Annotated in this window: 54 protein-coding genes (2 of these 54 cut by a window edge); 29 read left to right on the top strand and 25 right to left on the bottom strand. The window is 61.1% G+C overall.

What is annotated here, in order from left to right; translation table 11 throughout:
* The 5 genes from ACO06J_RS18690 to ACO06J_RS18670 all read right to left on the bottom strand — a co-directional run.
* A protein-coding gene (locus ACO06J_RS18690) for a methyl-accepting chemotaxis protein (protein ID WP_421762222.1) crosses the window boundary here: on the bottom strand, positions 1-1,330 show its 5' portion. Its footprint begins 575 nt before the window's first position; 1,330 of the gene's 1,905 nt are visible here — the first part of the coding sequence; its start codon is at positions 1,328-1,330; its stop codon lies off the left edge, out of view.
* 144 nt (positions 1,331-1,474) lie between these two features.
* Positions 1,475-2,860 carry a dihydropyrimidinase gene (gene hydA / locus ACO06J_RS18685; RefSeq protein ID WP_421762221.1) on the bottom strand — a complete coding sequence of 462 codons (1,386 nt, stop codon included), beginning with the start codon at positions 2,858-2,860 and terminating at the stop codon, positions 1,475-1,477.
* 124 nt (positions 2,861-2,984) lie between these two features.
* Positions 2,985-3,974, bottom strand: a complete 990-nt coding sequence (locus tag ACO06J_RS18680; protein ID WP_421762220.1) for a TerC family protein — start codon at positions 3,972-3,974, stop codon at positions 2,985-2,987.
* 43 nt (positions 3,975-4,017) lie between these two features.
* Positions 4,018-4,503 (bottom strand): TerB family tellurite resistance protein, encoded by a 486-nt coding sequence (locus ACO06J_RS18675; protein WP_421762219.1) that lies wholly within the window; start codon positions 4,501-4,503, stop codon positions 4,018-4,020.
* Between the two features lie 251 nt (positions 4,504-4,754).
* Positions 4,755-5,441: an RraA family protein gene (locus tag ACO06J_RS18670; protein WP_421762218.1), complete on the bottom strand. Its 687-nt coding sequence runs from the start codon at positions 5,439-5,441 to the stop codon at positions 4,755-4,757.
* A gap of 206 nt (positions 5,442-5,647) precedes the next feature.
* Here ACO06J_RS18670 and ACO06J_RS18665 point away from each other — a divergent pair, with 206 nt between their 5' ends.
* Positions 5,648-6,670, top strand: a complete 1,023-nt coding sequence (locus ACO06J_RS18665) for an LLM class flavin-dependent oxidoreductase (protein WP_421762217.1) — start codon at positions 5,648-5,650, stop codon at positions 6,668-6,670.
* A 52-nt stretch (positions 6,671-6,722) separates the two neighbouring features.
* On the opposite strand, the gene ACO06J_RS18660 is transcribed toward ACO06J_RS18665, so the two are convergent.
* The gene (locus tag ACO06J_RS18660; protein WP_421762216.1) at positions 6,723-7,445 is read right to left on the bottom strand and encodes an SDR family oxidoreductase; all 723 of its coding nucleotides are present in this window, start codon (positions 7,443-7,445) and stop codon (positions 6,723-6,725) included.
* A gap of 98 nt (positions 7,446-7,543) precedes the next feature.
* On the opposite strand from ACO06J_RS18660, the gene ACO06J_RS18655 reads away from it, so the two are divergent.
* Positions 7,544-8,437 (top strand): LysR substrate-binding domain-containing protein, encoded by an 894-nt coding sequence (locus tag ACO06J_RS18655; RefSeq protein ID WP_421762215.1) that lies wholly within the window; start codon positions 7,544-7,546, stop codon positions 8,435-8,437.
* Here ACO06J_RS18655 and ACO06J_RS18650 read toward each other — a convergent pair.
* Positions 8,434-9,279 (bottom strand): SDR family NAD(P)-dependent oxidoreductase, encoded by an 846-nt coding sequence (locus ACO06J_RS18650; RefSeq protein ID WP_421762214.1) that lies wholly within the window; start codon positions 9,277-9,279, stop codon positions 8,434-8,436. The genes ACO06J_RS18655 and ACO06J_RS18650 overlap by 4 nt on opposite strands.
* 313 nt (positions 9,280-9,592) lie before the next feature.
* Between ACO06J_RS18650 and ACO06J_RS18645 the strand changes: the two genes are divergently transcribed.
* Positions 9,593-11,056: an L-fucose/L-arabinose isomerase family protein gene (locus ACO06J_RS18645; protein WP_421762213.1), complete on the top strand. Its 1,464-nt coding sequence runs from the start codon at positions 9,593-9,595 to the stop codon at positions 11,054-11,056.
* A gap of 21 nt (positions 11,057-11,077) precedes the next feature.
* Here the strand turns inward: ACO06J_RS18645 and ACO06J_RS18640 are convergent, their stop codons facing one another.
* A complete protein-coding gene (locus ACO06J_RS18640; protein WP_421762212.1) occupies positions 11,078-11,434 on the bottom strand; it encodes a hypothetical protein in 357 nt (118 codons plus the stop codon).
* A gap of 407 nt (positions 11,435-11,841) precedes the next feature.
* The gene (locus ACO06J_RS18635) at positions 11,842-12,438 is read right to left on the bottom strand and encodes a general stress protein (protein ID WP_421762211.1); all 597 of its coding nucleotides are present in this window, start codon (positions 12,436-12,438) and stop codon (positions 11,842-11,844) included.
* 244 nt (positions 12,439-12,682) lie between these two features.
* Between ACO06J_RS18635 and ACO06J_RS18630 the strand changes: the two genes are divergently transcribed.
* Positions 12,683-13,651: a sensor domain-containing diguanylate cyclase gene (locus ACO06J_RS18630; RefSeq protein WP_421762210.1), complete on the top strand. Its 969-nt coding sequence runs from the start codon at positions 12,683-12,685 to the stop codon at positions 13,649-13,651.
* A 34-nt stretch (positions 13,652-13,685) separates the two neighbouring features.
* Here the strand turns inward: ACO06J_RS18630 and ACO06J_RS18625 are convergent, their stop codons facing one another.
* Positions 13,686-14,525 carry a metallophosphoesterase family protein gene (locus ACO06J_RS18625; RefSeq protein ID WP_421762209.1) on the bottom strand — a complete coding sequence of 280 codons (840 nt, stop codon included), beginning with the start codon at positions 14,523-14,525 and terminating at the stop codon, positions 13,686-13,688.
* Between the two features lies 1 nt (position 14,526).
* Positions 14,527-15,477, bottom strand: a complete 951-nt coding sequence (locus ACO06J_RS18620) for a diacylglycerol/lipid kinase family protein (RefSeq protein ID WP_421762208.1) — start codon at positions 15,475-15,477, stop codon at positions 14,527-14,529.
* Positions 15,478-15,620: 143 nt separating this feature from the next.
* Between ACO06J_RS18620 and ACO06J_RS18615 the strand changes: the two genes are divergently transcribed.
* On the top strand, positions 15,621-16,310 hold the full coding sequence (locus ACO06J_RS18615; protein WP_421762207.1) for a phosphatase PAP2 family protein: 690 nt from the start codon (positions 15,621-15,623) through the stop codon (positions 16,308-16,310).
* Between the two features lie 93 nt (positions 16,311-16,403).
* A complete protein-coding gene (locus ACO06J_RS18610) occupies positions 16,404-16,658 on the top strand; it encodes a DUF6894 family protein (protein WP_421762206.1) in 255 nt (84 codons plus the stop codon).
* A gap of 22 nt (positions 16,659-16,680) precedes the next feature.
* On the opposite strand, the gene ACO06J_RS18605 is transcribed toward ACO06J_RS18610, so the two are convergent.
* Entirely contained in the window at positions 16,681-17,712 is a 1,032-nt protein-coding gene (locus tag ACO06J_RS18605; protein ID WP_421762205.1) for a substrate-binding domain-containing protein, read from the bottom strand.
* 123 nt (positions 17,713-17,835) lie between these two features.
* Here ACO06J_RS18605 and ACO06J_RS18600 point away from each other — a divergent pair, with 123 nt between their 5' ends.
* The 6 genes from ACO06J_RS18600 to ACO06J_RS18575 all read left to right on the top strand — a co-directional run bounded on the left by ACO06J_RS18600 (position 17,836) and on the right by ACO06J_RS18575 (position 24,625).
* Entirely contained in the window at positions 17,836-18,870 is a 1,035-nt protein-coding gene (locus ACO06J_RS18600; RefSeq protein WP_421762204.1) for a Gfo/Idh/MocA family protein, read from the top strand.
* A gap of 2 nt (positions 18,871-18,872) precedes the next feature.
* Complete coding sequence (locus tag ACO06J_RS18595) at positions 18,873-19,778, top strand: sugar phosphate isomerase/epimerase family protein (RefSeq protein ID WP_421762203.1); 906 nt, start codon at positions 18,873-18,875, stop codon at positions 19,776-19,778.
* A gap of 91 nt (positions 19,779-19,869) precedes the next feature.
* Complete coding sequence (locus tag ACO06J_RS18590) at positions 19,870-21,168, top strand: ABC transporter substrate-binding protein (protein ID WP_421762202.1); 1,299 nt, start codon at positions 19,870-19,872, stop codon at positions 21,166-21,168.
* Between the two features lie 83 nt (positions 21,169-21,251).
* Positions 21,252-22,127, top strand: a complete 876-nt coding sequence (locus tag ACO06J_RS18585; RefSeq protein ID WP_421762201.1) for a carbohydrate ABC transporter permease — start codon at positions 21,252-21,254, stop codon at positions 22,125-22,127.
* Positions 22,128-22,132: 5 nt separating this feature from the next.
* Entirely contained in the window at positions 22,133-22,954 is an 822-nt protein-coding gene (locus ACO06J_RS18580) for a carbohydrate ABC transporter permease (protein WP_421762200.1), read from the top strand.
* 54 nt (positions 22,955-23,008) lie between these two features.
* Complete coding sequence (locus ACO06J_RS18575; RefSeq protein WP_421762199.1) at positions 23,009-24,625, top strand: alpha-L-fucosidase; 1,617 nt, start codon at positions 23,009-23,011, stop codon at positions 24,623-24,625.
* 84 nt (positions 24,626-24,709) lie between these two features.
* Here the strand turns inward: ACO06J_RS18575 and ACO06J_RS18570 are convergent, their stop codons facing one another.
* From ACO06J_RS18570 to ACO06J_RS18555, 4 genes are all read right to left on the bottom strand, one after another.
* Positions 24,710-25,342, bottom strand: a complete 633-nt coding sequence (locus ACO06J_RS18570) for a dihydrofolate reductase family protein (RefSeq protein ID WP_421762198.1) — start codon at positions 25,340-25,342, stop codon at positions 24,710-24,712.
* Between the two features lie 214 nt (positions 25,343-25,556).
* On the bottom strand, positions 25,557-25,733 hold the full coding sequence (locus ACO06J_RS18565) for a substrate-binding domain-containing protein (RefSeq protein ID WP_421762545.1): 177 nt from the start codon (positions 25,731-25,733) through the stop codon (positions 25,557-25,559).
* A gap of 571 nt (positions 25,734-26,304) precedes the next feature.
* Positions 26,305-26,901, bottom strand: a complete 597-nt coding sequence (locus ACO06J_RS18560; protein ID WP_421762197.1) for a cupin domain-containing protein — start codon at positions 26,899-26,901, stop codon at positions 26,305-26,307.
* 6 nt (positions 26,902-26,907) lie between these two features.
* A complete protein-coding gene (locus ACO06J_RS18555; RefSeq protein WP_421762196.1) occupies positions 26,908-28,356 on the bottom strand; it encodes an amidase in 1,449 nt (482 codons plus the stop codon).
* A gap of 316 nt (positions 28,357-28,672) precedes the next feature.
* Here ACO06J_RS18555 and ACO06J_RS18550 point away from each other — a divergent pair, with 316 nt between their 5' ends.
* From ACO06J_RS18550 to terL, 8 genes are all read left to right on the top strand, one after another.
* Entirely contained in the window at positions 28,673-30,262 is a 1,590-nt protein-coding gene (locus tag ACO06J_RS18550; RefSeq protein WP_421762195.1) for an ABC transporter substrate-binding protein, read from the top strand.
* Between the two features lie 21 nt (positions 30,263-30,283).
* The gene (locus ACO06J_RS18545; protein WP_421762194.1) at positions 30,284-31,201 is read left to right on the top strand and encodes an ABC transporter permease; all 918 of its coding nucleotides are present in this window, start codon (positions 30,284-30,286) and stop codon (positions 31,199-31,201) included.
* Positions 31,198-32,007, top strand: a complete 810-nt coding sequence (locus ACO06J_RS18540) for an ABC transporter permease (RefSeq protein ID WP_421762193.1) — start codon at positions 31,198-31,200, stop codon at positions 32,005-32,007. The genes ACO06J_RS18545 and ACO06J_RS18540 overlap by 4 nt, the downstream gene beginning before the upstream one ends.
* On the top strand, positions 32,004-32,954 hold the full coding sequence (locus tag ACO06J_RS18535) for an ABC transporter ATP-binding protein (RefSeq protein ID WP_421762192.1): 951 nt from the start codon (positions 32,004-32,006) through the stop codon (positions 32,952-32,954). The genes ACO06J_RS18540 and ACO06J_RS18535 overlap by 4 nt, the downstream gene beginning before the upstream one ends.
* A complete protein-coding gene (locus tag ACO06J_RS18530) occupies positions 32,951-33,718 on the top strand; it encodes an ABC transporter ATP-binding protein (protein WP_421762191.1) in 768 nt (255 codons plus the stop codon). Before ACO06J_RS18535 ends, ACO06J_RS18530 begins: the two co-directional genes overlap by 4 nt.
* Positions 33,719-34,527: 809 nt before the next feature.
* Positions 34,528-35,946, top strand: coding sequence for a site-specific DNA-methyltransferase (locus ACO06J_RS18525; RefSeq protein WP_421762190.1), 1,419 nt, complete (start codon positions 34,528-34,530; stop codon positions 35,944-35,946).
* Between the two features lies 1 nt (position 35,947).
* Positions 35,948-36,418 (top strand): DUF5681 domain-containing protein, encoded by a 471-nt coding sequence (locus tag ACO06J_RS18520; RefSeq protein WP_421762189.1) that lies wholly within the window; start codon positions 35,948-35,950, stop codon positions 36,416-36,418.
* Positions 36,411-37,898, top strand: coding sequence for a phage terminase large subunit (gene terL, locus ACO06J_RS18515; RefSeq protein ID WP_421762188.1), 1,488 nt, complete (start codon positions 36,411-36,413; stop codon positions 37,896-37,898). Before ACO06J_RS18520 ends, terL begins: the two co-directional genes overlap by 8 nt.
* A gap of 128 nt (positions 37,899-38,026) precedes the next feature.
* Here terL and ACO06J_RS18510 read toward each other — a convergent pair whose 3' ends face one another.
* Complete coding sequence (locus tag ACO06J_RS18510; RefSeq protein ID WP_421762187.1) at positions 38,027-38,872, bottom strand: hypothetical protein; 846 nt, start codon at positions 38,870-38,872, stop codon at positions 38,027-38,029.
* An 86-nt stretch (positions 38,873-38,958) separates the two neighbouring features.
* Between ACO06J_RS18510 and ACO06J_RS18505 the strand changes: the two genes are divergently transcribed.
* Positions 38,959-39,165, top strand: a complete 207-nt coding sequence (locus tag ACO06J_RS18505) for a helix-turn-helix domain-containing protein (protein WP_421762186.1) — start codon at positions 38,959-38,961, stop codon at positions 39,163-39,165.
* 241 nt (positions 39,166-39,406) lie between these two features.
* Here the strand turns inward: ACO06J_RS18505 and ACO06J_RS18500 are convergent, their stop codons facing one another.
* Genes ACO06J_RS18500 through ACO06J_RS18485 form a run of 4 tightly spaced genes read right to left on the bottom strand, consistent with a single transcriptional unit; the run spans position 39,407 to position 45,230 of the window.
* Positions 39,407-40,276, bottom strand: coding sequence for a DUF6671 family protein (locus tag ACO06J_RS18500; protein WP_421762185.1), 870 nt, complete (start codon positions 40,274-40,276; stop codon positions 39,407-39,409).
* Positions 40,276-41,181, bottom strand: coding sequence for a sulfate adenylyltransferase subunit CysD (gene cysD, locus ACO06J_RS18495; protein ID WP_421762184.1), 906 nt, complete (start codon positions 41,179-41,181; stop codon positions 40,276-40,278). Before cysD ends, ACO06J_RS18500 begins: the two co-directional genes overlap by 1 nt.
* 42 nt (positions 41,182-41,223) lie before the next feature.
* A complete protein-coding gene (locus ACO06J_RS18490; protein ID WP_421762183.1) occupies positions 41,224-43,641 on the bottom strand; it encodes a YbcC family protein in 2,418 nt (805 codons plus the stop codon).
* A 2-nt stretch (positions 43,642-43,643) separates the two neighbouring features.
* Positions 43,644-45,230, bottom strand: coding sequence for a proton-conducting transporter membrane subunit (locus ACO06J_RS18485; RefSeq protein WP_421762182.1), 1,587 nt, complete (start codon positions 45,228-45,230; stop codon positions 43,644-43,646).
* 106 nt (positions 45,231-45,336) lie between these two features.
* Between ACO06J_RS18485 and ACO06J_RS18480 the strand changes: the two genes are divergently transcribed.
* Positions 45,337-46,245, top strand: coding sequence for a LysR family transcriptional regulator (locus ACO06J_RS18480; RefSeq protein ID WP_421762181.1), 909 nt, complete (start codon positions 45,337-45,339; stop codon positions 46,243-46,245).
* A gap of 279 nt (positions 46,246-46,524) precedes the next feature.
* The gene (locus tag ACO06J_RS18475; protein ID WP_421762180.1) at positions 46,525-47,157 is read left to right on the top strand and encodes a methyltransferase family protein; all 633 of its coding nucleotides are present in this window, start codon (positions 46,525-46,527) and stop codon (positions 47,155-47,157) included.
* Between the two features lie 208 nt (positions 47,158-47,365).
* On the opposite strand, the gene ACO06J_RS18470 is transcribed toward ACO06J_RS18475, so the two are convergent.
* Positions 47,366-48,112, bottom strand: a complete 747-nt coding sequence (locus ACO06J_RS18470; RefSeq protein ID WP_421762179.1) for an EAL domain-containing protein — start codon at positions 48,110-48,112, stop codon at positions 47,366-47,368.
* Between the two features lie 622 nt (positions 48,113-48,734).
* Here ACO06J_RS18470 and ACO06J_RS18465 point away from each other — a divergent pair.
* The 6 genes from ACO06J_RS18465 (at position 48,735) to ACO06J_RS18440 (ending at position 53,755) form a co-directional block, all read left to right on the top strand.
* Positions 48,735-49,562, top strand: coding sequence for an ABC transporter ATP-binding protein (locus tag ACO06J_RS18465; RefSeq protein WP_421762178.1), 828 nt, complete (start codon positions 48,735-48,737; stop codon positions 49,560-49,562).
* Complete coding sequence (locus tag ACO06J_RS18460; protein ID WP_421762177.1) at positions 49,559-50,431, top strand: ABC transporter permease; 873 nt, start codon at positions 49,559-49,561, stop codon at positions 50,429-50,431. The genes ACO06J_RS18465 and ACO06J_RS18460 overlap by 4 nt, the downstream gene beginning before the upstream one ends.
* A gap of 45 nt (positions 50,432-50,476) precedes the next feature.
* Positions 50,477-51,481, top strand: a complete 1,005-nt coding sequence (locus ACO06J_RS18455; protein WP_421762176.1) for an ABC transporter substrate-binding protein — start codon at positions 50,477-50,479, stop codon at positions 51,479-51,481.
* Positions 51,482-51,549: 68 nt separating this feature from the next.
* Complete coding sequence (locus ACO06J_RS18450; RefSeq protein ID WP_421762175.1) at positions 51,550-51,987, top strand: GlcG/HbpS family heme-binding protein; 438 nt, start codon at positions 51,550-51,552, stop codon at positions 51,985-51,987.
* Positions 51,988-52,025: 38 nt separating this feature from the next.
* On the top strand, positions 52,026-52,988 hold the full coding sequence (locus ACO06J_RS18445) for a nucleoside hydrolase (protein ID WP_421762174.1): 963 nt from the start codon (positions 52,026-52,028) through the stop codon (positions 52,986-52,988).
* A complete protein-coding gene (locus ACO06J_RS18440; RefSeq protein ID WP_421762173.1) occupies positions 52,985-53,755 on the top strand; it encodes an N-acyl homoserine lactonase family protein in 771 nt (256 codons plus the stop codon). Before ACO06J_RS18445 ends, ACO06J_RS18440 begins: the two co-directional genes overlap by 4 nt.
* A 96-nt stretch (positions 53,756-53,851) precedes the next feature.
* Here ACO06J_RS18440 and ACO06J_RS18435 read toward each other — a convergent pair whose 3' ends face one another.
* The 3 genes from ACO06J_RS18435 to ACO06J_RS18425 all read right to left on the bottom strand — a co-directional run.
* Positions 53,852-54,778, bottom strand: a complete 927-nt coding sequence (locus ACO06J_RS18435; RefSeq protein WP_421762172.1) for an NmrA family NAD(P)-binding protein — start codon at positions 54,776-54,778, stop codon at positions 53,852-53,854.
* Positions 54,779-54,915: 137 nt separating this feature from the next.
* Positions 54,916-55,602, bottom strand: a complete 687-nt coding sequence (locus ACO06J_RS18430) for a LytS/YhcK type 5TM receptor domain-containing protein (RefSeq protein ID WP_421762171.1) — start codon at positions 55,600-55,602, stop codon at positions 54,916-54,918.
* A 548-nt stretch (positions 55,603-56,150) separates the two neighbouring features.
* Positions 56,151-56,890, bottom strand: partial view of a COG4280 domain-containing protein gene (locus ACO06J_RS18425; RefSeq protein ID WP_421762170.1) — the 3' portion only. It continues 7 nt past the right edge of the window; only the last 740 of its 747 coding nucleotides appear in the window; its start codon lies off the right edge, out of view — the gene reads right to left on this strand; it ends in the stop codon at positions 56,151-56,153.

The raw sequence follows: 56,890 nt of genomic DNA, 5'->3' as shown, positions 1-56,890 counted from the left end.
GTTCTGCCATCACCCGCACCGCATCAGCCTTGTTGACCGCCGTCTCGGCCTTGGCGGCACTTTGCATGACGGTGCTGGAGAGTTGCTCCACTGCCGCCGACGTCTGCTCAATCGTGGCTGCCTGCCGCGTCGTGCGATCCGACAGGTCATTGGCGCCCGAGAGGATTTCGCCCGTTGCCATGCGCAGCGCCCCAGAAGTTTCCTGCAAGGTCCCGACGATATGGGTCAGCCGTTCGGCCACCGCGTTGGTGTCGTCCTTGAGCTGCTTGAACGCCCCAAAGAACTCTCCCTCGACGCGCAAGCGCAGATCAAACGACGCGAGCGCATTGAGGACAGCGCCGGCACTGGAGACACCCCGATCAACAGTCGATACGAGATTGTTGACGCCGGCAGCGAGACTGTTGAGTGCTTCGTCAGCAAAACTAGCGGTAACGCGTTTGCTGAAATCACCGAGGATGGCCGCATCGACAACCCCGCCAAAATCCGTGCGGAGCTGAGCCATCATTGCGGACCGTTCGGCATTTCCCCGCGCTGTCGCAAGCAATTCGGCATCCGTGAGCGACTTCACCTGGCGGCCAGCATCGCGGAAGACCTGCACCGCATCGGCCATCTTGCCGATCTCGTCTTTGCGCCCGATGGAGGGAATGGCAACGTCACCACCGGCTGCGATGCTGCGCATTGCGGTTTCCATCCGCTGCAGGGGACCGACCACGCCACCGAGCAGTACAAATCCCACGTAGCCGAGGATCATCGCACTGGCTGCTGCAATTGCGATCAACGCCCAGTTTGCGAGACTGGCAAAAGATTGCGCTTCCACGTTGTCAGCATCGGCGACGCCGATCTGGATTTCTGCCAGTTGGTCAAACTGCGAGGCAATCGACTCCATGACTTCACCGAGTTCGGTCTTGGTAAATTCCGCAAGACCAGGCAAATCCCCCGCGTCGAGAAGCGCTTGCAGCTTGTCGACTGCCGGCTGCGCGGCGACCATGCGTTCATTGGCCGTCGATACCAGCTTGGCCGCCTCGGGGCCAAAGTTGGAAGCCTGATAGGAGGCCCAGTCAGCGGCGATCTGCGCAAGCGACTCGACCGCCGAGGCCTTGCCATCGGCAAAACTGAGTTCACCCAGAACCACGCCCTGGGTATCCCGCACAATGTTGGAATACATGTCGTTGATACGGGTCAGGTCACCAAGCCCGGCGACACCGTCCGCAACGATCACCGAGGTTCGCTGGCTGGTAAGATTAAGCGCGAAAAGCCCGCTGGCGGCGAGCGCCGACAAGGCGAGCACGAGCACCCCCAAGCAGAGGGTGAGTTTAACTTTGATTGACATGATGAGGCCAAGCCCTGATTACATTCCCGCCCGGACGGTAGTCATGTAATCGTTATCATGGCGTGTACGTAATTCTACACAAGGGCCGATATTTCGGCCTCGGACATCCTGAGGGTAGACTTATTCTATTTGAGTTGGCGGCACTTAGCGCGCCCTGAGCATTTCGCGTCCGCCCTTGACCGGCGCGATCTGCCCATCGGTCATCACCGTCTCGCCCCGCAGCATGGTGCGCACCGGCCAGCCGGTGACGGCCAGCCCTTCGTAAGGCGTGTAGTCGCAGCCATCCTGCAGCAGGGAATGGGTGATCGTCACCTCGCGGCCCGCATCCCACAGCACCAGATCGGCGTCGCTGCCGACGGCGATCGTGCCTTTTTGCGGATAGAGCCCGTAGCGCTTGGCGTGATTGGTCGAGGTCAACGCCACGAAGCGGTTGAGGTCGATGCGGCCCTTCACCACGCCTTCGGAAAACAGGATCGGCATTCGGGTGGCGATGCCCGGGATGCCATTCGGCACGTAGCGGAAGCTCTGCTTGCCTTTGGGCGCGAGTTTCCCTGCCTCGTCCTCGTAGCGGTAGGGGCAGTGATCCGACGAAAACACTTCGAACACCCCCTGCTGCAGGCCTTCCCAGCAGGCGGCCTGGCTGTCGCTGTCGCGCGGCGGTGGGCTGCAGACATACTTGGCACCCTCCATGCCGGCGCGGTCCATGTCCTTTTCGGTCAGCACCAGATATTGCGGGCAGGTCTCGCCATAGATCTTCTGCCCGCGCTGCTGCGCCCGGCGGATTTCCTCCATCGCAGCGCGGTTAGAGACGTGGACGATCATCGCTTCGGTATCGACGATTTCGGCAAAACTGATCGCCCGGTGCGTCGCCTCGCGCTCGACCGGGATGGGGCGGGACGGGCCGTGAAAGAACGGTGCGGTCTTGCCGTCTCGCTCCAGCCGCTCGGTGAGAAAGCGGATGGCGTCATAGCCTTCGGCATGGACCATCACCAGCGCGCCATGCTGGCGGGCAACGTCTAGAACCTCGAGGATTTCGCGGTCGGCGAGCTTCATGTCGTCATAGGTCATGAAGATCTTTACCGAGGTGTAGCCCTCGGCGATCAGCGCCGGCAGTTCCTGGCCCAGCACCTGCGGCGTCGGGTCGGTGATGATCAGGTGATGCGCGATATCGGTGTAGCACTTGCCATCGGCTTTCGCCTGATAGGCCGCGAGCGCCTCGCGCAGGGACTGGCCCTTCTGCTGCAGGCAGAACGGCAGAACCATGGTGTTGCCGCCAATAGCCGCCGAGCGCGTGCCGCTCTCGAACCCATCGGCCATCACGATCCCCGGCGCACCCGCCTGATCAAGATGCACGTGGCTATCGATGCCGCCGGGCATGACGAGGAGGCCAGTGGCGTCGATGATCTCGTCAGCCGCGCCGAGGTCATCGCCCAGTGCCGAAATCCGGCCATTGGAAATCCCGATATCGGCGCGGAACGTGTCGGCGGCGGTAACGACCGTGCCGCCACGGATGATGGTATCGAACTGCACGCCCTGCACTCCCAAGCGAAACTCAGTGGAACAAAGCTAGCAGCCGATCGGCCCTTGGCCAACCAGCCAATCCCGCATGACCGGCGCGCATTTGGAAAGGTGCGGCCAAAGCCGCCCCCAGCCATCAGACATGTGTGGTGGCCGGCGGCAGCGTGCCGCGTGTCCGCCACAGCGAGTACCCCACGCCGGCCCCGAGGATCACAAAGGTGATGCCCAGCGACCATTCGGCGGGGAACTTCTCCCAACCCAGGAGGTCTGCCACCACGATCTTCGACCCGATGAACACCAGCAGAACCGCCAGGGCCTGCTTAAGGTAAGCGAAGCGATGAAGGATCGCGGCCAGCGCAAAGTAGAGCGCCCTGAGCCCCAGGATGGCAAAGATGTTCGAGGTGTAGACGAGGTAGGGGTCGGTGGTGATGGCGAATATTGCCGGCACCGAATCCACCGCAAAGATGACGTCGGCGATCTCGATCATCACCAGCGCCAAAAACAGCGGCGTCATGAAGCGCACGATCTTGCCGGTCTTGCCGTCGGGCTGCCGCACAAAGAAACGGTCGTCATGCAGCGCCTCGGTGACCCGGAAGCGCTTGCGCATGAACTTGAGCAGCGGGTTGGCCGAGAGGTCGGTTTCCTTGTCGCTGGTCATCAGCATCTTGATGCCGGTGAACACCAGGAACGCCGCGAACAGGTACATCACCCAGCTGAACTCGGTGACCAGCGCCGCACCGAACCCGATCATGATCGCACGGAGTACGATGACCCCGAGTATGCCCCAGAAAAGTACCCGGTGCTGGTACTGCCGGGGGATGGCGAGATAGCCAAAGATCATCGCGATGACGAACACATTGTCCATCGCGAGGCTCTTTTCGACCACGAACCCGGTCAGATATTCGAGCCCCGATTGCGCCCCGAGGCTGAACCAGATGAAGCCACCAAAGGCGAGGCCGAGGGTGATATAAAAGCCGGAGAGCCCGAGGCTTTCCCGCACCCCGATCTCATGGCCATCCCGGTGGAGAATGCCGAGGTCGAACGCCAGCAGCACGACGACCAGGGTAAAAAAGCCCAGCCACATCCAGAGCGGCTGGCCCATGACATCGAGGATCAGCATCTCCATCGCGACACCTCCCCTGGCGTGTCACGACGGTCTGCGATGTCGCTCACGAGACCACCTCGTCTGTCAGCCCCAGGGCAATCTGCACCCGGTTGAGCGCCCCCAGTTCCGCCGGATGAACGAGGCCATCGGCAACGATGACACCCGCACAGGTGGCGCCAATGAACGCTTTCTCCGCTGGCGAAAGGCTCGCAGCGGCCAGCACCGCCAGTGCAGCGGCCTCGGCACCGATCGGATCGTGCTCATAGGCCCTGAGATGGCCCGCTAACTCTGCAGCAAGGTCACTGACCGAAAAGCCCTCGAGCGCCGCACTGGTGGTGAATGCTTCGACCAGCTTCCGCCGCTCGGCGAGGTCTAGCCCGCCATCGGCATGGGCAATCACCATGCTGGCGGCAACAAGCACCTGCAACAGGTCATCGCCGGTCGCGGCGTCCGCTGCTTCGCGTAGCTCTCGGCCGCTCAGGGCGTGGCGGCGGCGCAGGATTTCGGCACGTGAAAAGATGTCGTCCTGGGCAGGTCTGGATCTTGGCATGGTCTCTCCTCTCATCTGTTGAGCAGAGGGAACACGCGCTGCGTTGAGGAGATCGGGATAGCCGGGCACCGCAACGCAGCGGACAGGCGCCCTCTGCGGAAGTGATCCGACATCGCGATTGGGCACACGCCACAATCGCCAGAGGGGCCCGGCTCACACCAAAGACATTGGCGGCGGAGCGACCGGTTTCAAGGGCGCAGCATGGGCACTATGTCGCGGGGGCGACCCGCCCCCGCTGTGAGCAAATCTGATCAAAGGATGCCGTATTTGGCGAACACATCGCGCAGGTAGTGGCCGGCGCGGAGGTCATCCATCGAGCGGTGTTCGCCATCGACCTTGTCGAAGGCGAACTTCAGCACCTGGGCCTCGATGGCCTGCGGCACCACCACCACGCCGTCGGCGTCGCCAAACACCAGATCGCCTGACGCTACCCGGACCCCGTCACAGATCACCGGCATATCCACCGTGATAATCTGCCCGCGCCCCTTGGAATCGAGCGGCGCAATGCCGACTGAGAACACCGGCAGCTTCAGCGCGCGGATCTCCAGCACATCGCGCACGAACCCATCGGTGACGCACCCGGCCGCGCCGCGCGCATGGGTGGCGGTGGAGAGGAGGCTCCCCCAGGGCGCAATGCGCTGCGAACCGCCGCAGCCGAACACCGCGATATCGCCTGGCTTCAGGTCATCGACCAGCGCGATCTCGAGCTCATAGGGGTTCACCCCTTCGGTCACATAGGGCACCTCCATGTAGGCGCCGGTCCGCGCCCGGCCGCACATCTTGAGCGTATCGTCGAGCGGCCGCATGCGCGGTGACATCGCCTGGCCCGGAGCTCCAGAGGCATCGAGCGCATCGGAGAGCACAGCAGTAAAGAGCCGCTCCCAGCCCTCGGGCAGCGGCGGGTTCTGGCGCGGGGTGAAGCCGGCGGGCAAAGTCATGGAAAGCTCCTCGGGTACAGCTGCGGCATTGATGCCAGCATTGTGGTGGCGTTGTCGCCTGTGCTGCGCCAAATTGGATGCGGTGATAAGCTGGACCTTGGTTGGATCGTGGTGCCCCCGCACCGATAGCATTGTCGCGAGGAGGTGTTGATCCGGGCTCCCGGCTGTGAAAAACCTGCCCGCCGACAGCACCCTCTGAGGCTCACATGAAAAAGATCGGCTTTCTCTCGTTCGGACACTGGACCCCGTCGCCGCAGTCCCAGACCCGATCGGCCTCAGACACCCTTCTGCAATCGATTGAGCTGGCAGAGGCGGCAGAAGAACTTGGTGCTGACGGCGCCTACTACCGCGTGCACCATTTCGCCCAGCAACTCGGCTCGCCCTTCCCCTTGCTGGCGGCCGTTGGCGCGAGAACAAAGAAGATCGAGATCGGCACTGCCGTCATCGATATGCGCTATGAAAACCCGCTCTATATGGCCGAGGACGCCGGCGCTGCCGATCTGATTTCAGGTGGCCGGCTGCAGCTCGGGATCAGCCGCGGCTCACCCGAGCAGGTGATCGAGGGCTACAAGTATTTCGGCTATGTGCCTGCCGAAGGCCAGACCGACGCCGACATGGCGCGTGGGCACACCGAGGTGTTTCTCGACGTGTTGCAGGGGAACGGCTTTGCCAAGCCCAACCCGCGCCCGATGTTTCCCAACCCGCCGGGCCTCTTACGCATCGAGCCGCACTCGCCCGGTCTCCGCGACCGCATCTGGTGGGGGGCTGCGACCACTGCGACGGCCCAGTGGACCGGCAAGCTCGGGTTGAACCTCCAGAGCTCCACCCTCGTGATGGCCGAATCCGATAAGCCCTTCCACATCCAGCAGGCCGAACAGATCGCCGCCTATCGCAAGGCCTTCGCCGAGGCCGGGCATACCCGCACCCCCCGCGTCTCCGTCAGCCGCAGCATTTTTGCGCTGGTCAATGACATGGACCACGCCTATTTCGGCCGCAGCGCCAATGGGCAGGATCATTTCGGCTACATCGAGCCGGGCAAGCAAGCCGTCTTCGGCCGCAGCTACGCCGCTGAACCCGACGTCCTGATCAAGCAACTGGCCGAAGACGAGGCGATCAAGGCCGCGGACACGTTGCTCCTGACAGTCCCCAACCAGCTCGGCGTCGACTACAACGCCCACATCATCGAGGCGATCCTGAAGCACGTCGCGCCAGCACTGGGCTGGCGCTGAGCAAAGCCCGCAGAACACCCGCGGGCTGTAATTTCGCGCTGCGGTATGGCGGCTACATGGTCGCGAACTGGCGCTCGACTGCCTTGTGGTCCGCTTTCCAGCTGTCATAGACGCTGGCCGACATCGCATCGGGAAACACATCCTCGGTGCCGGCTACTAGGCCGGCAACAATCGCCTTGGCGATCGCGGCCGGCGCTGTCTTGGGCATGTCGATGTCTGCAATCATGTCCGTATCGACCGCCCCCGGAAAGACGCCCATCACCTTGATCTGCATCGGCGCAAGGGTTGCCCGCAGCGACTGTGTCATCGACCATGCGGCAGCCTTTGACGCATTGTAGACGGAGAGCCCCGGCATCGATGCAAGGGCAACGAGCGTCAGCATGTTTACCACGACGCCGCCGCCATTTGCGGTGATGACCGGCGCGAACGCCTTGGTCATTTCGAGCGGACCAAAAAAGTTGGTCGCGAAGTTGCGGTCGATCTGCTCGCGGCTCGCCGTGAGAAAGTTCCCGAAATCGAGCACGCCAGCATTGTTGATCAACAGGTTCACGTCGCCCAGCCGGGCTGCGGCACCGGCGATCTGGCCTTTATCATTGACGTCGAGGACCACGCCCTTGACCCGCTCATCGGGTGTGCGGAGACCCTCTGCATCGGTCAGCGAGCGGGCCGTTGCATAGATGCGCTTGGCGCCCGCCGCATGCAGCTCAGCGACCAGCGCACGGCCAATGCCGCGATTGGCGCCGGTAATCAGGGCGGTGACGTTCGAGATATCCATCGGTCTTGCTTCCGTGTTGTGAGGAAGCGGGGTATATTCGTGCACTCCTTTCCGATAAACATCACTCCTGGCACTGTGTTCGTGCCGGAGTTGCATGAATGGACCTCGATCGGCTCGATCTGTTTGCCGAAGTGGCGCGAACCGGCAGCTTTGCAGAAGTGGCACGGCGGCGTGAACTCGACCCGTCCGCTGTCTCGCGGGCGATCAGCCAGCTGGAAACAGAACTGGGCACCCGGCTGCTGCAGCGCACCACGCGCAGCCTGGCGCTCACCGAGGCAGGACAACGCTTCGCCAAACGGGCCGAAGTCCTGCTCGAAGATTTCGAAGCCGCCCGCGCCGAGGCCCTCGAGGCCACCGACATTCCCAAAGGCACCGTGAGGATCACTGCCTCGGTCGGCTTCGCACAGGTCTGCATTGTTCCCCTGTTGGGCGCTTTGCTTGCCCGTCATCCGGGACTGGCCATCGATCTCGTCGCCACCGACGCCAATCTTGACCTCGTGACCGACGGCATCGACCTTGCGATCCGTCTCGCGCCGCGGCCGGCAGGAGACTATGTCGCGGCAAAGCTCCGCAGTACCAGCTATCGGGTCGTCGCCAGCCCGGATTTTGCGAAAATGCATCCCATGACCGAGCCCTCTGACCTCAAATCCAAACCCTGCCTCTGCTTTCCGCTTCCCGGATTTCGGACGCGCTGGACCTTTCGGGACCGTGAGGGTGCGATCTCAGAGGTGCCGGTCACCGGGCCGGTACAGGCGACGACCTCGCTCGCGCTCAGCGAACTGGCCCGCCAGGGTCTAGGAGCCACATTACTGGGCGACTGGCTGGTGGATGAGCATATCGCCAGCGGGGAACTCATCGATCTGTTCCCCACCCACGAGGTAACCGCCACGCAATACGACACGGCCGCCTGGCTGCTTTATCCGAGCCGGCGCTACCTCCCCGCCAAGACCAGAGCAGTGGTCGCCTTCCTGCGCGAAAAACTGGGGAACTAGAGCTTCAGCGGGCGCTGCATGAATTCGGCGAATGCCTGCTTGTGGTCCTTATGCCAGCGTGAAAGCGCCGGCCGATTGGCGATGATGTCCATGGCGTTCCAGTAAATGCGCTTCTCGTCGGTCTCGCGCGGCGTTTCGCCATCGGGACAGAGGATGAAGAACTCGTCGCGCGAGATCGCATCGTCCATGAACACGATCACCTGATCGGGCATCCAGGCGGACGGATGCGGCTGGGCATCGCCGGTGGTGGTCCAGCCGGGGATCAGCAGGTGGGCTGAAATCTGGCAGTCCGGCCGCTCGCGCAGGTCGCGCGCCAGGTTCTGCGTATAGGCATTCACCGCCGCCTTGCTGGTATTGTAGGCTGGGTTGCCGGGCGGGTTGGTGAGGCCCTGCTTCGATCCGGTGTTGACGATCACCGCCGGCCGCCCCGCCTCAAACATGCCCGGCAGGAACGCCTGCACGCCGTTGACCACCCCCATGACATTGACGGCGAACAGGCGCTGCCAGTTGTCATTGGGATCGAGGATACCACCTGCGCCGCCGGAGACGAACGCAGCGGCGTTGTTCATCAGCAGCATCGGGCTGCCCCAGCGTGCCGAAACCCGCGCCGCCAGATCGGACATGGCCGAGAACTCAGCCACATCGACCCGTTCGGCCATGACATTGTCCGCGCCGATTATGGCCGAAAGCCCTGCCGCCGTAGCGGCGAGCTTGTGCGCATTGGCGTCAACGAGCACCACTTTCATCCCGGACCGCGCCGCGCGCAACGCCGCCGCACGCCCGATGCCGCTCGCTCCACCGGTGATGACGGCAACGCCGCCTGAACTGAAACTACCCGCCATGCTCAACACTCCACTTTGATTGGGGTTCTAGCAGACACAAAGTTATGGAGCGAGCCGTCGATAGGATCCGCAGCGGCATGTTGCGAAATCTCGCGAGTTCATTGGAATTGGCAGCAAAATTGAACAAGATCGGCCGACCTTAAAACCTGAAAACGTCTCTATCTATCTGATTTCGCTTCTATCTTTATGGGAAAATCGATTCCGCAGAAATCGCAATTTTTCCGCATTGTGAGTGCCGGAACTCGCTTGTATGTTGGGCACGCCAACCGCCCGCCAACAGGGTCCGGCGCGCTCTGGGAGGGGCCGAGACATCATGAAGCCGTTCAATCGCAAGGTGACGCTGGGTCTGATCGTCTCCAGCCGCGCGTTCTTCAACTCGGCCTATGCGCCCAATGCCCGCGCCGACCTGATCGCCGCCTGTGACAAGCTCGGCGTCGGCTACCGCATCCTGCCGATGGAAGCGACGCCGAATGGCGCCGTGGAAACCCGCGAGGACGCGCACAAGTATGCGAAGTTCTTCCGCGAGCACCGCGACGAAATCGATGGGCTGGTGGTCTCGCTCCCGAACTTCGGTGACGAGATTGCCGTAGTCGAAACCATCTCTATGGCCGATCTCAAGGTGCCGGTGCTGCTGCAGGCCTGCAACGACACGCTGGACAAGACCGACCTCAAGGGCCGACGCGATGCCTTCTGCGGCAAGATTTCGATCACGTCGAACCTCTATCAGTACGGCATCCCCTTCACCGACACGACCTCGCACACCTCCGATCTCGATGGCGAAGAGTTTGCCGGCGATCTCGACCGTTTCATGCGCACCTGCCGCACGGTGCGCGGGCTGCGCCGGGCCCGCATCGGCGCGATCGGCGCCCGCACCGGCGCGTTCCAGACCATGCGGTTCTCCGAAAAGCTCCTGCAGCTGAGCGGCATCTCGGTGGTGACGGTGGACCTGAGCGAGATTATCGGCGAGGCCGAAAAGCTGTCCGGCGAGGACCCGGACGTGAAGGTGCGGCTTGAGGAAATCTTCGGCTACGGCACCATCCCGCCCTATATCCAGCGCGAAAACATCGTCAAGCAGGCGCGGCTCGGCATCGTCGTCGACCGCTGGATGGAGCGCAACGAGTGCGACGCGTCCTCGATCCAGTGCTGGACCTCGATGCAGGACAATTTCGGCTGTGCCACCTGCCTCGCCATGTCGATGATGGGCGAAAAGCTGCAGCCCAGCGCCTGCGAAGTCGATGTCGCGGGTGCGATTTCGATGTACGCCCTGGCGCTCGCCGCAGAGGCACCGCCCGCGCTCCTTGACTGGAACAACAATTATGGTGACGCAGTCGACAAATGCGTCTGCACCCATTGCGGCAACTTCCCCAAGAGCTTCATCGGCGAGACGCCCGAGATCTCAAACCTTGGCGTCATTGGCACCGTGGTAGGACCTGACAAGTGCTTTGGCGCCGTCAAGGGCAAGGTGCAGCCCGGCCCCCTGACCTATTTCCGCCTCTCGACCGATGACCGCGCCGGCGTCATCAAGACCTATGTCGGCGAAGGTGAATTCACCGCCGACCCCTTCCCCATGGATGGCGGTATTGCGGTGACGGCCGTACCGCGGCTCCGCGAACTCCTCACCTTCATTGCCCGCAACGGCTTTGAGCATCACGTGGCGATGGTGCGCGGACACCACGCCAAGATCGTCGAGGAGTCGGTGAGCCGCTATCTCGGCTGGCAGAACTACCACCACGAGACCGTCCCGAGCTTTGCTCCGCCTGCGCCGTTCCTGCGGTAACCGCAGGCCGGGGCATCGGTATCAGTTTCCAGGCAAGACGGAGCGCATGGCGTCGGAGGCTGATGCCAGCGCCCGCACCACGTCCTGAAATCTGCTGTGGCTGGCCACTTCAGGCGGCAGTTCACTCACCTTCTGCTCGAGTGCGCGGCGTTCTTCTTCGATATCGGCCAGCATAATACTCGCCGCTTCGGCAATTTCGCCGAAGGGCTGGCCATCCGCCCGGCGTCGCGCGGCAATGGCGCGCAAGCGTACCGCCTGCACCTGCCAGTGACCGACCTTGCGGCGCGCTGGAACCACCGCATCGACGGCCTGGCGCGCCAGCCCCACTTCAACCTGCTCAGCGCGCTGTCGCACCCACTCTTCTGTCCGCCTCGGCATGCAATAGCCTCTCGTTGTCACTCGCAATCAATGTGGGAGCGCGATCCACCTGGTGGGCCTCCGCTCGAAATCCGTTGACCTTTGCCGCTTCCGGACACTCCCCGTTATGCCGGTGCATCTCCAGTTTGGGTGGCAATGGCTTGGGCAATTCCAGCGCGGACCGAATCGCCTCTGACCGCGAAAGGTGCGGACCGGAGATCATCGTGTCGTCGTCGAACACGCCGAAGCCGTCAACGCAGCTCCGCACTTCCCAATTGTCAATTCGATCATATGACACTGACATCGCGGCCTCCTTGTTGCGCTCATAAGCGCACATCGGGCGGGGCCGTGTTGCAGCATAGGTTAAGTCCAGGTCGCTTTTCTGCCGACAGAGTTTGGGCCCAGGCGCGATGCCTGGGCCCAAGAGCTTAGCGGATGATCGGCGGAACGATGCCCGGGCGGGAACCAATGACCTGTCCGGGGCGGTAGGGTTCGGCAGTCTCATCAAACCCATCCCAGCCGCTATCCTGATAGCTCTGCCGGCGCTCGGAAACGTCGACCGAGCGCGAGTCCTTGAGGATCGCATTGGCCGCGTCAACGAGGGAGTCATCGACCCGTGCCGTCACGAGCGTGCCGCCCCGGCGAACGCCTTCGGCATACACATGAGCTTCGTGCTCCTCGACACCGGCGCTGGTGAGAGCGCCAATCAGGCCACCGGTCGCCCCGCCCACCGCAGCACCCGCAGCAGCACCGACGACGGTCGAAAGCAGCCAGCCGCCGGCTACGACCGGGCCAATGCCCGGAATGGCCAACATGCCGAGCCCGGCGAGCAGACCACCAGCGCCGCCGACGGCAGCGCCAATGCCGGCACCCGTGCCCGCGCCTTCGGCCACGTCGTCTTCAGCATCCTCAGGGTGGTTGAAAACGATAGAGATATCGTCGGAAGCAATGCCCGCGTCCTTCAGGGCGCTCACGGCATGGTGGGCATCGTCGCGGTTGTCAAACAATCCGGTCACAGTGCGCATCGTTGATCTCCTCAGGTTTGGTTCTTGCCCAGGCGAAAGGTTCACCCGGTCTGTGGAGGCAACGTAGGTCTACGCCATCAGTTCCGCGGTCCTGTGATCAAACCGGCTGTCCATTCGATCACTCCAAGATGCCGTTAACCCTCCCGACACGACAGACCAAATTCCCACCCTCTTTTCATGATGAGTTAGCGGCATGGGGACTAGGTCAGGAGCCCAAGTTCGCGAATCTGCCGGGAATCCGCCCATGAGCACAGCACAGGATGACGAAGAGCTGCGCCTCAGGAAGCTGCACCAGTATGACGTGCTGGATACGCCCAAAGAGGACGCCTTCGAACGAATCACACGCCTGGTGACGGCCGTGCTTGGCGTACCTATCGCCGCAGTCACTCTGGTCGACGGCGGCCGCCAATGGTTCAAATCCCAGCAGGGACTGAACGTGAGCGAGACGCCGCGGGACCAATCGTTCTGCGCCCATGCCATGCTTGGCAGCGGGCCGATGGTGGTGCGCGATGCAACTCTCGACCAGCGCTTTTCGTCCAATCCGCTCGTCGTCGGCGATCCCGACATCCGTTTTTATGTTGGCATCCCGTTGCGCGCATCGGACGGCACACCGCTCGGCGCGCTCTGCGGCATCGACACCAAGCCCCGGGACATTGGGGAGCGGGAGCTCGAAATCCTCGGCGACCTCGCAGACCTGACGATGGAGCAGCTCGAATTGCGGCTTCTGGCCACGCGGGACAGTCTGACGGGCGCGATGCGTCGCGGCCATTTCATCACCTCCGCAACACGTGACATGGCGATGGCGCGGAGGATGGGTGTGCCGCTTTCCTGCCTGATGATCGATGCCGATAAATTCAAGCATATCAACGACGACTGGGGTCACGCCGTTGGCGACGACGTCCTCATCCACCTCGTCTCTGCCATCAGTGGAGAACTGAGGTCCAGCGACAGCCTCGGCAGGATGGGAGGCGAGGAGTTCTGCGCGTTCCTGCCCAACACCAATCTCCACGGCGCGATGCAGGTGGCCGAACGGGTGCGGGGCGCCATCGAAGCGATGCGGATCGAGACACCCGGCGGGTGTGTGCAGGTGACGGCGAGTATCGGTGCTGCCGAACTCACTGGCCTCGACGCGACGCCTGAGGAGATGATCAAGCGGGCCGACATCGCGCTCTACCAGGCCAAGCACACCGGGCGCAATCGCGTCGCAGCCTGAGTGGTCGCGAACTCAGACCCCTGCGATATAGCCGCTATTCGACCGAAGTCACCGACGCAGTATCCTTTTCGCGGGTCGTCCAGGCGCCGCCCCGCCATTCGCGCACAATCACCGAGATCGCGCGCGGGCTGAGGTCGATAAGGTTATAGGCGTTGGAGTCGCCGCGGAGCCGGGTGGAGATTGTAGAGGAGGCCTGCGCCACGAGGATCGGCAGGTCCGCCGCCTTGCGCAAGCCAGTTGGCGTGCCTTCGGCCACCACCCCGGGGCGGGCATGCTTTCTCACATAGGAGAGGTGGAAGTGGCCGGAGAGAACAAGCCTTACGCCCAGGTCCGCAAAGGTTTCGAGCGCAAGATCGGCGCGGCGCACGGCGCGCATGGGCTTGGCCATATCGCCCTCGGGTTTCAGCAGCGGATGATGTGCCACCACCACGCGCAACGCCCGAGGTGAAGCCTTCTCGAAACGTGGACCCAGCGCATTGAGCTGGCTCCGGCTAATCGTTCCATGCGCCCAGTTCAGCTCAGCCCGTGCCCGCCGCGCCGTCTTGATGCCAGCAATCGCAACCCCGTCCAGTTCGAGAAACGGCTCCAGCTCGTTGGAGATGTAGCGCCGGTACAGCCCATAGGGGTCAATGAACCGCCGCAGCAGGTTTTTCGCGGGCACATCATGATTGCCGGGCACCGCAAAGACCGGGACGCGCAAGGCATCAAGAAACGCGCGGGCCGCCGCGAACTCCACTTCTGTCCCTAACTGGGTGAAATCGCCGCTCACCACGACCAGTTGCGGCGACTGGGCCATCACGTCTTCGGCCAGCCCGTCGGCTAGGCTCTGGTCGTGATGGCCGAAGTGCAGGTCCGATAGATGGCAGATGCGCATGCTAGATGCCTACCGCGACTGCGGCGGTCGGCTCAACAGCCGGTTCGGGCGCTGGCTTTGGCGCAAGGATCGATAGCGCCAGCGGCCTTATCCGGAATGTCAGCGGTCCTTCAAGACCGATCACCTCACCATCGACCATAGCGTTCAGCCGTCGCGACCGGGTTCGGATGACCAATGATTTGACGTTCTCGATTTCGATCGCCTCATCGGTGCGCCAGGTTCCCATCAACATCCCCGCTCCCAATCGCAGGGCATCGGCAAAGCTCAAATGCCGCACAAGGTACAGGCTCAGCGTGCCAGCATCGAGCCTGGGCCGGGTGAACACCTGCCCCACGCCTGCCGCGTAGTCATTATTGGCAACTGCGATCGACTGCACACGCTCAATGCGCGGATCGCCCGATTCTGGAGTGATTTCTGCCGCAAAGCGCTTGATGCGCGCCAGCCGGCGCACGAAGTAGGCGAAGAACCCGAGCTTTGCCGCGAGATCAGAGCGCCCCCGGATTTGCTCCCGTGCGAGCGCAATCCCAGGTACCGCGCCGATCACGACCTTGTGGAGAAAGATACGGCCGTTGACTTCGCCGACATCGATGCGGCGAGGTTCCATTTCGGCCAGTCCCTCCAGCCACTTTTCGACAACCAGCGGAATCGAAAGATCGCGGGCGAGGAGGTTGGCAGTGCCCAACGGCATAAGCGCAAGCGTCTTGCCGGCTTCGATGGCAACCTGGGCGAGCGCCGTCGCCGTGCCGTCCCCACCGGCTGCAAGCAGCACCTTGGCAGGGCTGGCAGCGGCGCGTTGCAGGCGTTTGGCAAAGGGGATCGACGTGTCGGCATCGATGCTGACGATATCGCCTCTCGAGGAGAAGAATTCCTGCAGGACCTGCGGTGTAATTGCACCGGTCGCAGCCGCGCCCGAACGGGCGTTGAGCAGAATGTGGTAGCTGATCTCTTGCATGGTGCACCCCAGAGCCGTCTCACGGCTGGCCGCCTCACTAACGGCCGTGCAGGCAATTGGTTCTCAGCTCAGATAAAATAGGCCAAAAGCGATGAACCCAGCCGCCCTCGGGGCCGTTGGTGGTCTGGTACAAGGAGAAATCCATGAGTGTTGACGTTCGCCGTTCCAGCCGCTGGCCGTTGATCGCGCTGATCACCCTGACCGCCGCCCTGCTGGGGGTTTTCGGGATGGTGGCCGATGAGGCGCTCGAAGGCGACACGGTCGCCTTCGATAGTGCGGTGACCGCACTGTTCCGCACGGCGGACACCAACGCGGTGATCGGCCCCCTCTGGCTGCAGGAAGCAGTGCGCGATTTCACCTCGCTTGGCAGCTTCACCATCCTCGGCCTTATCGTCATGGCCAGCGCCGTCTATCTGCTGCTGGAAAAGAAGGCAGGAACCGCAATCTTCCTGGTCGTCTCGGTCGTGGCCGGAACGGTGATTTCCAACGTCCTGAAGCAGACTTTCAATCGCCCACGGCCGAACGTCGAGGCCTCGCTGAGCGTCTTCACCGCCAGCTTCCCCAGCGGTCATGCCGCGCTGTCGGCGGTGGTCTACCTCACGCTTGGCGCGCTTCTCTCGCAGTCGGCGCGCAGCCCGCTGATCAAGGGCTACCTCATCGGTCTGGCCTTGCTCATGGCCTTTCTCGTTGGCGTCTCACGCATTTACCTCGGCATGCACTATCCGACCGACGTCATTGCCGGCTGGTCGCTTGGGTTGTCGTGGGCGATGATCTGCTGGGTGATCAAGCAAGCATTTGAGGCAAGGATGGCAGCGTCAAATATTCTTGGCTGACTCTGAAATCGAGACGCCACCCCGGCTCAATTCAGCCAAGCCGAGGTAACCTTTTGGATCGAGCGGCGTTGAGCTTAGGTCCGGGAGACAATCATGCGCTATTTCTTCGATATTCAGGACGGCAAGCACATCGCAAAAGATGATATTGGCGTCGACTGCCTTGGCGACAATGCTGCCCGCGTCGAGGCGACCAGGGCACTGACTGAGATGGCTAGCGACTACCTGCCATCCGATGGGCTGTCGCGTCACCTTGCCATCCATGTCCGGAGTACTGTCGCGGCGCTGTTCTCCGTGGACCTGCAATATTCGGTGCTGACCAACTCGGGACGCCGCCTTGCCGACGTCTGAGGCCTGCTGAAAGCCAGCACGCTCAACTGGAAGCGCGCGGCGGATCGCTGTCCCCGGGTATCAGACTCATCGGTATCTTGATCTGAAGCAACTGAGGCGCAGGCTCTTCGGGCGTCATTTGCGCAACCAGCGCGCGGGCCAGTGCCGTTCCAACCTCCGAGAGCGACACGGAATAGCGCGTCAGGCTGGGTCTCAGGTGGCGCACCGCCGATTCGTCGCGAAACCCGATGACGGCAAGGTCGTGACCGGGACGCAAGCCGCGCTCCTCCAGCCGGCGATAGATTCCAATCGCAGCGGCTTCGAAAATCAGGACTATGGCCGTCGGGGGATCGGGATTGTCCAGCATGGCGTCGACGATGAAGTATCCATCCTCCTCACCAAATCCCGTCTGAAGGACAAGCTCTGGATCGTAGGAGAGCCCATGCCCCGCCAGGGCCTTCCGGTAGGCCTCCCTGAAGACGATGCCGAAGTTGAGCTCGCCAAACGGGACCGTGATCGCGATCCGCTGATGTCCCTTGGCCACCAGCCTGTCGACTGACGCGGTGGCCACAGCTTCGAAGTCGAGATCGACCCAGGAAAACGGCCCTTCAACTTCGCTGCGCCCCAGCGCGGCGAACGGAAGGCCTGCAGTCCGCAGCAGGTCTATTCGCGGGTCGTGTTGCTCGGTTCCCGACAGGATCATGCCATCGACCAGCCGGCGCGCCACCAGCCTGTCGAGGTACGCAAACCGGTGTTGCTTGGATGGGCAAGGCAGCACGAGCAGATCGAGCCCCAGCGGCGTCAGCACGCTCTGCACCCCGTCGAACACGCCCATGAAGAAGTTATCGCCGTTCGCGGCAGTGTCTGGGTCGAGGTCGATCATGAAGCCGACGGACTTGGTCTGGCCCAGTGCCAGCGTCCTGGCCGCCTGGTTCGGTTCATAGCCAAGCCGCTGCGCGGCCTCGAGCACACGCGACCGCGTCTTCGCATGGACCCCCGCCACGTTGTTCAGAGCCCGCGAAACGGTACCCGTCGAAAGCCCCAGTTCATGGGCCAGCCTGGAAATGCCACGCATCTCTTGCCTCGAAAGTCGTCCGCCCCCTGTTGACACACGCGACGTGTCCCGCCTAGTCTTGCAATCGCTTACATCATAATAGAAAAATATACTACAACGACGTAAGCGGTTTTTGGAGGGGACGTGAAACGGGCAGTTTTGGTCGGCTGTGGAGTCATGGGTGCACGATGGGTCACGGCCCTCTGCGCCTCTCCGCTGCAAGAGCGTGTTGAACTTGTCGGTCTGGTCGATGTCGACCTGGCACTCGCCACCTCGGTGCGTGACGCCAACCGTCTGACCGGCGCCATCGTTGGAACAGCTCTGGCCGAGGTGCTCGATGCAACCCACCCTGACATGGTCTTCGACGTCGCCGTCCCGGCAGTGCGCCGGCAGATCGTGCTGACGGCTTTCGAGCATGGCTGCGATGTCCTCACTGAAAAGCCGATGGCCGGCTCAATGGAGGATGCGCGCGATATCCTTGCTGCCGCGCGCCAGCATGGGCGCATTCATGGCGTGATCCAGAACCGGCGGTTCAAGCAGAGCATCCGCCGCATCCGCGCATTCCTGCAATCCGGCGCAATCGGCGAGATCAGCGCCCTGCATTGTGACTTCTTTGTCGGCGCCCATTTCGGCGGCTTTCGCGACGCCATGGAGCATGTCCTGCTGCTGGACATGGCGATCCACACGCTTGATGCCGCCCGGTTCATGTCCGGCAAGAATGCCGTGGCCGTCTACTGCCAGGAGACCAATCCCAAGGGCTCCTGGTACGCCCATGACGCGGCGGCCAACGCCATCTTTGAGCTCGATGACGACGTGACCTTCACCTATCGCGGCTCCTGGGCCGCCGAAGGCGCCAATACCAGTTGGGAAGCCGCCTGGCGGATTATCGGTTCAAAGGGCACCCTGCTGTGGGATGGCGAGGACACGATCACCGCCAGTATCGTCGATGGCGATGAGGGCTTCTTCCGCCCCCTCCGGTCCGTCGAAATCCCCCAGTGGAACGACGACCGTGTCACCAAAGAGCACGTCAGCGCCATCGAAGATTTCCTCGACGCCGTCGAAAGCCGCGGCACACCCGAATGTGTCGGGACCGACAATATCAAGAGCCTTGAAATGGTGTTCAGCGCCATCGAAAGCGCCCGCACGCGGCAGCGCGTCCACCTCCAATCTGGAAATTGAACATGACCAATCCAGCAAAAGCCATTCGCATCGGCACGATGATCAACTCCACCCAGGCGGGCACGCCGGAGCGCATCAAGGAAATCGCGCCGCTGGGGTTCGAAAGCTTCGAGCCGTTCTTCTGGCAATCCACCAATGGTCAGGATCTGCCTGAACTGGGCAAACGCTGCCTCGACGCCATCGGCAATCGCGACATCACGATTTCGACCATCGGCATGTTCGGAAACCCGCTCGAAGGCGGCGAAATGGATCGCCAGACACTGCAAGGCTGGAAGGACTGCATCGACAATGCCCATCATTTTGGCGCGACCTGCGTTGCCGGCTTCACGGGGCGCATCCGCAACAAGCCGCTGACCGACAGCCTGCCGGCCTACAAGGCGGTGTGGTCCGAACTCGGCAAGCGCGCCGCCGACAAGGGCATCAGGATCGCGTTCGAAAACTGCTCGATGGATGGCAACTGGGCCACCGGCGACTGGAACATCGCCCACAATCCCGATGCCTGGGAGCTGATGTTCAACGAGACGCCCGACGACAACCTCGGCCTCGAGTGGGAGCCCGCGCATCAGCTGGTCTATCTCATCGATCCCACACCGCAGATCCGCAAATGGGCACCCAAGATCTTTCACGTTCACGGCAAGGACGCCACCGTCCGCTGGGACGTGATCCGGGAACACGGCGCGTTCGGCAAGGAGAAGTTCATCTTCCACCGCACACCCGGGTTCGGCGACAGCAACTGGACCAACATCATCTCGGACCTGCGGCTCGGTGGGTACACAGGCTCGATCGACATCGAAGGCTGGCATGATCCGGTCTACCGCGAAGAGCTCGAAATGACCGGACAGGTCTACGCGCTCAATCACCTCAAGCAGGCGCGAGGGGGAGATTTCGTAGCTTTGGCTGCGCACTGACCGGGAGGTCCGTCGCGCCAGTCGATGAATGCTGCTGGTCGTGGAGGGCCCGCAGTCAACCGTGCGAAACGCACGAAAGAGGAGGAACACTATGACCAAGGGACTAGTCAAAATCCTGGCCTCGGCCGCCATGGCGACTGCCGCATTCGCGGTATTTGCAGCGCCGGGCTTTGCTCAGGACAAAGTCACGCTCACGTACCTCGCTAGCCAGGGCTGGGTCCAGGACGCCGAGCAGACGCTGGGCAAGAAGTTCGAAGAGCAGACCGGGATCGCGATCGATTACCAGATCATTCCGGCCGACCAGTATTTCAACGTGCTGAAGGCCAAGCTTAATTCCGGCGAAGCGCCCGATATCTTCGGCGGCCAGAGCGGCGTAACGGACCTCAAGGTCCAGTACAACGTCGAAAAGAACGCCGTCGATCTGTCCGCGGAGCCTTGGGCGAAGCTCGAAGACCCGCTGATCGCCGCCCAGTCCACTGTGGATGGCAAGCTCTACGGCATGACCTACTGGGACACCGTCAGCAGCGCCTGGGTCATCAACTACAACAAGACCCTGTTCGCCAAATACGACCTCAAGGTCCCGACCACCTACGCCGAGTTCAAGGCGGTGTGCCAGAAGCTGCTCGACAACGGCATCCAGCCCGTCTTCGAGCCCATCTCGGACGGGTGGCACCACGTGCTGTGGTTCCCCGAAGTGGGGCCGCGCTTCGAGCAGGCGACCCCGGGTCTTGCGGACGCGCTGAATGCCAACAAGGCGACACTCTCCGGCAATGAGACCATGCTCGCCGACCTGACGCAGCTCAAAGAAATGTACGACCTCGGCTATCTGGGCAAGAACGCCCTCGCCGATGCCTTTTCGGACGCCACCAAGGTCATGGCCACCGGTCAGGCCGCGATGGTCGTCGGCGGCACGGCGTTCAACAACCAGCTGAAGACCGACTACCCTGACGTCAATGTCGACGACTACGGCTACTTCGTCATTCCGCTGGCCGACAACCAGATGCTCAACGTCAATCCGGCTGGCCCGACGATGTTCATTTCTGCCACATCGCCCCACATCGCTGAAGCCAAGCAGTACCTGAATTTTCTCGTTCAGCCCGAGAACATGCAGTACTTCGTCGACAACACCCCGCTGGCGTCCAACTTGCCGTTTCCCGGCGTCAAGAACAAGTTCGGGCCGGACCTGCAGGCATTCCTCGATGCCCACAAAGACCAGCGCGGCACAGTCTACCAGACGGCTGTCACCTACGTGAACCCGCAGTGGATGGATATCGGCAAGGACCTGACCGCCATGTTCACCGGCGCAATGGCTCCGGCTGATGTTCTCGCCAGCATCGACAAGCGCCGCGGCGAGCTTGCCAAGGCCGCCAAGGATCCGGCCTGGAACTAGGCCCGACGCCCGTCTTCCTCCCGAAGAACCGGTCCCGACCCAGCACCTGGGCCGGGATCTTTCCTCCCCGGAGACTGCACGAGATGCTGAACAAGCACTACCCGCTGTATTTCCTGTTACCGCTGCTCACGCTCTATCTCGTGTTCATCATTCTCCCCAGCCTCATCGGTATCGGCTACTCGTTCACCGACTGGACGACCTATTCCGACGAGGTCAATTTCATCGGGCTCGAGAACTTCCAGCGCATCTTCTCGCCCAAGGAAAACTACCTCGCCTACATCGCCAACACGCTGATCTTCACCGGCCTTACGATTGTGCTGAAGACCGTGATCGGGGTGGCGCTGGCGATCCTCCTCAACGAGGGCGTGCGGCGCTTCGTCAACCTCTACCGCGTCATCATCTACCTGCCGGCCGTCTTGCCCACCCTCGTCGTGGCGCTGATCTTCCGCTCGATCCTCAATCCCGCCAACGGTGTCTTCAACGGATTTCTGCGCAGCATTGGGCTCGATAGCCTCGCCTGGTCCTGGCTGGTCGATCCCAAGATTGCGCTCTACTCTGTGGTTGGCGTCGATACTTGGAAGGGCGTTGGTTACATCACCGTCATTCTGCTCGCCGGCCTGCAGACCATTCCCAAAGACTATTACGAGGCCGCCGAGATCGACGGAGCCGGGTTCTGGGCCCGCCTGCGCTACGTGACCCTGCCCATGCTGCTGCCAGCCATCGTCGTCGTCTCGGTGCTGAACGTGCTCTACGGGTTGCGGGTTTTCGATGTCGTTTACGCCCTGACCAATGGTGGGCCGGGCTACGCGACCGAAGTCATCGCCACCGAGATCTTCAAGGCCTTCTCGCAGGGGCAATATGGCCTTGGCACCGCCGTCTCCAGCGTCATGTTCGTGGTGCTTCTGGTGGCCGGCTATTTCGTCATCCGCCTGCTCGAACGCAGCTCGGCTCAGGAGTAGGCGCCGTGCGAACCAGTCCCACCAAGGCCTTTTTCGGTCACTCGGCAGCGGTCATCACCAGCCTCGTCATGGCCTTCCCGGTCTACCTGATCGTGGTCAATTCGCTGAAGACCAAGGCGCAGGCGAGCTCGATGGGCGCCGACCTGCCGACCTCACTCAACTTCGAAAACTTTCTCGCCGCCGCAGACAAGGGAAAACTGGTCACCAGCTTTTTCAACAGCATGCTCTACGCGTCGGCCTCAACCGTCATCGGCACGCTGGTCGCGGCCATGGCGGCATTCGTTTTGTCCCGCGCGCGGACGCCGCTGCGCCGCTTCCTCTACTTCTTCATCATCCTCGGCATCGCGCTGCCGATCAACTTCTTCACCCTGACCACGATCATGCAGGCGACGCACCTGATCAACACCAAGCTGGGGATCATCGTCCTCTACGCGGCAACGCAGGTGCCGTTCTCGGTGTTCCTGATCTACGGCTTCATCGGCTCCATTCCGCGTGAACTGGATGAAGCGGCCATCATCGATGGCTGCAATCCGCTGCAGTTGTTCTTCGGCGTCATCCTGCCGCTGCTGAAGCCGGTGCTGGTCACCGCCGCAATCCTCAATTTCCTCGGCACCTGGAACGATTTCCTGTTCCCGCTTTACTACCTCAACAGCAGCAGCAACTGGCCGATGACCCTCGCGGTCTACAACTTCTTCGGACAGTACCAGCAGAGCTGGAACCTGGTGTCGGCCGACATCCTGATGACGATCGTCCCGGTGCTCGTCGTCTACCTCCTCGGCCAGCGCTTCATCCTCTCCGGCCTCACCAGTGGCAGCGTCAAGGGATGAGGTGGAACCCGCCCCACCGCCGCGCCGCTTACTTCACGCATAGGACATGAACCAATGAGACCGAACCGAGATCTCGATATCGTGGGTGACCCGCGCCTAAATGGACCATTCGAGGCGAACTGGGAGTCCCTGAAGGCGGGGTACGAGGCGCCCGACTGGTATCGCGACGCCAAGTTCGGCCTGTGGGCGCACTGGGGTCCGCAGTGCGTGCCCGAGGCCGGCGATTGGTACGCCCGCAACATGTATACCCAGGGCCATCCCCAGCACGAGCATCATCTCGCGAACTATGGCCATCCGGCCGATGTCGGTTTCATGGAAATCATCAACCAGTGGCGGGCCGAGAACTGGGATCCCGATGATCTGCTGTCGCTCTACAAGCGCGCCGGCGCCAAGTATTTCGTCGCCATGGCCAATCACCACGACAATCTGGATAACTGGGATTCGATCTGGCACGACTGGAACAGCGTCCGGGTCGGCCCCAAGCGTGACATCATCGGAATCTGGGCCAAAAAGGCGCGCGAACTCGGCCTCAAATTCGGTGTCAGCAACCACGCCACTCGCACCTGGCATTGGTTCCAAACCGCCTATGGCTACGATGCCGAGGGCGCCCGGGCCGGCGAGCGATACGACGCCTACTGCCTTGGCCGGCAGGACGGCAGAGGCAAGTGGTGGGAGGGGCTGGACCCGCAGGACCTCTATGGCGGCGCGGTCATGCCGCTACCGGATGGCGTCAACAGCATCCGGGATGCCGCAGACTGGTACAATTACGACACCGGAGACCAACGCTGGACCGAGGCCCCGCCACTCGCCAACCCTATGTTCGTCCGCAACTGGTATCGCCGCTGCAAGGAACTGATCGACAAGTACACGCCGGACCTTCTGTATTTCGACAATTTCGATCTGCCGCTCGGTCAGGCCGGGCTGGATATCGCTGCGCACTACTACAATGCCTCGGTTGCCCGGCATGGCGGCCTTGAGGTTGTGCTCAATACCAAGGAACTGCCCGCCGATCGGCAGGGTGCGCTGGTCGAGGACGTCGAGCGCGGCTACCGCGCCGAGATCGTGCCGCACGTCTGGCAGACCGATACCTGCATTGGCGAGTGGCACTACAACCGGCAGGTGTTCGAGCGAAAGTCCTATATGAAGGCCGACGCCGTCATCCATCGGCTCGCCGATGTGGTGGCCAAGAACGGCAATCTGCTGCTCAGCATCCCCATGAGAGGCGACGGCACCATAGATTCCGAAGAACGCGCCATCGTAACCGCGGTCGGCGACTGGATGGAGCGCTTCGGTGACGCCATCCATGGCACCCGCCCGTGGCATATTTTCGGTGAAGGCCCGACAGAGGTGGTCTCCGGCATGTTCGGGGAGTCGGCAGCCAAGCCCTTCACTCCCGAAGATATCCGTTTCACCACCGGGTCGGGCGATCTGTTTGCCACGACGCTGGGCCTGCCGGGCGAAGTGGTGACGATCTCTTCTCTCGGGACCGCAGGCCGCGTCGCTGACAGTCGTGTGGATCGCGTCGAGGTCGTGGGCAATGCCGCCCCCCTCGACTTCACAAGCGACGCCACCGGCCTCCATATCAAGGTGCCCCGCCCCTCTGTCCACGAATTCGGCATTGCCCTTCGCATCACCGGCAGAGGGCTATTGGACGCTCCGCAATTGGAATGACCGTTCTTTGCCCAGCGACGGCCGCGGTCATCGGAAGGCCACGACTTGGTTCCGCCCCGGCGCGCCAATCCGTGCCCTTCCGCGTCAGCGCGCCAGCACGATGTGGGTGGCGAGGTCCGTTGGCTCGACCTCCGTTACCCGATAGCCAAGGCTCGGCAGGTCAATACCGGCAAACAGCGCTTCTCCCTCGCCCAGGACAACGGGCGCCTGCGCAAGATGCAGTTCGTCGATCGCTCCAGCGAGCAGATACTGGCGCACTGTAGAAACGCCACCGCCGATCTTCACGTCCAGGCCGCCCGCGGCAGCTTTGGCCTGCGCGAGCGCGGACTCGATTCCCTCGGTCACGAAATGGAATGTCGTGCCACCCTCCATCACAATTGGCGCCCTCGCATGGTGGGTCAGGATGAAGGTCGGCGCGTGGTACGGCGGGTTGTCACCCCACCAGCCTTTCCAGTCTGGCCCGCCCCAATCGTCGCCGGCTGGCCCGAACATATTGCGACCCAGGATAAAGGCTCCAAAGCCCTCCGCCGTTTCGCGAGCGAAGCGATCCTCGGTCCCGCCGTCCTTGCCGATCAACGCTCGAAAGGTCCGGGTCGGGTAAAACCAGCGATGCAGATCCCTGCCACCCCTGCCCATCGGGTGCTCCAGGCTCTGGCCCGGACCTGCACCGAAACCGTCCATGGAAACTGCGAAACCGCGTACCCTCACCTTGCCCATGGAACCTCCGTTTGAATTCGAATGGCAGCAATCGCGGGTGTAACACGCACGAGCCAGGGGTTCGAGGTCTGATGCAAAAAGTCCGCGCCATCATGAGGCCGAACGGTGGGCAGGTCAGCCGCCTATGTGTGCAGTCGCGGGCAACTCGGTTTAATGCCAGCGATCATGGAACTCTTGCCCGCGGACGCGCGGAAGCGATGAAGGTCGGAAGTTGCTAAGCGACGCGGGCGACGCTGTCTCTGAGCTGCAAGGTGCAATCGAGCCGGATCTCGCGCGAATGCTCGCCATGGGTGCCCATGACATGCGACATAACCAACTCGGCGATTTTCGTCGCGATCTCGTCGGTTGGCTGCGCAATAGAGGTGATGCCGGGTCGCGCCTGACGAAACAGCTCGAAATCATCGAAGCTGACCAGCGAGAGATCACTGCCCAGGCACCGGGATGCCCGATGCCACGAGGTCGTCGATCTCGCGGCGCAGATCAGGCGGCGGTGGAGTGAAGCGCCTCAATACCAAGCGCCAATTGGCCTACTAGAGGGCGCCCCGAATGCATCGCGAATTGTGGGGCTGTATTAGCGGTCTCCAGTTGCTTTGCGCAACCAGCAGGGCGAATAGACGCGACCTTCCCGAGGGTTAGCTGAGGCAACGGCTGGAGACGAAAAAAGCCATTAATATCAGCGAGTTAATGGCAGGAAGGGATAGACTCGAACTGGCAACGGAGTTGAGCTTGCTAACCCCCGGATTTCTAAGGAACTTCCCACGCAATCGTTCTATAAGTTATTGATCGCGTTAGTTTTTCAGGACAATCGTCACTCGGGCAGCGGCCCCACTGCACCACCGGTTTGCGATTGGTCCCTCTCTAGGCGGTTCTTCGGTCCATTTCGCGCCAAAAGCGGTCCCTCCCTATGCTCGTTTTGCCGCTTGCTCTTGGCTCGCATCAGCATAGGGAAAGACACTAGTGAGCTAGTGGATCTGAGGCGTGTTCACCCAGACCAGACGCGTGAGCTTGGAACTGACATTGCGATAGCGGTTAGTCAGGTGGTTCTTGAAGAAGAACGAGTCACCTACCTTGAGGCGATAAGTAGTTGCCTCGATAGTCAATTCGAGTTCACCCTCGATGACATAGCCCAGCGTTTCGCCCTGGTGCGTGATTGGGTCCACTTTCTCGGCGCCAGGCTCGAGTCGGTGAATGTTACCCTCAAGCAAATTGCCGCCACCAAAGGGCACCAGGCGCTCATAGCTGACACCACTGCCGCCGCGGATCGCATCGGTAGCGGAGACCGGCCGTTCTCCCTCTCGCTGGATGAGACCCGGCGAATTGATATCTGCGCCAAAGAACGAGGCCAGGTCGCGATTGAGGGCGGTAACAAGGCGCTGGAGCATGTCGAGCGACGGCGCTACCTTACCGTTCTCGATTTTGGAGATCATGCTCTCGGCGCAGCCCACGCGCTCGGCGAGTTCGCGGATCAGGATGCCCTCGAGCAACCTCGCATGCTTGAGCCGCGCGCCCACCTGCAGTTCGTCGCGTCTGGTGTCAGGTTTTCGTGGTTCGCTCGGCAATTGCCACTATCCTCTGTGGAACAACGAATGCGGCACCGAAGGCGATTTGTCCAGTAGAGCGGGGAAGTCGAGAACCCTCTCAAACAGGGCAGCCAGAGTCAGGACCGTGTGATCGGCGAGATGCCGACCGATCAACTGCAGCCCGACTGGGCGTCCATCGGCCGTCAGTCCGACCGGCAAGGTCAACGCCGGCTGCCCGGTCAAGTTGGCCACCGCCGAAAACGGCGTGAAGCCGGCTGCGCTGCCGGGTCTGCCTGCAATGCTTGCGGGATAGTCGAGTTCGATGGGGATTGCTGCGCTCGCCACGCCGGGGGTCACCAGCAGGTCCCACTCTTCGAAGAACGCCGACATCTCGCGGGAGATGCGCTTGCGATCGAGAAGTGCAGCACTGAAATCATCCGCTGACCACTCAGTGTCGAGCACCCGAGTAAGCACCGCATCGAAGTCAATCTCGGTATACTGGCGCAACTTTCGAAGCCCGACCCGATCGGTATCGAGCGCCACGATCGCGTCGAAAGTAGCTTGTACATCACCCACTGCCGGGTGCCCCAGGCCGAAGACAGCGTCAAGGGCATTGTCGAGACGCTCGATGGCTTGCTCACAGATCGCTGCGACCTCGGGATCGACTGCGGCGAAGCCTAGGTCCGGACTGTAGCAGATCCGCACGGGACGAGCGCTGGCCACATCCTGCGCCTGTGCAAGGGGCAGACTATGACGATCACGCGGATCGGGCCCGACAAGGACTGAGTAGGCAAGATGGGCGTCCTCGACCGAGCGCGTGAGCGGGCCGATATGCTCCAGGCTCTCCCAACCTGAAGCGCCGGGCATGCGCTCGTCACGGCAGCCAGGATAGACAGGGATCCGTCCCCAGGAGGGCTTGAAACCAACCAGCCCGGTCAAAGCCGCCGGCACACGGATCGATCCGCCGCCGTCACTGCCGAGGGCCAGTGGCACCATTCCGGCAGCAACAGCCGCTGCGGACCCGGCACTTGACCCGCCCGGACCAAGGGCAAGGTTCCATGGGTTGCGAGTTGCGGGGAACAGGCGGTTGTGCGGGATCGCCCCATAGCCAAACTCTGAGGTGTTGGTCTTGCCCACAATGATGGCGCCAGCAGCGCGCAGTCGCGCCACCGCCACATCGTCTTCGGCAGGAATGTTGTCGGCATAGTGCACCGAACCGAACGTTGTGCGCGTTCCCTTGGTCGAAAGCAGATCCTTGATGGCAACCGGAACGCCAGCCAGAGGTCCAGCGGGCTCACCCCGGCTGAGCCGCGCATCCTGCTCATCGGCAGCGGCCAGCGCCCGATCAGCGCACACGGTAACGAAGGCGTTCACGTCTTCGTCCCGGCTCGATATGACGGCAAGTGCCGCACTTACGGCTTCGCGCGCGGATACGTCCCGACGCCTGACAAGTTCGGCGAGTTGTGTGGCACCCAATCGGGCAAGTGACGGCATTGGCACAAGGTCCTCCCGGAGAACGGTTTGCACATCACGTGACTAACAGTCAACTTTCATGCCAACCTCGAGCACTTTCGTCGCCCCACCACAAAGAGCCGGTTTTGTTGTTATTGCGGTCGATAGAGTCGCATCCAGATCACTGGCACGGGGGCTGGTCCTGCACAAAATTCAAGCGGCGCTTGATGAAAACATGAGCAAAGATCATATCACATTCCTTCGTTCGGGTGGACTGCGCGCGCCAAACTCCCCAAAATTCGGCGCGCGCACGAGAAGACGTTGGACTGGCACAAATCGTGCTTCATGACTGTGGATCATGTCACTTGATCGGTGCAACCTGGAGGTCGTCGTCATGTCAAAGCAGCTCTTTCATACTCCCCAGTCCATGTCCCGCCGCACGCTCTTGCAGGCGAGCGCCGCAGTCGCGGCAAGCTTGGCTCTCCCCCGTGCCGTCTTCGCTCAGGAGGCCGCCAGCATCGTGTGGGGCAAGTCGATCGAAGTCAGCATGATCGATCCGCATACAGCGCTTGTCGGCTCCGCATGGCAGCTTCAGTACCTCGTCTACGAGACGCTGGTGCAGATGGGCGACAATTACGAAACCCTGCCCGGCCTGGCCGAGTCCTGGGAGACGCCGTCACCGACCACCTATGTGTTCCATCTCCGCGAGGGGGTTAAGTTCTCCAACGGCCGTGCGATGACTGCCGATGATGTCGCTGGCAGCCTGTCGCGTATTGTCGATCCGAAGTTTGGCTCGTGGTGGGCATTCCAGCTCGGCTCGGTCAAGTCGATAGCTGCGACCGACGCCAGGACAGTGACGGTCGAGCTCAACGAACCCTTCACCCCGCTTCTCGCCTCGCTGGCGGCCAGCATGACAGCGATTCTGCCGATGGAGGAGTTGAAGGCGGGCACGTTTGATCCCTCCAAGGACATGCTCGGCACAGGCCCCTTCATGGTCACCGAGCATCAGCAGAACGACTTCTGGACGCTCAAGAAGAACCCCTTCTACTGGCAGGCTGGCCTACCCAAGGTCGAGCAGGTGACAGTCAAGATCATCACCGATGACACTGCGCGGCTGTCTGCGCTGCAAGATGGGACCATCGACATCGCCAATTTCGAAAATCCCGACGCGCCACTACTGTTGCAGGTTATCCCGAACGTAGCCGTCGTATCGCAGTCCACGCCGGACCTCTACACACTGGTTCTCAATTCCGTCTATGCCGACTCGCCTTTCCGTGATGCCAAGCTGCGGGAGGCTGTGTTCCTGGCTCTCGACCGCGAACAGATCCATCAGATCGCGCTGAGTGGCCAAGGTGCCGTTTCGGGCGCCGCGCCGGTCAATTTCGAAGGCTCCTGTCCTGCCCCCGGCAAGACCAGAGATGTAGAAAAGGCCAAGGCGCTGGTGCAGGAGGCGGGTGGCCTCACCTTCGAAATGCTGGTTCAGTCCAGCCAGGCCATTCAGCGGATCGCTCAAGTGATCCAGCAGAATCTGGCCGAGGCCGGCATCAATGTCGTTCTGACGGTGGTCGACGAAGGTGTGTTCGTCGATAAGGTCTTCGTCAACGCGCAGTTCCAGGCCGCGCCGCTTTTCTGGTCAGCATACGCCGACCCGGGCATGGTGCCGCCGCTGTGGGAACCCAGCATCGCGGGCTCGACCGGCGGCTATGTTGTCAGCGAGCCGAAGCTGGCAGACCTGCTCGCCAATGTGCGCAAGACCCCCGTTGGTCCCGAACGCACAGCCATGTTCAAGGAAGTCTGCGAACTGGTCGATGCGAGCGCGCAGATGATCCCTCTGGTCACCAAACCGGTGACGGTGGGATACCGGACGGATCGCCTGTCGGCGGTGATTCAGCCCAACGAAGGATACAACGGCACCTTGCGCCACATCGCCGAGTTCACCAAGCTCTGACACCTCGGGGGAGTGCATGACATGGGCGAGTTGATAGCTTACGCGGGGCGGCGCATCGGCAGCGCCTTGATCACTTTGGTGATCGTCTCGCTGATGATCTTTTCGGCTATCCATGCCCTCCCCGGGGGCTATGCGGATGTCTTTCTGGGCGCCCATCCTACCCCAGAGGCCAAGGCAAGGATCGAGGCCCAGTTCGGCCTCGATCAGCCGTTGCCGGTCCAGTATGTCCAGTGGCTGGGTGCAACACTTCAGGGGGACTTCGGCACCTCTTTGGTTACCCAGAAGCCGGTCAGCGAGGAGTTCGCTGCTCGTCTCCCGCTGACTGTGACCATCGCGGCCATTGCCACCGCGCTGGCTATCGCCATCGGACTACCGGTCGGCCTCGTTGGCGGCCTTGCCCAGTCCCCACTTGCCCGTGGGTCGGCGCGACTGTTTGGCTCGCTGGCCATCAGCATTCCCGATTTCGTTGTCGGTACCGTCTTACTCTTTGTCGTGTCGCGCTACCTGCAATGGGCGACGATTTTTTCGACCACTTTGCTGCCGGCGATGACGCTGTCGGTGCTCGGCGTTGGGTTCATAAGCACCTCAGCTCGCAATGCCTCAGCAGCGGCAGATGAAGGCCCATGGGTAATGGCGGCAATAGCCCGGGGCCAAGGCAGGGCTCAGGTGGTTCGCCACCATATCCTGAAGAACGCTGCAATTCCGGTACTCACGACGATTGCCATCTACTTCGGCTACATGCTGGGGGGTACGGCAATCGTTGAGTCGACATTCACCGTGCCCGGTGTTGGCCGCTACCTGCTTCAGGCCGTCCAACTGCGGGACTATCCGGTGGTACAGGCCGGCGCGCTGATCGCGGCGAGCCTCTTCATCCTGCTCAACCTGTTGGTCGATGTTCTCTATGCCTTGCTCGACCCGCGCACGCGTCGCCCCACATGACGCGCAGCTTCGACCAACTCTCTCGCCTGGGCGCAGGCGTCTTGCTCATCCTCCTCGTGTGTGGCGCGTTGGGCTATACGGGGCTTTTTGGAGAGGCTTCGGCGATCGTCGGCCCGCCGCTGCAGGCGCCCAGTGGCGCCCATCTGTTTGGGACCGACAACCTTGGACGTTCAATCCTCGCCAGAACGACCGCAGGCATTCAGCAATCCGTATTGCTGGCGAGCGGAGCCGTTCTGATCGCCATTCTGATTGGTACGGCACTGGGCATGCTGGCAGGCTATTTCCGCGGCCTTGTCGATGAGGTGATCGCCCGGCTGGCAGACGCGTTGTTCTCATTCCCCGCGATTGTCTTTGCCATCCCGATATCGGCGCTCTTCAGACCGGGCTCGGCGAGCGCCATTGCGGCAGTCGCACTCGTGACCCTGCCTGCCGTAATTCGCACCGTACGGGCCGAGACACTGGTGATCAGCCATCGAGACTATGTGGTTCAAGCGCGTGTTGCCGGGGCCGGGCCCATCTACGCCTTAGCGATGCATATCGCTCCCAACATCTCTGGTGCGCTGATCGTGCAGACGGCATACTCGGTTTCATTCGGGATGATCATCGAGAGCGGCATCAGTTTTCTTGGGCTCGGCGTTCAGCCACCGGGCGCATCGCTGGGCTCGCTGATCTTTGAAGGGCGCCCCTATCTGCCGCTTGCCCCTTGGCTCGTGCTCATTCCAGGAGCGGTGCTGGCGCTCACCATTCTCTCGATCAACCTCATTGGCGATGGATTGAAAGACTATTTTTCGGGAAGCCGGTCATGAGCCTGCTCGAGGTAGAAGAGCTGGTCATGGAGTATCGCGGCGGCCGGAAGGTCTCGCGCCCCCTCGATGCCGCCAGCCTCTCCGTGTCGGCCGGCGAAATTGTCGCCATCGTCGGCGAAAGTGGGTCAGGAAAGAGCACTCTTGCCGCTGCCATCGGGCGCCTGCCGATCCCCGGCCTGCTGCTCGTTTCCGGAACAGTTTCCATAGATGGAACGGACGTCGCGACGCACGACGAGCCCGGATTGAAAAGGCTACGACAAGAAACGATCGGGTATATCTTCCAGGACCCGGTCGCGACCCTGGATCCGACCATGAAGATCGGCCGGCAATTGGCTGTGGCACTCGGTGGCGGGCGGGCCGAGGCCCTGCAAGCCCTGGAGGGGCTCGGCCTGCGCGACCTCGACCGCGTGCTGGCAAGCTACCCGCATCAGATTTCAGGCGGCATGGCGCAGCGCGTCGCTATCGGGTTGGCGCTGGCGAGGCGGCCAAAGCTGATCATTGCCGACGAGCCAACGGCAGCCCTTGATGCTTCCGTCAAGCGGACAGTACTCGAACTTCTTGTGCGGGCGTGTCATGCAAGGGGGTCTGCTCTATTGCTGGTCACGCATGACCTGCATGCGGTCCAGCAGCACGCGGCCAGCGTCGCTGTTATGTATGGCGGACGTGTCATCGAGCGGGGCATGACAGCCGACGTACTCGGGCATCCTGTGCATCCCTACACAACCGCCCTGATGGATGCCGCAGTCGGACGAGAGCGGCCCGGGGAGCGGGTGGAGCCAATCCCCGGCATGCCGCCTCAACTGATGGCCCGTGCGGAGTTCTGCGCCTTCGCGCCGCGCTGCGGCCATGCCACGGACCTCTGCCGCACCGAACGCCCGATGCCCCAGTTGCCGCACGATGCGGCCTGTCACTATGCAGACAGTCTGGCCGTGGAAGACACGGAGTGAGCGGGCCGGTGCTTGAACTCGCGGGCGTCGGCAAACACTATTTGGGTGGTCCGCCATGGGCCCGCCACCGCATCCAGGCGCTGTTGCCATTGTCACTCCAGCTCGGTATGGGCGAAATGCTTGCGGTGGTCGGTGAATCCGGCTCGGGAAAAACAACACTGGCGCGCCTCTGCCTTGGTCTCACCAAGCCAAGCGAGGGCCTGCTCGCGTTTTCAGGCGCCCCGGTTCTGGGTCAATCGCGCAAACTGCGTGGCAAACTTGCCGCCGTGCTGCAGAACCCGTCTCAGTCGCTCAATCCCAGCATGCGGATTGGACGCTCGATCGCCGAGCCGATGTATCTGGCGGGTATGAGCCAGCAGGCTGACCGCCGGGCCCGGGTGCTGGAACTCCTCGATCATGTGGGACTGCCCAGGGACTTCGCCGACCGGTTCCCGCAGGAACTGTCGGGCGGACAGCGGCAGCGCGTCACCATCGCCCGAGCCCTCGCCACCAGGCCCAAACTCATCGTCTTTGACGAGGCGGTGAGCGCACTCGATGTTTCGGTGCAAGCGCAGGTTCTCAATCTGATCATCGATCTCCAACGCGAGATAGGTTTCGCCGGCCTCTTCATCACCCACGACCTAGCAGTTGCACGATACGTTGCCGATCGGGTTTTGGTGCTCCGTCACGGCGCGGTTGAAGCGCTGCTTCCTGCGCATTCGCTGTATGAAGCCAGTCCGGTGGACTACGTCCGTAAACTGCAGGTCAGCAGCGGTCTTCTGTGAAGTCGACGAGCCGGAAACAATCAAACCAAGGGCTGGCCTGTCTGCCGAAAGGTTCGCTTTGGACCAGAAGCAGCCCCTCAAGCCAACTGCCACCTACCATGTAGTCCGCCAACGAACCGGTGGCGGAATGAAGCGCCTTAATGCCAAGTGCGGAATAGCCGACCAGAGAACGCCCCGAATGCATTGCGAATTGTGGGGCTGTATTAGCAGTCTCCAGTTGGCTTCGCGCAGCCAGCAGGGCGAATAGACGCGACCTTTCCGAGGGTTAGCCAAGTCACCCAGCGGGGACAAAAAACACCTGTAATATTAATAATTTAGTGGCGGTGGATGTAGTCACCGCAAACCAGCCTCCGTTTTCCCTGTTCGTCGGGAGAATACAGGGACTTTGGCAGTTTTCTGGCCTTCTCGCACCTGACGGGACGCCGATTTTCTCAGTCTCTTCAGTGCATTAGCGGCTAAATTCCCTAAGCCCCTGAACAGGGAATCTTTTCGTCCGATCAGGGAATTCATATCCTGAACACCCTTCACGATCAGGGTCGCTGGCACGACGAACTTAGAAGGTCGCGGTCCAGGTTCTCCGACCACTTTTGCACCGGGGTTCATTTGCCCCGAGATGAAAATTGGTCCCTCGGCTCCGGCACGAGGCGCGGATCGCTCGCCTCTGAGGGGTGCCGACTTTTAGTTTGTACCCCCAATTCCCTCGTTCGCCGATGACAGCAATCCTGCTCGGGTCGCAGCCGCTCACTGTTCTCGGGGTCGGCACGACTGACCAGTCACCGTTGTGGTGCTGGGTAGATAGGAGCGCCAAAGTGCGAAAGACCCGACCACCCGTGCCCAACCGTAGGAACAACGACCGACAAATTGAATATTGGCCGACCGCAAACCTGCGTCCCGGTCCACGAGTGCGAAAGCACCCTGAGGCCCAGATCGAACGCATCCGCGCTAGCATTCAGCGCTTCGGCTTTCTGTGTCCGCCACTGATTGAGGCGACCGGCGAGATCATCGTAGGCGTCGCGCGCGTCGAGGCCGCTCGTCGAATTGGCTACGACGAGTTGCCGGTACTCGTCGCGAGCAATCTGTCTGCGGCCGACATCAAGGCCTACCGCATCGCCGACAACAAGCTCGCGGAGATGTCCACTTGGGACCGCGATGTGCTGAAGCTCGAGTTCCAATCCATCCTCGAGATCGATAGCAGCTTCGATCTTCAGTGGTCCGGTTTTGACACTGCCGAGATTGATCTGGTTCTCAATCCCATCGACGCCAGCGAGGACGAGAGCCCCGACGACGAGGCCCCTGCCCCGAATGCCGTGCGCGTCAGCCGGGTTGGCGACGTGTGGATGCTGGGGGAGCATCGGCTGGTCTGCGGTGACGCATTGTCCAGCGAGACCTTTGGTGTGCTCATGGGCGGCGAGACGGCCCGGCTGGTTCTAAGCGATGTCCCATACAACGTACCGGTCGATGGTCACGTGGGCGGGCTCGGCAAGACGCACCATCGGGAATTCGTGCAAGCCTCTGGTGAAATGACTACCGACGAGTTCGCGGACTTCCTATGCAAAGCCATCGTGGTGATGGCCGCGAACGTAGTGGATGGAGGCATCGTCGCATTATTCATCGACTGGCGAAGCGTCGAGACCATGCTCCGGGTCGGACGAGAACAAGGGCTGAAGCTGCTCAATCTCATTGTCTGGAACAAGTCCAACGGCGGCATGGGCAGCCTCTATCGCAGCAAGCATGAACTGCTTCTGGTTTTCAAGAAGGGCAAGGCTTCGCACGTAAATAACGTAATGCTTGGCGCCAAAGGCAGGTACCGGACCAACGTTTGGGACTATGCCGGCGTGAACACTTTTGGCGCTGGGCGCATGGCAGACCTCGAGGCACACCCTACGGTAAAGCCGGTGGCCATGATTGCCGACGCTATCATGGATCTGACCAACCGAAATGAATTGGTGATCGACAGCTTCGTGGGATCCGGCACGACGATTGTGGCCGCTCAGAAGACAGGGCGGATCGCTCGTTGCACCGAACTCGATCCGCTCTACGTTGATGTGGCTATCCGGCGGTTCAAGGCACGGTTTGGCATAGACGCGATTCATCAGGAAACTGGACTGACGTTCGACGCGCTGGCCGCTCGGCGCGCCGCAACAAGCCCGGAAGAGACCTCTCCGCTCGTTGAACGACCCGTTCGCACTCGCGTGCGCCCGAGCGCGGTATCGGTGGGGGAGGTTTGATATGGCCAGTGACACGACCGCCAAGCCGCCCTCTCCTATCGTTCGCCGGCGGGAGAGACCCCGACCGCAGAAAGGGGCTCCGGTTCCGGCGCCCTCCCCCACATCGGAAGAACCGTATGAGGTCGGGTACGGTAAGCCGCCACGGCATGCTCAATTCCTGCCGGGCCAGTCTGGCAACCCCAACGGCAGGCCAAAGGGGGCAAGGAGTCCGTTCACACTGTTGCGTCAGGAGCTTCAGGGCAAAGTCACCCTTCGTGAAAACGGTAGGGTGACAACCGTCACCAAGCTCGAAGCGATCATGAAGCGCGTCGTGGCTGATACGCTCAGTGGCAAACCATCTCAGACCAGATTGCTGTTCGCACTGCTGCATGTCTTCGAGGCGCAGGACGCGGCGATTCCAGACGATCGTGATCTGTCGCGCTCTGATGAGGAGCTACTGCGCAACCTGCTGAAGGGCTTTGCCGATGAATGAGATTCCAAAACACCCCCTGCCTGTTGATGATCAGGCGGCGGTGCTCGAGGTGCTACTGACCAGACGCCTCGACGCCTTCATCGCAAAAACATTCCAGCACCTCAACGATGGCCAGAACGTCAAGCCAAACTGGCTCCTCAGCACAATGGCGTGGCACCTCGATCAGGTCGAACGGGTCGAGCTGACGCGGCTGATCATCAACGTGCCGCCGCGGCACCTGAAGTCGATCTCGGCTTCGGTGGCCTTTCCGGCGTTCGTCCTCGGACGGAACCCTGGCACCACGTTCACGCTGGTTTGCTACTCTCAGGAGCTAGGTGAGAAGATGATGCGAGATCTGCGCAGCGTCCTCGGGAGCCCCTGGTACAGGCGGGCGTTCCCGGACGTCCGCCTCACCAAGAACACCTCCTCTGAGATTGTCACGGATCGCAACGGCGGGGTGAACATGACCTCGGTCGAGGGCACACTGACGGGGCGTGGGTCCGACATCATCATCGTCGACGATCCGATCAAGCCTGGCGATGTTCAGTCGGAAGCCGAGCGTAAGCGCGTCAATGAGTGGTTCTCCAACACCCTGTTCTCTCGGCTCAACGACAAGAAGACGGGCCGCATCGTCGTAGCCATGCAGCGCCTGCACGAAGACGATGTGACCGGCTACCTGACCGCATCACCCGGCCATGGCTGGAGCGTGCTAAAAGCGCCGGCAATTGCTGAGCTTGAAACGGTCCATCCACTGATCGGAAGGTCCAAGCCTTACATCCGTGTCTCTGGAAGTGTGATCGATCCTGACCGTGAGGATCACGAGACCCTTGCCCAGCTCCAGCGCGACCTCGGTTCTTTGGTCTTTTCTGCGCAGTACCAGCAGGACCCGATCCCGCGCCTTGGCAACCTGGTCAAGAGCGCCTGGTTCAAGACCTACTCTCTCGATGAACTGGATCGGGGGTTCGATGCGGTGGTCGTCAGTTGGGACACCGCCTCCGCGGCCAATGAAAACAACGACTTTTCCGCCGGGTCCGTCTGGGGCGTTAAGGACAATCGCTACTACCTTCTACGCGTCTACCGCGAGCGGCTGGAGTATCCCGCACTTCGTAGACTCATACTCGAAGTCATCGACCGACACAGCGCCGGTCGAGTGCTGCTCGAGAAGGCAGACAGTGGCCGCAACCTCTATAGCGACCTGATCGAGCGCGACCAATACAACCGCTACCGCACGGTCAACCCCAAGGGGAGCAAGGAAGATCGTCTTGCCGCGTGCTCAGCCATCATCGAAGAAGGGCGAGTCTACCTGCCGGAGTCGGCTGACTGGTTGCCGGCCTTCCTTAGCGAGGTCACCGGCTTCCCCAACACCAAGCACGATGACCAGGTCGATAGTCTCAGTCAGTTTCTCAACCACATGCGGCGTCAGCTGGGTGGTCAGCTGAAGCTCAACTCGCAGGGTCGGCCAAAACTGGAGCGCAAGCGGCTTCGTCCACGCCATAGCTAGGGCGCCAAGGAGGCAACTTCTATCAATCCGTGGAGTTCGCGCTCGTTCAGCTAGAGGCTCTGGGGACATCCGGTAGACGGATGGAATTTGCACCGGCTAGTCCGCGTGCCAACCGTGCCTGTCGCCGGTCACCTCGCAAACCGCTTTACGGCTTTGGGCCAGTCGAAGGGCAATGGATACGATCCGACGTACCAGCCCGTCATCACGGGGTTCCCATTGACGTCGCTATAGTAGGAACTCTGGATATCCTCCTTCGTATTGGTCTCGAGGGGAACAAAGGCTGGGTGACCATCTTTGTTTGCGACCATGAAGATCATTGGATCACTGAAGAACCCATCGAAGAACCCTCCGCCAAACATTGTGCAACCCGTTAAGCGGAAACCGTCGATGACGTCGGACTTGCAGGTAGCGCCCTTGTAGGGCCTGCCGTCGAAGTTCTTGAATTCCCCCCTGTTGGTCATCTTGATGTAGAGGAGAGCCAGAGCCTCCTCGACCTTTCGGGCGTCGTCGCTGGTCGAGGCCATAGCGTCCTTCTCCTCAATCATCAGCCAGCCGCGCCAAAGGGCTTCACAGCGCTGGTTCCACCATTCGCTTGCCGCGACGGGTGCCCATTCCAGATAAGGCGCACCAAGGTCTTTCTCGATCTGGGCGTTGTTTTCGGCTTGTCGCGCCCGGATCCACTCAACCGATTCATCGGTACCGGTAACCCCGAACTTTTCGTCGGACTCTTTGATGATGGCGAGGTAGCGCTTTTGCCCATCGCAATAAGAGTTCAGTGCATCAGGTCCGAACTTGTGTGCCTCCTCCGCAGCGGCAGGCGCGGCAATACAGACTCCCGTCACGACCACCGCGAGCGCAGCAAGAGTGCGAAAGCCGCAGGCTTGCGGTGCTGTCCCGGTGCGGACGATGTGGTTATGGGCCTTTGGTTCTATGCGCAAAATGAGCTCCATCAGATCGGTGTTGATACCGGACACTGATGAGACTAATAGGCTGCAAGTCAACTTCAAATGAGACTCATCGGCTGTAGATCGATGGGCTACATCCGCGTTGCCTCGAAGGCATGGAACTTCGACAAATCTTCGCCGGGAACATCAAGCGGCTGCGTAAAGAGCGCGGCATGTCGCAGGAGGACCTCGCGTTCGAGAGCGGGCTGCACCGGACCTACATTTCTGGCATCGAACGGGGCATCCGTAACGTCGGGCTCGACAATATTGGCGTCATAGCCGCGGCACTGGGAGTTCCACCCGAAGCCCTGCTTAAAGCCTAGCGCAACGGCGTCACTCGACCCGCTCTGCCATGTCTCTGTTGGGTGCTCACTTAGGTACGCGGGCCGGAGGTAGAGGCGATCGAACAAGCTGTCGAAGCTTGAGGTCGTCATCCGCGAGTATAGCGGGTCACTACCTCATTAAATTGACCAGAAAATAGCGTCGTCTAGCCTCGCATCTGCAAGCTGGAAGTTCACTCAGAGGGGATTAGCGGGCCGTAAAAGAGCTAAAGTCCTTCCGTCGCTATGGATTGCAGAGCTCGCAAATACTTGGGTCGGCTCGTGAGTCAGCCTGTTGAGCTATTTCTTCTGTGTGCCCGCACGACGCACAAGAAGAAACCCTCGACCTGATCGCGGAGGTCGGCTCCCCACACCAGCCGCACTCAAGTCCGCGCACGACTTTCACCACGCGGAATCCAGGATATCCGCAAGACGGGCATCGACTTTTGAACTGACTGACCAGATCGGCAGCGGCGCGTGCAATGACCTGCATCCGGGTTGGATTCCGATATGCGCGCATGTCGGTTTCAACAAATGCGGTGCCGAACTTGCCAACGAAGTCCGTTGTCACGGACACTAGAGCGTTCTCGTCGACGATACTCTTGTCGATGCCAAGCGTTGGATCTGGAGCACCATCTACACATGCGGAAACAACGATCCCGTGCTCGGGAAAGCCACACCTGATAGCAAACGACAGCGCGTCTTCCGCTTGGCTCACAACCTGGTGAGCGTAGTTGGTCTCGAGCGAAACGTCTTCCCCAAGCAGTTCGAGGCCTGTCAGCCTGTCAACTAGCAGAATAAGCTCCCGTGCCTGCGGCACGATCGGCATGGCGGGGTGAGGACCGAAGGTGCCTTCGCTGGCAATTCCCACAGACGCACCCGGCACAAGCGCGAATCCAGCAGCGATCTTCGCGCGCGCCGCGTCAAGTTGTGAGCCTTTTCGCGGCACCTCTCTGCTGAAGCTTCCGAACTGATCAGTATCGAGGTCGGCCGGCACCATAACGTCAAGCCCAAGAGCTTTTGCGAGAGTAGGTGCAATCGCCGCCTCCTTGCCATGCATTGTGGCCAGGACCGCAGACTTGCCGTTGAAATAGGATGACCAGTCCGGCGACACTAGAAGTAGCCTTCCTGCTTCTTGCGTTCCAGCGATCCACCATCCTCACCGTCGTTGATCCGCCCTTGCCGCTCTGAGTTGGAGGACGCCGAGGTTTCGAGCACAACGCTTCCGAGGTCAGACGCGGTGGAAGCAATCGCACCGGTCACTGGCCAGCATCCGAGCGTGCGGAACCTTACAGAGCGCACAACTGGCGTCTCGCCCGGTAAGAACCTCATGAGTGACTCGTCATCCACCACGACGAAAGAGCCACCTCGTTCGACCACTGGGCGATGCATGGCAAAGTAGAGCGGTGCCAGTTGGATCTTTCGCCACAGGGCGTAAGCGAGAATATCGTTCTCGGTCCAGTTTGAGAGCGGAAAGACCCTGACGGTTTGACCAGGCGAGATACGCGAATTGTAGATCTGCCAAAGCTCTGGTCGTTGCTGACGTGGGTCCCAGACGTGGTTGGCATTCCGGATCGAAAAAACACGCTCCTTGGCGCGCGTCTTTTCCTCATCCCGCCGTGCCCCACCAAAAATGAAGTCGTAACCCCCTTCGTCAAGGGCGGACTTGAGCGCCTCGGTGCGCATGATCCGCGTGTAGTGCTCGCCGTGGTCGAAAGGATTGATCCCCTGCTGCCGGCCGACCTCATTGGCATAGACAATGAGGTCCAGCCCGTTGGTGCGAACGAAATCATCACGGAATGCGAGCAAGGAGCGAAACTCCCAAGTCGAGTCGACATGCAGGAGTGGAAAAGGGGGCTTACTAGGATAGAAAGCCCGGAGCGCGAGGTGCGCCATCACTGTTGAATCCTTTCCTGCCGAAAACAGCATTACGGGATTGCTGGCCTCCGAAACGGCTTCACGCAGGATCTGAATTGATTCCGATTCAAGTCTCGACAGGTATGAGCTGCTGGTTTCCAAAAGACGATCTCCTGATCAACGCCGCTGTTTGGCCGTGGATGCTCAAACAGCTGCCCGCAGTTCGGTGTCGGACTCCGCTGAAGCCGCCATTGGGGTCCAATTCAGGTCGCCGCCATAGCGCCATGCCATCCGACCGGCCTCATCGAGGGCGAACAGGTGCAGCCAACGATTGTCGAAGAGTGCCCGAACGCCGGCATGCTTGCCCAGAATTTCGGTCATGGCCTCGCATGGCGCGGCGATACAGACCGATAGCCGCAATGGCTCATGGACGAACTGCTCGCCGTCATGGACCGACTGCCAGGGAAGACCGGCACGCATCGCTCCGCCATTGCCTTCGAGAACGCCCATCCCACCGACAACGTTATGCAGTAGCTTGTTGCCCCCGCCGAACAGCGCAGGAGCCACAGTCGAGCCGTAGTATTGCAGACTGATCCAGCTCGCGACGACAACCGGTGCGGTCATGATCAGTTCCAGCACCTTGAACCCACTGTCCGCCCGCCAATCATAGTCATGGAGGAAAGCACGCCCTTGTAGGTTCTTGCCTGATGTGAACCGCCGGGGCGCTCCAATGAAGGCATTGCAGCCGGCCAGTGCCCATTCCGGACGGATCTCGGCCCAGTCCCGGCTGCGCCGGAGAATCGTTTCTTCGGTCGCGTGCGGCAGGCGCAGGGCGCGTTCAGATCTGGCAATCAGGCCGGCCGAAGCGAACCAGTCCTGCGCGACCGCCAGATCTGGACCATGCGAAGGCGACTGATGATCCTCGTCAAAGAGCGTGACCGTGTCCGTGGTCGTGTCGTGCAGCGCAGCCACGAACAGGGTATCGGCCGGAACTTCGATTCCTTCACCGACGAGACCAGAGCGCACCTCGCCGTCATTTAGCAGCACGGCCAGAAGCCTGGAGTTGACGTCCCCGGCGTAACCCCCGCAAGCACCGCAATGGAGCGCGCTCGCATGCGGATTGTTGACGACGTTTGCCCCGTGTCCGGCGAGCACGACCAGTCGCGCGAAGTTACTGGTCAATGACATGGCCCGCAGCACCGTCGCTGCGGTCTTGATGCGTGTCGGAAGATCCGGCCTCGGAACGAGTTGGGGCGCCGGGTCGGTCGCCAGCCGCGCACCCTTGAGTCCAAGCGCATCGCCCACCAACTTGCTGGCATAGATAGGCCCTGTGGCCTCGACAAATGCAAAGGACGAGACGGCTGCGAGCTTGAACCGCCCCCAAGCCCGTTTCGCCCTTTCCTTGACCCGGGTGGACCGGTCAGTGCCAGCCATTCCGCGATCACCAGCGACTGAACTGAGTCCGGAGTTCAGAAGGACTGGAAGGCGATGCTCCTCAACGTCCGACGCGAACCGCCGGTGGGAGGCAGACATGCCGAAGAACCCTGCAAAACCGAGAGTCTGGATCTCTGGGTTCAAGGACTCAAGAGCGCGGCGAAAGACTTCGGAACGCACGTCGATGCAGAAAGCCGCCTGTATAGCGGGTCGGCTTTCTCGAGCACCGGCGCTTGGGGCTGCAAGAGTATCAGCTAGGGCTCGTTGTGCCGCACGCTCAGCGGCTTCCTGCAACAATGCATCGACCACTTGATCCGCAGCTGGCTTCAACGGTGCAGCATGGACGGCAACCACGGCTCCCCAGTCGGCTAAAATCTGGTCCCCGTAGCGATCCCACAGGACCTCCTCCCAAAGCATCCGGATGGCAAGGAAGTCGCCAACCGTAGCATCCGTTCCCCCCTTCAATTCGGCCTGCCACAAGAGGTAGCGGGCATACTGGGCCCATCCACCAAGGCCAATGAGAAGCTGGTGGAAATAGGTCTCGAGGGCTGCATCCGGCAGTCCCAGACGCGCGGTCGCTCTTTCCAGCGCCTGCACAGCACCTTCCGGAGCTTCCGCGACATGGGTCGCAAAACCGGAGAGGCCGACAATTTCTGGCGTGAGGTCGTGCATCGCAACCAAACGCCATGCCGCGTATGCGCTCCGTCCCCGAGGCGCTGCCCAGAGGGCTTGTCCCTCGTCGAGATATCCGGCGGCCCACGCGCCGAAGCGTTCATTGATCAAGCCCGGCCAATCGATGCCGGACACTTTGGCTGCAAGGTCGGCAACGGTCATGGTTGCGACTAGGGGCCGTGCAGGAGTTTGCAACTGGGACTTCAGTGACGCGAGGCTTTCGGGCCCAAGCCCTAACGGCGCTCTGGCCAAAGCATCAGACAGGTCCTGCTCGTTTATGGTGCCCTTCGCAATCTGGTCGCGATACCAACTGCGTGGCATCGTGACGGACGCTCCAGCAACCCGTGCAAGGCGCGCCGCAACCTGGCTGAGCGGTTCGTCAGTCTGACCCAGGAACGGATTGACCGCGACACTCGAGGCGAGAGGCCAAGCAGGAGGAATTGCCCCCGCGGCCCGGTCGGCTGCAAGGCGGATCTGGTGGGCCTGGGGTTCGCTGGATATATCGACATGCGACATGGTTAGGCTCCGGTTGAGTTGGATTTAGGTGCCGTGTGGCCCGCAACACGCCAGCCACCGAGCATCCGGTCGAAGATGGCGTTTGTGTAAAAACCATTGGAAAGATGCACACGAAGTCCCGCGGCTGCCGGGTGGTAGGCCCAGAGGGGGAACATCGCCTGCACAACCGCGACGACGCCAAAGCTGAGCACGGCAAGAGCGATAAGCGTCCATTCCAGAGCTCCCGGGGCTGGCGTCAGTGGAAGGACGCTCGCGGTGAGCCAGACTGCAACCTGCTGCAGCGCGAAGTAACCCACAGATGTCGCGACGGCATAGACGATCGTCAGCCGGGTAAGGGCCCTCGGTGCGGCGTCGGCAAGGCCCTGGGCAAGCATGTAGGCAACACCGAAGATCAGGATCGCGCCGAGTGCGATGGCCTGCGGCGACTTGTGTTCAAATCCGAACACGAGCCCGATCACGACGTAGATCGCGAGGGCAAGCAGGAAGGCGCGCGCTACTGCGCCTGCCTTGGGAATGGCGACGGGCCCTGGCCGGCGATTGGCGGCAATCGTCTCTACGGCACCGCCGGAGGCGAGGAACGAATGCGCCTTGTAGAGCGAGTGCGCCACGATATGCAGCAGCGCCAGCGGGAACAGCGCCAGTCCGCATTGCAGCACCATGAACCCCATCTGGGCGACGGTCGACCAGGCGAGCGAAGTCTTGACCGCAGGCTGGGTGAGCATCACGAGCCCACCGAAAAGGGCCGTGAAACCTCCAACCACGACCAGAACGGCAAGGACCGTTGGCGCCAGCAGCATTACGTCGGCGAAGCGAATGAGGAGAAACCCGCCAGCATTGATAACGCCTGCGTGGAGCAAGGCTGAGACTGGGGTTGGGTTCTCCATAACTTCAGTCAGCCAGCCATGCGTGGGAAACTGAGCCGACTTCAGGAGCGCTGCGGCGGCGAACAGCGCGGCTGCTGCCATGGCGAGACCGCCCCCCTCACCAGACCGCGCCGCTTCGAGGATGCTGCCAATGTCCGTTGTGCCGTATTGGATACCGAGGACAACCGCAGCGCCGAACAGCGCCAAGTCACCCAGCCGCGCGGTGATAAACTTCTTTCGGGCGGCCCGCTGCGCTGCCGGCCGCTCCGGGTAGAAGAGCAGCAATTGGTGCAGGAAGAGGCTGGTCGCGATCCAGGCCAGGACGAGTTGAATGAGATTGCCCGCCAGCACGAGCATAAGCACGGCGGCAAGGGTAAGAGACAGCCAGCCACTGAAAGCTGCTTGCCTTGCCTCGCGGGCCAGATACGTCGCGGTATAGCGCACGACGATCCAGCCGATAAATGAGACGAGAAGCAGCATCGTGACGCTGACAGCATCCAGCCGTATCGAAACGCCTGTCCCCCAAAGGCCGAACAACGGGCTGACCTCGGTGCCAAGCATTGCCAGCGCCAAGGCCGACAGCGCTGCGATCAACAGCGCAACCAAAGCCAGCGCTTCGCAGAGCCGCACGGTGGATCGTATCCGCTTCTCTGGGCTTGCGAAGGCGATCACGCCGCTCAACAGCAGGCAGAACGGTGCGAGAAGAGGTAACGCAGTGATGGGCACGAGGTCATTCTCCGAGCTGCATGTCACAGTGGCGGAGTGTTAGCCTTGAGCGATCGTGGGATAAAATTCATTGTTTCGGCGATTTCGTTCTGTTTTATAGGACGATATGAAGAGCCTGAACTTTAACCACCTGCGGTATTTCTGGGCCGTCGCGCACGAAGGCAGCCTGACACGAGCGGCCGAACGACTGAATCTGTCTCAATCCGCCCTGTCAGTGCAAATCCACAAACTCGAACATCAAATGGGCCACCAGCTGTTTGATCGAGTGGGCAAGCGGCTCGTTTTGACCGAGGCCGGCCAGATCGCCCTCGACTATGCCGACAGCGTCTTTAGTGCCGGCGACGAATTGATGAGCACCCTGGAAGGCCGACCAGCCGACAAGCGTCAAGTGCTGCGAGTCGGTGCCCTGACGACACTTTCGCGCAACTTTCAGTTGGAATTCTTGCGTCCCCTTATCGGTCGCTCGGATGTGGAACTGATCGTTCGCTCTGGAACCATGCGCGATCTGTTGGCACAGCTGGAGGCTCATGCCATCGATGTAGTGCTCTCAAACAGTGCTGCCCTGCGCGACTCCCGGACGCCATTCCGCAATCACCTGCTGAGTGACCAGGCCGTGAGTCTCGTCGGACGACCCAGACCAGATGGACCGCGCTTCAGGTTCCCTGAGGACATGCGAACCGAACCCGTCCTTTTGCCAAGTCTCGATAGCGATATCCGGGTCGCTTTCGACCGCCTGATGGATCTGGCGGGCATTCGGCCAATTATCGTGGCTGAAGTCGACGACATGGCCATGTTGCGCTTGTTCGCACGAGAGAGCTCGGGCCTTACCCTTGTCCCACCTATCGTGGTGCGAGACGAACTATCGTCGGCAGTGCTGACAGAATACTATCGCATGCCGCGGCTGACCGAGAGCTTTTACGCGATCACGCAGCAGCGCCGGTTTCCTAACCGCCTGCTGGGTGAACTCCTCGCAAGATATGAGAACTCAGACCCCAATACATCGGCTCCGGCGTAGCCGCCCGCGCGGCGGCCTTCATGCGCACTTAGTGAACAAAACGGGGATTCAGGAAACCGACGTTTCCGTCAGACCGACAACAATTCTTTGTCCCATTGGTGAAAATTCCGGCCTTAACGCTCGGCTAAGGCTACTTGTGGCTTAATTCGCGCTGCGAAAAGTCGGGGTGGACAGGTGACCGTAGCAACAGCAAGTGAGGCCTCTCAAGGCAAGACGTCGTTCTGGGGGGCATTTGAGGAGGTTGCAGGACGCACGCTAATCCTGCTTTGGCTCTTCTACGTGGTTCAGATCCAGGGCACCCATCTTGTGGAAATCCTGATCGAGGGCGATCCGGCCTTCGCGGTCATTGCAGAATTCTCGAAGTCCCTGATGCTGCTGATCTTCAGCCTGATCGCGGTCGGCCTGACGCTAGCGCGACGTCCGGCCAAGGCAGTCGCCGTCGGGCTTGAGCCGCGGATCAGCGCATTGCTTGGCACCTACCTAATACTCCTTATTCCCCTTATGCCCTCTGGTCACATCGGCGAGTTCTGGTCGCTGGTCGCCGTGTTCGTCATGATCGTGGGGCTCTGCTCTTCCGCCTACAGTCTCTCGTGGCTGGGACGCTCCTACTCGATCATGGCGAGCGCTCGCAAACTGGTCACCGAGGGTCCCTACAGCGTTGTCCGGCATCCGCTCTACTTCTGCGAGATCGTCCTCATGGCAGGCGTCACTCTGATCAATTTCTCTGTCTGGTCGGTCGTGGTCGCGCTCGTTGTGGTGCTGCTGCTGTGGCGCCGCATGATCAACGAAGAACGCATTCTTACCAAGGCCTTCCCCGAATACGCCACCTACGCCAGACGCGTGCCGCGCATCATTCCGCGTCTGCGTTTCGGAGAAAAGCGTGAAACAGATATCGAACCCGCAGCGTCCTGACGATTAGTTGTTCGCGTCCGCAGCAGCGTTCGCGTGCTGAATCCGTGACGTGCTTCTGGCCGAGTTAAGGAACTCACATTCGCTATAACATAGACTGATACCAGTTACAGAGCATGGCGCGTCTAGTGTCTCGCAATGCTCTCGATTCGGCAGCAGCTCGACATAATAGTGGAGCTAGGCACGCAAACCGGGATGACGGTCGTAGCCATCAAAGAGTCGGGATGTGCGGCTCCGCTAATCCCTCAAACCGCGGCCTCGCCAGCAGATAACCCTGAAATAGCGTCAGGCCAAGATCACTCAGAGCCCGGAATTCGTCGATAGTTTCGATGCCCTCGCACACTGTTTTGATGCCGAGGTCCGCGAGCATCCCTGTCACCGCTCGAACGATTGTCATCTTGGTTTTGTCGGTATCGATCCCACGGATCAGCTCCATGTCGAGCTTGACGATGTCGGGCTGGAACTGGGCGAGTAGGTTCAACCCCGCGTGGCCGGCACCGAAATCATCAATGGCCGTCTTGAAGCCCATGTCGCGGTAGCTGCGCAGGATCCCGAGCAAATGACTGGGCTCGACACGCTCCGCTTCGGTAAACTCAAGTATGATATTTTCGAGCGGGAAACCAACAGCTGACGCGGCCGCCAGCGTCAACCGAATGCAGGCCCGAGGTTCATAGACCGCGTTTGGCATGAAGTTGATCGACAGGCAGGCGCCCTGCGCTGCCAGGTCGAGCTTATGCGCCAGATTTATCGCCCTGACACGGCATTGCTGGTCAAAGCCATACCGGTTCGTAGCGTCTACAGCCGACAGGACCGATTGAGCCCCCTCCCCATGCGGACCACGAACAAGGGCTTCGTGCGCGAACACAGAGCCCGACCGAATGTCGACGATGGGTTGAAATGCCATGGAGAACGGCAGTTCAAACTTCGCGCCATTCCTGCAGCCTTCGCACCCAGACATAGAATTGTTTCACTCCCTCAGAGTTCGTGCCGAAGCTAGCGAACACTCATTAATGACTGGTTTGGTGGCGGTATGTTCCTGCCGGAGCGGGGTCGGCCGCCTTTCCCGGGCATTCGGGTGAAGCCGCCCCATTCGCCAATCATGACAACTACTCAAAATTCGGCGGATGGAAGTTAGATCTCTGACCTTGGCGCGCCCACCAATGCGACGCTGCCCGTATGCATTAGCATTAAGCAAAATCAGACGATGCGCAAATTGTGGGCAAACTGCCGAATTTGTTGTCGCAAGTGTGAGTCGGTGACGCCAAAAAATCCAGGAATCCCGGGAGTTTTGAATTGGCACGCCTCTTGCAAAGCATTCGGCGAGCTAGCCGCTAGGGATCCAGCCCCTCCCAAAATGAGGCGCACAGGACCAAGAGCGACTGTTGGTGCGGGAGAAATCCGCACCAAGCACGGCGGGATAAAAACCCGGGAGATCTCAAACCAAGAGCGGCCTTAATCGGCAGTTTCGAAGGGAGATCGTTCGTGCGTCATCACCATTTTTGCACTTCACAAAATTCACGCTTCCGCTCAAGGGCGGCTGCAGCACTGCAATTTCCAAACCACTGCAGGAAGGGCCGGCAATGACGGTTCATGCTCAAATCGCGCCAGGCCTTGCAACGCCGAAGCTCCGGCTTGAGGCACTCTCACACGAGTTCAGGAGCCGGAATTCGGCGCCGGTCCAAGCCATTTCCAACATTTCGCTTGATGTCAGACCGGGCTCGTTCGTCAGCCTGATCGGACAGTCCGGCTGCGGCAAGTCCACGCTTTTCAATATCCTGGCAGGACTGCTAACACCTAGCTCCGGCCGGGTGTTGCTTGATGGTAACGACATCACGGGTCGGGCGGGCCTTGTTTCATACATGCTGCAGAAAGACCTGCTGCTGCCGTGGCGCACGGTGCTCGATAACGTAATCTATGGCCTCGAGATCCAGGGCATGGACCGCCGCGAGGCCCGCGACGTGGCCGAGCCGCTGATGGATCGATATGGCCTCGGCAAGTTCAAGAAGCACTATCCGAGCAGTCTCTCTGGTGGCATGCGCCAGCGCGCCGCGCTGCTGCGCACGCTGCTGTGCAACAACGACGTCATCCTCCTCGATGAGCCGTTTGCCGCCTTGGACGCCCAGACGCGCTTTCGCATGCAGGAGTGGCTACTGACGCTGTGGCAGGACTTCGGCCGCACGGTCTTGTTCGTAACTCACGACGTCGACGAGGCGGTTTTCCTCTCGGACGAAATCTGTGTGCTCTCACCTCGGCCCGGCCGGATCGCTGATCGCTTCGATGTGCCACTGGCCCGTCCGCGTAATCGCGAGGTCGTCACTTCTCCTGACTTCGTCAGCATCAAGCAGCGCTGCCTTGACCTACTTTTCGCGACTGAAGCTGCACCTGCGACGGAAGGAACAGCGGCATGACACAAGAGACCTCGTCGAGCGCTCCGCCCGATCGTGCCCTTACCCCCCTCCCAGTTGGGGGTCTGAAGAAGCGCACTGGGGTGGTAATTACGAGCGAAAGACCGTGGCCTCGCTCAGCCATCTGGCTGCTGCAGCTGGCCATTTTCCTCGCGATCGTCGGAGGGTGGGAGGCGGGTGCCCAACTCGGTTTCATCGACCCGTTCTTCTGGTCGTCACCGTCGAGGATCGCCACTGCATTTGTTACGGTCTTCAATGAAGGCACGGTGTTTTACGACACGTGGTTCACATTCTCGGCGACCGTTGCCGGCTTCGTTCTGGGTTCGCTCCTTGGTGCCGTCGTCGGTCTCAGCCTCTGGTGGTCAATCAACGCTGCCGCCGTCGTGCGGCCCTACATCGTGGTCTTCAACGCCGTTCCCAAGATTGCGCTCGGACCGCTGATCATCCTCATCTTCGGTATCGGCATTTCGTCCAAGGTCGCGCTCGCAATCGCCTTCACCTCCGTCATCACGGCGCTTGCAGCTTATGCCGGTGTGCTGGCGGTCGACGACGACCTGGTCAAACTCACTCTGTCCCTCGGCGGGCGTCGACGCGACGTGTTCTTCAAGGTGGTGCTTCCGTCCTGCCTGCCCTGGATCGCCTCCTCGCTGCATATCAACATCGGCATGGCCCTCGCTGGGGCCATCGCTGGCGAGTTCATCTCCTCCCAGTATGGCCTCGGCAAGATCATCATGTATGCCGGCGCCACCTACGACATGGCGCTTATCTGGGTGGGCATCATCATCCTCGCGCTCCTCGCCACCGGACTCTACGCGATCGTTTCGTGGGCCGAGCACAAACTCATGAAAGGACAAACTGCAAAAACGATCTGACCCGAATTGCCCAATCAAAGCAAAGATCAACACAGGAAAATTGTCATGTCTCAGATAAATCGTCGCCAAGTTCTAGCTGGTGCTGCCGGCCTCGCCGCCACGGGCCTTGTGATGGGCTCAGCCGGCCGCGCCTCCGCTCAGGATCTGCGCAAGTTCATCGTCACCGAGCCCGGCCATTCTGCCGACTCGCTGCCGTTCTACGTCGGTATCCGCAAGGGTTACTTCAAAGAGGTCGGCCTCGACGTGCAGATCGTCACTTCCGAAGGCGGTGGTAAGGCAATGGCTGCTGTGCAGTCAGGCAATGCGGACGCCTACATCGGTGGTCCGGAGCATATCGCCTTTGCAAGCGTAAAGGGTGGCAAGCCCATCAAAGCTTTGATTGCTCTGTCGAACCGCGCCAATTCGTTCATGAGCGCCCGCACCGGTGTAGTGATCGATCCAGCCAAGACCTTTGCCGAGAACATCAAGGGCAAGAAGATCGCGGTTGGCACCCGCGGCTCCACCGACAATTCGATCCTGCTCTATCTGATGAAACGCGATGGCCTCGACCCGCGCGCAGATGTCGTCATGCTCGAGATTGCCTCGGACGCTGGGCGCGTTGCGGCGATGAAGAATGGCGAGGCCGATATGGCCATGGTCTATGAGCCATTCATTGCACAGGGCGTAAAAGAGGGTATCTGGCAGGAGCCTTTCGCAAGCATGCCGAAGGAACTGGGGCTCTTCGCCTGGACGACTGTCAACCTTCCGGAAGCCACCATCAAGGCGGACCCCGAGCTGGCCAAGGCCATCGTCGCTGCCACTAAAAAGTCCCTTAACCTGGTGTTCGAGGACGAGGCGGAAATGCGGGCAATCGCGGCCGAAGAGTTCCCCACCCTCCCCAAGGATGACCTGGACGCTATCCTGACGCGCGCGCGCGCCAATGATATGTGGCAGCAGGACGGCTCGATGCCTGAAGAGGCCTGGCAGAAGACCCAGAGCATCATCATGATCTCAGGTGTTTTGGCCCAGGAAGTCCCCTACGCCACGATCTTCGATCCTGAGTTCCTCTAAGCCTCAGTTTTGCCAGACCGGTCCCGGACGACACGTCCGGGACCAACTATTTACGGAAGTCGGAAGCCATGGCCTTCACCACAAGAACCCTCAAGCTGACGCACGAAGCCGCCCTCGTGATGCTGAAGGCAGCTGTCGCCAAGGCCATCGAAATTGACTGGCACGTTGACATCGTCATCGTCGACGCTGGTGGTAACACCGTGGCTTGCCTCCGTATGGATGACGCCAAACTGCTGTCGATGCACACCGCGACGACCAAGGCAGTCAGTGCCGCTTCGCACCGGCGTCCTTCGAGTGAGATTGACGCGGCCATGGCACCAAGCCTCGCCGCAGCGTCTGGCGGACGCCTGACCAACATGGCGGGCGGGCTACCAATTGTTGTTGAGGGGATCTGCGTCGGCGGCATTGGCGTGGGCTCAGCGCCAGACGAAGAAGATGTGGCGATTGCCATGGCCGGACTCGCTGCAATTGGCGCCACTGCACGGATGCCACCCGGTGATCACTGACACTTTTTCAAACCTGTTCAGACCTCTGGAGATCAGCCGTGCCGCGTAAACTCATTCTCGACGTGGACACAGGAACGGACGACGCGGTGGCAATCATGCTCGGCGCGCTGCACCCTGACCTGGAGTTGCTGGCTGTAACCACCGTTAACGGCAACGTGGCGGTGAACTTCTGCACCGACAATAGCCTCAGGGTTCTCGACTTCATCGGCCGCTCCGAAATCCCGGTTTACGAAGGCAGCCGGAAGCCGATCGTCCGGAATGACTCTCCCATCCCACGGGCAGAGCGCAAGGCAACCGGCATCCACGTGGATGTCCTCCCCCTTCCTGAAGCCACGAGCCGCAAGCAGGACAGGGGCGCCGTCGAGTTCCTCATTGAGACCTTTCGGGTCGCGCGCGAGGAGATCGTCCTCATTCCCGTAGGTCCATTGACCAATATCGCAGCCGCAATCGCAGCCGATCCCGAGTTCGCCAGCAACGTGCCCGAGCTCGTCATCATGGGTGGTGCCCACTACACGGGAAATGTCACCCCGGCCGCCGAGTTCAACATCTGGGCCGACCCAGAGGCTGCGGCGATCGTCTTTGCTGCCGGCTTCAAAAAGATCACCCTCGTGCCCCTTGATGCGACCTTCCAGGCGCTGGTGTCGAGCGTCGAGGCCAAGGCCCTCGAGGATCTGGGCACGCCCGCGGGCATCGCTGCGTCCCGCTTCATCGCCCAGCGCATCAAGGGTTACGACTCAACCCAGCCCATGACGGTGATCAACTCAGCGCCTGTCCATGACGCAGTGTGCGTCGCCTACCTTGTTCGCCCAGACCTACTCGAGACCCGCTCGGTCCACGTTGAGGTGGAAACGCAGGGCATTCATACCGTCGGGCGAACTGTGATCGACGTGAACAACCGCAGCGGGCTACCCCCCAACTGCCGCGTCGCTTTTGGCGCTAACAAGGCGATTTTCATCGACATGCTGATGGATGTGTTCAAGGCACAAGGCGCCCACTCATGACCGAAGTCCGAAAGCTCTATATCCTCCTCGCCGGCTACGAGATCATTCGCAAATCTGGCTGCATCCGCAACGAGCAGCGCAATATCGTGCTCGCGGTTCCTATCTGCTGCTACCTGATGGAGACTTCCCGGGGTTACGTGATGTTTGACACGGGCCTCGATAGCCGCAACCTGGCCGACGTGCATGCCGCACGAGCACAGTTCGTCGATGACACGTTCCCGGCGGCCCCCGTTGTTCTGCCGGAACACGAGGTGATGGGGCAGCTTGCGGTCCTCGGCATTGCTCCGTCCGAAATTACCGAGATCGTCCTTAGCCATGCGCATGGCGACCATACTGGGCACTTGGGCGACTTTCCCAACGCGCGCATAACGGTTCAGAAGCTTGAGCTTGAAGCGGCGATGGCCGACACGGGGCGCATGAACTTTTCAGAATATGCCAACCCAGCGCTGAAGTGGAATGTCGTCGATGGCGATACGACGCTGATGGATGGCCTAGACCTGGTGCTGACGCGAGGGCATCAGCCCGGGCATCAGTCTGCTGTTATCCGGCTTCCCAATTCCGGTGTGAAGATTCTCACTGGCGATGTCGCCGACCTGCTCGAGAACTTCGACCGCGAAGTGCTTGGCTCCAGCATGGACGATGCTGCTGCCCTCGCCAGCATCAGGCGCCTCAAGGCGATCGCCGCCGACACCGGTGGTGAGATTGTGCCGCTTCACGATCCAGGCTTCGTGCAAACGGCTCGGTTGTCACCCCTGTTCTACGATTAAGAATTCTAAGGGTTGCTTGCACCCGAATGCAGGCCCGGCTGCCGAATCAGGACAATCCACTTGGCCTAACTGCCTGTCAACCAAACCCGCAGGAGATCAGACCGAGGAAGCCCGAAACGCTTCTAGGCCTGCAAGGTGATTCCGTACTGAGGTCCATTCGATGCCGGGGTAGCGTGAGTTGTCCAGTTGCGCCAGCTGAGCTCTGCCACCGAACTGATCGCGCATATATTGCATCCCCTGCCAGGCCGGGAATGGTGCATCAGCTTGGGGCACAATGCGCTTCGCCAGCCCGATCATCATGCCGAGCATTCCAATAGTGCCAACCCAAAGCGGGCGATAGCGCTGCCCAGACACCTCGCTCAGTGTGGCTGCCAAGGTCCGGACGCTGACGCTGTCACCAGCAATTCGCAGCAGGCGCGGTGTGGACGGATCAAGGGCGGCCGCAGCGGTGTAATCGGCCACATTGTTCTTGGTGGTGAAATCCAGAACCTGGTCAGCGTTGTGCCAGTAGAGCACCCGATGAATACCCGGTTGGATGATCGGCATTTCGGCGCCAAGCATGTCCATGAAGGCACCGTTGAGGATTGAGGTCACCTTGATCGGCGCTTGGTCTGAACGAGCCATGAAGGTACGGCGCAGGTCGAAGTTGCGGTTGAGCCCAGGCGCAGTTTTGGTGAAGTCCGCGGCGAAATCCGAAGGGATAAATCGAGGAACCCCTGCGGCAACGGCGGCGTCCAGCAGCACGCCCTGGCGGTCAATCACTACGTCGCTGAGCCCGTTCAGAGCCGAGATCACGCAAGCAGAACCGGCTAGTGCGGTGGCCATTGCCTTGAGATCACCGGGGTCAGCCGAAGCGATTTGTACTCCAAGGGCCAACAGTTTTGCCCGGTCTGCGGTAGTCGTGCTAGGCCGCACCATCGCCAGCACCCTCGCGCCGCGTTTCACCAACGCCGTCGCGATGCGCCCACCAAGATCTCCACTGGCACCGGCGATTGAGATGATTGGCGGCTCGTTCAAGACCATTGTGACGCTTCCCTCAAATGCTTAGCTATTATCACCTTATAAGCCCTCGGAATCTTGGACTGTCAGGCAATCGCCGCGGCAAAAGGCAGGTGCCCCGGCCTGCTATCGGCTAAATCAGATTTATGCCTCCGCCTCTATCATGCGGCTAGACCATTGGCACCGGCAACAGCAGTGTTGACGGCTATAAATCGGCTCTCCCGGCCCTTCACATAGAGGTAGTCGGGCGCCTGGTGCAGCGCTGCCAGAAGCAGCTTGCGCTCTTCGACATGCCGGCGTGACCGCGCAATGCTCAGGGCTGCAAAAAGAGTGGCGGCAAAGCCGACAACCGCCATCGGCAGCGCCGCGCCATCCTGCGCTTGCGTGCGAATAGCCAACGGGAACGTTGCGAGGCTGAGAAGCGGGATAGTTGCCGAACCCGCAGCAAACGCAATGGTTTGAATCAGTGTTGGCGTTTTCCTGCCAATAAGTCGTTGCGCAGATAGACCGGTCAAGGCTGCCAGCAAGACCCCCAGCCAACCGCCTGTGAGACCGGCCCCTCCCAGCGTGGCACAGTACGCCATGGCAATGATTGCGGCGACACCCGCACCAAGTGGTCCGCCCAGAAAGCCTGCGAGTGCAATGAACGTTGAGCGGAGATCAGAGAATATACCAGGCTGGAACTCTATCGCCAGCAACATGGAAGCGATGGCCCCGCACCCCATGCACAGCCCAAGCAGCAAGCGCAGCCCACGACGCCTGACGGTTCTCAGCCGGTCCTGTGCCTGCAGCCACGCAGACACAAAGAGCCCCACGACGGCGAAGTTTGCGAACAGGGTCTGCCACATCTGAGAGCCTAATCTCTCAAGGCAACCATGGACGCAGCAAACTAGTTGGGCTTTAGTGTCGCGACATAAAGCGGACGAGGCGACACTCAGGGCCTTACGCTTTACGCCCCAACCCGATCGATTTTGCCACGGCCGAGCGACGGGCCGAATATTTGGGCGCTGCCATCGGGGTAGTCCGCGGAGAAGTTCCACGTTGCGCGGTACAACTCAGGTGACATCTCGTAGCTGACCCCAATATTTCCGTTTGAGGCTTCTAAACCGCTGCCCACAGTCCAAGTACGCAATAGCGGCACGAGAGGCGGCACTCTGGCTCATCTCGCGTTGAGGCAGATCACCCGGCAAGGGCTATCTTCTAGCCGCTCGCATCACGCTCCATGCCAGGGTAACGATGCATCCGGCTGCAATTAGCACTCCCCCCAACAGGGCTGGTAATCCTAGCCAAACGATGCTTGTGGAGACCAACCCCACTTGCACAGCGACCAAGATGGCTAGGTTGCCGTCGTCGATGAACATGCCGAGCAATTCGGAGACGATGAGGCGCGGGATACTCATTCTGTGGCTCCGTTGCTCACGCCGGCTTGGGCTCGGCGAGCTAACCTCAAGATCGCCCAAGACGCTAGTGCAACAACTACAAGAATTCCGCCGAGAGACAGGTCGGCGCCGGGCCATTCCGCCCCAAGCCCCTCCCCAGTCCAAAACACACCGAAGCTGGTTAGCATCATCCCCACAATGAACTTTAAGGTGTTCTCCGGAACGCGCGACAACGGGCGGTGCACCACCAGGCCGATGAATATGACCAGTACGAAAGCACCGAGGGCCCCCAGTCCGGCATAAAGCGTCAATCCACGAGTTGAGCCCACCGCAATGACAATGAAGACAACCTCCAGCCCTTCCAGCACGACCGCTTTGAATGCTGCTAACCCAGCCAGGTAGCTAGCCTGCGGGTCCTTGGCCTGCTGAACCAGCTCGGTTGTCTCTCGCGCAAAGGCCTTTTCTTCATCGCGAAGCGCGATGACCCCTGCTGACCTTAGGATAGCTTTGCGCAGCCAGCGGATTCCAAACAAGATGAGCAAGACGCCGACGACGTATTGCACTGCGGCAATCGGGATCATAGCCAAGAGAGGGCCAAAGGAGACAACTAGCGCGATGAGCAGCAGCAGCGCCAGGCCGGTTCCGACGAGGGCCGGCCGCCAACCGCGCGTTAAGCCGACGGCCAGCACGATGGTAAAGGCTTCGACTACCTCAACGAATGACGCGAGGAAGGCAGCAATAATTGTGGAAAAAATCG

It is taken from the genome of Devosia sp. (assembly GCF_965229025.1).
GTDB lineage: Bacteria > Pseudomonadota > Alphaproteobacteria > Rhizobiales > Devosiaceae > Devosia_A.
Note: the sequence above shows the minus strand (reverse complement) of the source record. Positions and strands in the feature narration are given on the sequence as shown.

Coding starts and splice junctions, on each gene's coding strand:
- ACO06J_RS18555 (WP_421762196.1), bottom strand. CDS start 28,356: ATGCCGTCACTTGCCCGATTGGGTGCCACACAACTCGCCGAACTTGTC.
- ACO06J_RS18550 (WP_421762195.1), top strand. CDS start 28,673: ATGTCACTTGATCGGTGCAACCTGGAGGTCGTCGTCATGTCAAAGCAG.
- ACO06J_RS18635 (WP_421762211.1), bottom strand. CDS start 12,438: ATGCGCACTGTGACCGGATTGTTTGACAACCGCGACGATGCCCACCAT.
- ACO06J_RS18595 (WP_421762203.1), top strand. CDS start 18,873: ATGACCAATCCAGCAAAAGCCATTCGCATCGGCACGATGATCAACTCC.
- ACO06J_RS18450 (WP_421762175.1), top strand. CDS start 51,550: ATGGCCTTCACCACAAGAACCCTCAAGCTGACGCACGAAGCCGCCCTC.
- ACO06J_RS18520 (WP_421762189.1), top strand. CDS start 35,948: ATGGCCAGTGACACGACCGCCAAGCCGCCCTCTCCTATCGTTCGCCGG.
- ACO06J_RS18505 (WP_421762186.1), top strand. CDS start 38,959: ATGGAACTTCGACAAATCTTCGCCGGGAACATCAAGCGGCTGCGTAAA.
- ACO06J_RS18430 (WP_421762171.1), bottom strand. CDS start 55,602: ATGTGGCAGACCCTGTTCGCAAACTTCGCCGTCGTGGGGCTCTTTGTG.
- ACO06J_RS18590 (WP_421762202.1), top strand. CDS start 19,870: ATGACCAAGGGACTAGTCAAAATCCTGGCCTCGGCCGCCATGGCGACT.
- ACO06J_RS18625 (WP_421762209.1), bottom strand. CDS start 14,525: ATGCGCATCTGCCATCTATCGGACCTGCACTTCGGCCATCACGACCAG.
- ACO06J_RS18640 (WP_421762212.1), bottom strand. CDS start 11,434: ATGCCGAGGCGGACAGAAGAGTGGGTGCGACAGCGCGCTGAGCAGGTT.
- ACO06J_RS18570 (WP_421762198.1), bottom strand. CDS start 25,342: ATGGGCAAGGTGAGGGTACGCGGTTTCGCAGTTTCCATGGACGGTTTC.
- ACO06J_RS18610 (WP_421762206.1), top strand. CDS start 16,404: ATGCGCTATTTCTTCGATATTCAGGACGGCAAGCACATCGCAAAAGAT.
- ACO06J_RS18535 (WP_421762192.1), top strand. CDS start 32,004: ATGAGCCTGCTCGAGGTAGAAGAGCTGGTCATGGAGTATCGCGGCGGC.
- ACO06J_RS18470 (WP_421762179.1), bottom strand. CDS start 48,112: ATGTCTGGGTGCGAAGGCTGCAGGAATGGCGCGAAGTTTGAACTGCCG.
- ACO06J_RS18650 (WP_421762214.1), bottom strand. CDS start 9,279: ATGGCGGGTAGTTTCAGTTCAGGCGGCGTTGCCGTCATCACCGGTGGA.
- ACO06J_RS18605 (WP_421762205.1), bottom strand. CDS start 17,712: ATGCGTGGCATTTCCAGGCTGGCCCATGAACTGGGGCTTTCGACGGGT.
- ACO06J_RS18675 (WP_421762219.1), bottom strand. CDS start 4,503: ATGCCAAGATCCAGACCTGCCCAGGACGACATCTTTTCACGTGCCGAA.
- terL (WP_421762188.1), top strand. CDS start 36,411: ATGAATGAGATTCCAAAACACCCCCTGCCTGTTGATGATCAGGCGGCG.
- ACO06J_RS18620 (WP_421762208.1), bottom strand. CDS start 15,477: ATGCAAGAGATCAGCTACCACATTCTGCTCAACGCCCGTTCGGGCGCG.
- ACO06J_RS18575 (WP_421762199.1), top strand. CDS start 23,009: ATGAGACCGAACCGAGATCTCGATATCGTGGGTGACCCGCGCCTAAAT.
- ACO06J_RS18630 (WP_421762210.1), top strand. CDS start 12,683: ATGAGCACAGCACAGGATGACGAAGAGCTGCGCCTCAGGAAGCTGCAC.
- ACO06J_RS18455 (WP_421762176.1), top strand. CDS start 50,477: ATGTCTCAGATAAATCGTCGCCAAGTTCTAGCTGGTGCTGCCGGCCTC.
- ACO06J_RS18660 (WP_421762216.1), bottom strand. CDS start 7,445: ATGGATATCTCGAACGTCACCGCCCTGATTACCGGCGCCAATCGCGGC.
- ACO06J_RS18480 (WP_421762181.1), top strand. CDS start 45,337: ATGAAGAGCCTGAACTTTAACCACCTGCGGTATTTCTGGGCCGTCGCG.
- ACO06J_RS18545 (WP_421762194.1), top strand. CDS start 30,284: ATGGGCGAGTTGATAGCTTACGCGGGGCGGCGCATCGGCAGCGCCTTG.
- ACO06J_RS18435 (WP_421762172.1), bottom strand. CDS start 54,778: ATGGTCTTGAACGAGCCGCCAATCATCTCAATCGCCGGTGCCAGTGGA.
- ACO06J_RS18670 (WP_421762218.1), bottom strand. CDS start 5,441: ATGACTTTGCCCGCCGGCTTCACCCCGCGCCAGAACCCGCCGCTGCCC.
- ACO06J_RS18540 (WP_421762193.1), top strand. CDS start 31,198: ATGACGCGCAGCTTCGACCAACTCTCTCGCCTGGGCGCAGGCGTCTTG.
- ACO06J_RS18665 (WP_421762217.1), top strand. CDS start 5,648: ATGAAAAAGATCGGCTTTCTCTCGTTCGGACACTGGACCCCGTCGCCG.
- ACO06J_RS18440 (WP_421762173.1), top strand. CDS start 52,985: ATGACCGAAGTCCGAAAGCTCTATATCCTCCTCGCCGGCTACGAGATC.
- ACO06J_RS18460 (WP_421762177.1), top strand. CDS start 49,559: ATGACACAAGAGACCTCGTCGAGCGCTCCGCCCGATCGTGCCCTTACC.
- ACO06J_RS18680 (WP_421762220.1), bottom strand. CDS start 3,974: ATGGAGATGCTGATCCTCGATGTCATGGGCCAGCCGCTCTGGATGTGG.
- ACO06J_RS18655 (WP_421762215.1), top strand. CDS start 7,544: ATGGACCTCGATCGGCTCGATCTGTTTGCCGAAGTGGCGCGAACCGGC.
- ACO06J_RS18585 (WP_421762201.1), top strand. CDS start 21,252: ATGCTGAACAAGCACTACCCGCTGTATTTCCTGTTACCGCTGCTCACG.
- ACO06J_RS18490 (WP_421762183.1), bottom strand. CDS start 43,641: ATGTCGCATGTCGATATATCCAGCGAACCCCAGGCCCACCAGATCCGC.
- ACO06J_RS18615 (WP_421762207.1), top strand. CDS start 15,621: ATGAGTGTTGACGTTCGCCGTTCCAGCCGCTGGCCGTTGATCGCGCTG.
- ACO06J_RS18645 (WP_421762213.1), top strand. CDS start 9,593: ATGAAGCCGTTCAATCGCAAGGTGACGCTGGGTCTGATCGTCTCCAGC.
- ACO06J_RS18465 (WP_421762178.1), top strand. CDS start 48,735: ATGACGGTTCATGCTCAAATCGCGCCAGGCCTTGCAACGCCGAAGCTC.